The sequence below is a fragment of the Streptomyces sp. S.PNR 29 genome, from assembly GCF_030386795.1.
GTDB lineage: Bacteria > Actinomycetota > Actinomycetes > Streptomycetales > Streptomycetaceae > Streptomyces.
This window is the reverse complement of the sequence record NZ_JANUQM010000013.1, coordinates 172,469-228,069: the sequence shown is the minus strand read 5'-3', so window position 1 is coordinate 228,069 and position 55,601 is coordinate 172,469. Positions and strand designations below refer to the sequence as shown.

The window sequence follows — 55,601 nt, the reverse complement described above, 5'->3', positions numbered from 1 at the left end:
AGGGCCCCACCGTTCGCGGTGGGGCCCTTCGACGTTGTCCGTCTCAGTTTCCGTCTCAGTTCGTCTTCGGGAGCTCCCAAAGAGCGTCGCCGACTTGCTGCGCGACCTTGCGCAGCATGGTCCCCGTCACGTGCATGTACCGGGCGCGCACCGGGGCCGCTCCCCCAGGCTCCCAACCCATGATCGCGTCGACCACGACGTTCGGGACGCCGAGGATCAAGAGGACGGTCGCGGCGGTGTGGCGAGCGTCATGAAGACGGGCGTCCCGTACGCCCGCATCCCGAAGCAGGCGCTTCCAGATGTGGAAGTCGGTGTTCGGGCTGAGGGGGCCGCCGGTCGGCGTGGCGAAGACGTATCCCTTGTCCTCCCAGTCGGCTCCGGCCGCGAGCCGTTCCCGCTCCTGCTCCTCCTGGTGCTGGCGGAGGAGCTTGATCAGCGGATCGGGCAGGCCGACCGTGCGCCGTCCGGCGCGGGACTTGGTGCTCTTGTGCTCGCGGCGGGTCTGCTGTCGCTGCGGGCAGTAGCCCGGCTTCCTGCCGCAGGGGTTGTCTCCGCAGCCGTGCGCGTACTTGGGCCGGAGTCGGTTCTTGCGGATGCGGACGTATCCGGCGTCCAGGTCGACGTCTTCCCAGTGGAGCCCGAGCGCTTCCCCTTGGCGGAGGCCAAGCGCCAGTGCAACAACCCAGCGTGCACTGTTGCGGAGCTTCGACGCCTCGACCAGGAGGCTCTGTACCTCGTCGATCGTGTACGGCTCGATTTCCTCTTCTTCGAGGCGCGGAGCCTTGGCGATCTCGGCCACATTGGTGGCGACGTGCCCGCGTCGGACGGCTTCGCCAAGGGCGACTCGGATCGTCCGGTGGGCGTGGTGGGCGGTGCCGGCGGCGCTCCCGGACTCCTGCATCTTCCGGTAGAAGCGCTCCAGATGCTCGGGCTCCAGGCGGTCGAGCTTGTGAGCGCCCAGGCCCGGTTACGAGGTGAACGCGTACGTCGACCTCATAGCCGTCGTACGTGTTCTCGGAGACGTACGGCTTGGCGATGTTCTCGACCCAGTGCTCAAGCCAGGCTTGGACTGTCCAGCTCTGGCCCGGTTTCCTGAGCTTCTTGTCATCCCGCGCCCGCTCCATCTCGCGGACTGCCTTGGTCACCTCGGCCTTGGTCTTGCGCTCGATGTGGCGGCGGTCGGGCTTGCCGTCATCCCGGACGCCGACTGTCACTCTTCCGTGCCACTTCCCGTCCTTGCCGAAGTAGATCGATGAGGCGCCGTTGGGCTGGCGGGTGCGCTTCTTGTCTGGCATGGCTTCCCCCCTCAGGCGGCTTCGGCGGGTCGGTGGCGGAGCTTGGACACGTAGGCGGGTATGGCATCGGCGGGGATGCGGCGCAGCCGTCCGACTGTCACCGACTCGATCTCTCCAGCGAGCACGAGCCGGAAGCACGTCGTACGGCCGATACGGAGCCGCCGGGCCGCCTCCTCGACGGTCAGGAGCACCAGGGAAGGGTCGTGGGCTCCAGCGCGGTGGCAGCGGTGCGGGGCTCAGCCATGGGTCGGTTCTCCTTCCAATCCAGGGGCGGGTTCGAGGGACGCGGCGAGCCAGGCTTCGGCGTCGGACAGGCCGGTTCCGGCGAAGACCCAGTGCGCGAGGACGTACGTGGTGTCGGGCTCGGGGCCGTTGGTTGCTGCGGCTTGGGCTCGGCGCCATTCGGCGCGGGCGTCGCGGAGGGCGCCGAGGGTGGTGGAGTAGCGGCGGGACTTGGTGGAGAAGTGGCCGCGGAAGCCCAGCATGTGGGCCCAGGCGCGCAGGCGGAGGTGTTCGAGGTCCTTGCGGGCGCCGAGAGCCCAGGCGGTGCGGATCATGCGGCGTGCGTGTTCGCTGATGTCGAGCTGGGCAAGTTCGGCGGCGAACTTCAGGGGCCGGTCGAGAGCTCCCGTCGCGGTCTCGGCGCCCTTGGTGGCGTACTTGGCGATGTACGCGGCGACGGCTCGTTCGGTCAGCTCCTGGCCGTCGTTGAAGTCGGCCGAGCGGATGGTGCGGACGTCGAGCTGTCGTCCGAAGGTGAAGGTGTGGGCGCGGCCGTCGATGACCGGGCCGTCCACGCTGACCTTGGCGGCAGCCGTCTCGATGGCGTCGGTCAGCAGCTCGGCGGTCGCCCAGGCCGGGGGCGGGGTGTCGCCACCGCTGGGGCCGTCGATGCGGATGACGGCGTGGAAGTGGACGGCGCCGCGCTTTTGGTACTCGGCGACTTTGGCGAAGGACACGCGGGCGTGCTCGCGGAAACGGCGCTGGGACAGGCCCGCGCGCTTGGCGACCTCCCGGCGCAGGTAGGTCGAGAAGCGCCGCCACAGCGGACCGGCGTGCGCGTTCCAGAGAACGGCCGCTTCATAGTCGTAGGTGTCCGGGTCGAGCGGGGTGCCGAGTTCAGCGTCGTCCTGGTCGTGGCGGATACCGCACCGGCAGGGGCGCCCGCTGGAAGGGCGGTTGTGGACGGGGCCGAAGCGCGGGGCGGTGAAGGTGGCGAACACGCGCGGGTGGGCGGCGACGTGTTCGGGGATGCCCTTGCCGCCGCGCAGGCCAGAGGTGATCAGGTGGAAGGTGTCGCGGCGGTAGACCTCGGCGCAGGCCGGGCAGCGGGTGGTGCGGCGGTTGTTGCAGCGGACGAGGAGTTGTCCGGCCGGGAGGCTGGTCGAGTCGAGGTGGTGGAGGACGCGGCCGATCTCGCCGGTTGTGGTGTCGACGTCGTACTCGGTGCGGTGGCCGTCGAGGCGGATGCGCTCCTGTCTCCGCCCCGCTCCAGCCCGGCCGGCGCCCGTGCCGCGCGCTAGAGCATCACCCTCTTGCCGTGAGAGACGGGGTACGTCGTGGCTGGGACGGTCGGCTCCACGGCTTTACGGAGCCACTTTGGCGCGAGCCTCGAAGATCATGGCCCCAACGTCGTGCTTTACCGGGCAGGTCCACAGACTGCCCGACGCGCCGGAAGCTTACGGGGCCATGATCACTCGCGCCAAAGCAGCGCCACCCCAAAGCCGCTACACCGACCTCGTGGCCATTCCAGGAAGAGCATCCTCGCCGTTACTGCGAAAAGTGCATGGTCATGTGACTAAGGAAGTCGTCGGCCGACAATTCCTGAGTGGAACTTCCGATTCTCACGAAAAATCGGCCATCGTAGGTGATCGGCTTACCAATCGATCTAGGCCGCATCTCCCATAGCAGCAGCCCATCGCAGTACACAGGCTTGAAGGTGTGGGCCAAGCTGTTCGCGAATTCCGTGGCCAGATTGGAAGATTGAATCTTACTTTGCCACTTCCGCCACCACTTGTCTTCGTCATACCCGAGAAGGCCGATTTGCTCAGCCGTCCCGACAACAAGTTGGTTTTGCACAGAAACAGGCTTCACTCCGAAGAGTTGCTCCAGTCGGCCCGCCGCAGATGGCTTGTCGGCGACTCCAATCAGGATTAGCCCTTGAGCAGACTTTCCGTGGTTGGCCATACCCACGGCAGTCTGCATTACCTGCTCGAAGAGATCCAGGTCCTCCTTCGGTGGATCCGAGAGCGTGCAAAAACCTTGCTTTAGTTCAACTAGAGGATCCTCAGCGATTGGCCCCTGAAGCAACGACTCGATATACATACGTGAGTTCAATTGCACCGTGCCGCGTTGAGGATCCGGCTTATAGAAAGCCCTTCTCAACTTCTTCTTGACGCTCGGATAGAGGGTCCTCTTTTTTTCCTTTCCCCATGCGCTGCCTCCGGTAGGAATAGAGAGGCCGCGACCCCAGAAATTGTCCAAGACGGCACGCACGGCATCGTGAGATTTCGGCACCATGCCATCTTCGAACGTCAGCGAATACAGCGCGGCAAAAACTGCCTGGAACTGTCGCTGCGTACCCTTCTCATAGGTCTCCAGCTTCACCATGTGCCGACCCAGTGAGCCGTGTCCTGCCATCACGTCATCGACTAGGCCCACTACGGAGATGATTCTCTGGTGAAGCTCCTCGACCCCCACAGCGTCGATCGCAGAATTCACTTCGTCAGGAGAAGCCGTTCGGATCTTTCGCTGAATCCCGTAAGCCACATCTCGGTTCTGCCAGCCACTCGTAGGCCATGGACGAATAACTGCGTCGAGGACGAGATCCAGGACCATTTCTTCGTCGCCGGAAGATCGAATATCCTCTTGCGCGACGATGTCATGTCGAACCCAGAACATGTCCTCCATCGCTAGACCATATTCGAGCCCGCGGCGAGAGATGCTCAACTTATCCATTTCATTCAAAGAAACGGATTCAGAAAACGTCCCGTCGCCGCGAATCGAAGCACTAGCGCGCCTCACAACATCCGCCAACGAGCCCAGAACCCCCGCCTGTCGGATTTCTTGGAGACTTAGACGCCTGCCGCCGCTATTGATTCGACGAAATACCTCATCGATCGAAGAGGTAGAAGCGTCCCGATAGATCGAAACCGGAATTTGATAATTGGCAATGGCGAGAGATTCCGACCGGGATAGCTTTTCGCGTCCCTGAGAGATCTCCCCCGCATCGAGGCGAGCCTTCGTGTCCCCGATCGTATCGAGATCAAAATACTTGCCGTTGTACGCGAACTTGTTCTCCATGAAGGAGAAGAACGCATCGAGGCGCTGCAGTCCATCGATGATCTCGTAGGTCTCAACGCCAGCCTTCTTACGTTGAGCCAACAGGATCAAAGGAATGGGGAGCTCGTTGACGACAGAGTCAATGAGCTTAACTTTCTCCTCCACGCTCCATACCAGCTTTCGCTGATAACGGCGATTGACAGCCAACCTCTTATTGAAGTAAAGGTTGTAAAGGGTCTGGAGGCTCTGCCCCTGCACGGAAAGCTCAGAACTCTGCACGGGTGAACCTTATGTTCATCACAAACCCTACGCAACGTACTTGACGTAATTGCTCTGAGATCGGCGGACAGGGGTTGAGCGGCCACCGTCTGCCCTGCAAGAGCACACGTGATGCTCTCGGCGGACGAAGGGTCCAGGGGGCAGGTTGTCCAACTCGCGACGGGCACACCTCAGGACTACCAGGAGCCTTCCAGGGGGAGCGAGCCCCGTACCCCTGCCGCACCACAAGCGCACCAGATCGAGCGGGGAGCAGCGGGGAACCACGGTGAAAACGGCCGAGTCTCACGAGCTGTACCTCGGCCATTCATGCAGGTCAGGACCAGAGCTGACCTCAAATGATCGTAGCTTCCCAAGCTGAGCGCCCGCCGCCTGGCCACGGACCCCCGAGGAGTCAGAGAAGGTCCCGCCAGAAGGGGACCGTTGCTCGCGCGTTCCAGTTCTCGTCGACGTCACCTCGCGCTTCGTCGAACTCCTGGTGCATGTAGTCGACCAGGTCCAGGCCGTAATAGATGATGTCGGTCTGCCACATCGAGAGCACCGGATGCCCGAAGCTTCCCCGGCCAGCGGGCAGGTATCGGTGGGCATACACAGGCACCAGCACCGGCGCCTCCGCCAGATGGCACCGCGCTGTATCCAGTGTCGCCGTCCCGTCGGCTGGACGCTCACCCCAGCCCTCGTACCAGAACCCGTTGTGCTCAACGTCGAGCAGAACACCTTCGACTGGCCAGGCGAGCTGTCTACGCAAGCTGTCCAGATCACCACAGCGCCACTCCGGCCACGGCCTGGACCAGGTCTGCCCGTCCTCGGGAGGGACGTTGACCGGAAGGCCGGCCGCGAGGAACGCTCGGTGGTCGTCAGCGAACTCGAAGCCGTACTCGCGCTCGATGCGGGCGAACTCGGCGTCGGTCAGCCCCGGCTCGAACTCATACAGTCCTGTCTGCGCCAGGCGACGTGCGGCCTCCGCACCGAGGCGTACTCCCTCTCTGCTGATCACCGCCGCACGCTAGCGCCGACCGCAGCCCGCCGTCACCCGAGTTATGAGCGGGCTCCGTCTCAGTTTCCGTCTCATTCAACGCCGTTCACGGCCGTTCAGCTGAGATCTGGAGCCGTCCCCACGGCGATAGCCAACCACCCATGTACGCAGGTGAACGCCCCTGCACACAGCCCACCACCCCACCACCACAGTTGGAAAGCGTGTTGGGGGCAACCCCTCACGAGTTCGAATCTCGTATCCTCCGCCAGCCCAGAGGGCCGGAGCGGATGTCTGGGAGTTCCTCCGTGACTCGCTGGACAACCCGATCTCGGCGCTGCTGGTCTCCGCCGAGCGCTCTCTGGCCGCGGAGTTCCCACCGCAGGCGATGAGCAGGGAGGTCCTGCGTGCCATCGGGTCCGAGGAGCGCACCTTCACCAACGTCGCGCGCGCCGCCGGCGGCATCGCCCACACCACGCTCACCAGAGCCACGGATGTCCTGACCGAGAAACGAGTCGTTTGCCGCCGAGCTGTCCCTCTCACTGCGGCCGTCGAAGGAACGCCGCTACCGGGTGGCCGACCCCTACCTGCGGTTCTGGCTCGCGTTTCTGGATCCGCACATGGCGGAGATCGAGCGGATGCGGGGAGATCTCACGCTGAGCCGGATCAAGGAGCGGTGGACGAGCTGGCGTGGCCGCGCGATCGAGCCCTTGGTCCGGGAATCCCTCGCCCGCCTCCTGCCGGACGGGCTCCTGCCCGCCGCCCCGGCGATCGGCGGGTACTGGACCCGCGGCAACGACGTCGAAATCGACTTGGTGGGCGCCGACCGGCAGCCGGTGGCCAAGCAGTTGCTCTTTCTCGGCTCGGTCACGTGGCTGGAGAACTCCGCGTTCGACAGCCACGACCTGGCCGCGCTGCAGAAGCACCGGGCAGCGATCACCGACGAGCCGGTACCGCTCGTGGCGGTCTCCCGCAGCGGCGTCGGGTGTTCCGGCCTTCAGGCGGTGTACGGCCCCGAGGAACTGATCAGCGGTTGGCGCGGAGTGTGAGCAGGGGCCGGAGCATGGGGACGGTGGCAGGAACACAGGCTGAGCCGGCCAGGTGCAGGCGGAGGGTGGCTTTCTGATCAGGCAGCCGCTTCCCTCCCTCTTGAGTCCTTGGCCTGCGCCTGCTCATAGGTCTGCGGCAGGTCGCGCTCGCGGCGCATGGGGCTCAGGGCGAGGATGAGCCAGCAGGGCGCGACCGCAGCCGTCGTGATCCACATGGCCGGTCGGTATCCGACGGCGTCGCCGAGCACGCCGCCGAGCAGGGAGCCGAGCGGGATGGTGCTGTGGTTGATCATCATTGCCGTCGCCACGACCCGGCCGAGCATGTGCGGCGGGCAGTAACTCTGCCGAAAGCTGCCGACGACGATATTGGCCACGGAGATTCCGGTCCCGACGGCGAAGGCGCCCGTCGCGAACAGCAGCAGCCCCGGCCCGGCGGTGGTCATCGGCAGGAGCAGTGCGAAGGGCGCGGTGACGGCCTGCAGGAGGAGCAGCCCGCGCGCGGTGCCGAAGCGCCGGGTGATCCTGGTGGCGACCAGGGCGCCCGCGATGCCGCCGGTGCTGACGCCGGCCAGCAGCAGTCCGACCGTGGCCGGGTTGAGTCCGACGGTGCGGACGAGGAACACGACCTGGACCGCCTGATAGCCCATCAGCGCCATATTGATCATGGCGCCCCAGGTGACCATCGGCCGCAGGTAGCGGTCCCGGCTCACGAAGCGGAGCCCTTCGGTGATCTGCCGTCGGAGGGAGTCGCGTTCGTCGTCGGGAGCGCGGTCGGGCTCGGCCGCCCTGATCCGCTTCAGGCAGACGGCGGAGACAAGGAAGGTCACCGCGTCGGCGACGAGTGCGGTGACCGCGCCGAACGCCTGGGCGAGCAGACCCGCCGCCCCCGGCCCGGCGACCTGGGTGACGGCCTCACTGCCCTGCAGCTTGGCATTGCCCTCCAAGAGGTTGCGGCCATCGAGCACGATCCGGATGTACGAGTGATAGGCGGTGTTGAAGCACACCGCCGCGGTGCCGCAGATCAACGCGACGACGACCATGTGCCGAAAGGTGAGCGCGTCGAGCCATGCCGCCAGCGGAACGCTCACCAGCGCGGCCGCGGACACGAGGTCGCACGCGATCATCAGTGGCCGTTTGCGCACCCGGTCCACCCAGGCGCCCACCGGCAGACCGACCAGCAGCCAGGGAAGCCACACCGCCGCCGTGATCAGGCCGACGGCAGTGGAGTCGGCGTCCAGCACCACGACCGCGATCAGCGGCAAGGCCACCGCGGTGACGCTGTTCCCCAAACCACTGACGGTCTCGCCCACCCAGAGCAGGCGGAAATCCCTTTGGGCGAAGACTCCCCAGCGTGTCCGGGGCCGCTCCGGTGTGCCATTCATCGGGTCCACCGAAGCCATCATGCCGTGAGCCCTGACAACTTGCCGTACAGCGTGCGCAGTTGAGCCGACGGACACCGGAAGCCGGTGACGAAGACGCCGGGCGTCCTTCGCGCGCAGGCGTCAGCGCACGCCGGCCGCGTCGAGCAGGGTGGTCACCGTGGGCGCGATGAGCCCTGTGAGGGTGTCGGCTCCGATCCCCGCCCGGGCGCTGCCGCCGTCGAAGACCAGGCTGAGCTGCCGGGCCAGCAGGTCGGGATCGCTCGCCCCGCCCTGTTCGGCCTCGGCACGGAAGAAGGCCGTCAGGTTTCCCTTGACCCGGTGGGCCACCCGGCTCGCGGGGTGGCTCTGGTCCTTGAGTTCGATCTGCGCAGCCAGGTAGGGACAGCCCTGGAACTCGGGGCCACCCGCCTGCACCTCCACCTGCTCGAACACGTGCAGGATCCGCTCGCGGGGGGACCGGCCATCGTCCGCCGCGGGCAGGAGCTTCGCCACGAAGGCGGAAGCCTGTTGCTCCAGGCTCGCCGCCAGCAGTTCGTCCTTGCTCTCGAACAGCTGGTACATGGAGCGCTTCGACACCCCCGCCGCCTTGCACAGCGCCTCGACGCCGATGCCGACGCCTTCTCGGTAGGCAAGCGTGGCAGCCGCCTCCAGCAGTCGCTCTCTGGAGCTCGGTTTCGCCTCGATGGTCATACGGCGAGGCTAACCCGGCTCCGGCGAAAAGAATACCGATCGGTTTACCAGGCGGCCGGCGGTCGCTGAGCAACCGCGTCAGGTTCGGGGCCGGCTCTGTCTCGTCGGTCTGGGGGGACACTGCCGGCCGGGGTCGGACCACGGCAGCGGTCCGACCCTGCGGCGTTCGTCCGTATTCGCTCGCAACTGGCTCACACCAGTCCGGGCTGTGGTTCCGGTTGCGGCGTGAGTGCGGGCTTCGGGTCCCACAGTCTGGTGGTCCGTACGTAGACGTGGACCACTGAGGTCATCGCCAGGATGAGAAGCGGGCCGAACACCCAGGGGTGAGCGGCCATCTCCGTCGGCAGATAGCGGTACGACACCAGGAGCGCGACGAAGACCGTGGCGCCGTGAGCGACCAGCTGCGTTCCGGACCGGTCCCAGCCACGTTCGAGGGAGCGCAGAGCCGCCTCGATGGTGAGCGTGAACACCACGCCGGCGACGAGATCCACGCCGTAGTGGTAGCCGAAGCCCAGCGTTGCGCCGAGCGTGGCGATCAGCCAGAACGTGCCCGCGACGCGCAGGATCCGTGGGCCCCTGCGGGAGTGGAGGAATATCGCGGTGGCCCACGCGGTGTGCAGGCTGGGCATGCAGTTGCGCGGGGTGATTTCGTCGAAGGGCATCAGATGCGGGGTACCGACCGGCGGCGGCGTGTTCGGCCACAGGTCGGCCATGGCCCAGTGCCCGCCGTCGGCGCCGTAGGCGAAGATCGGTCCGACCACCGGGAAGATCATGTAGATGGCCGGGCCGAGGAGGCCGATCACCAGGAACGTGCGCACCAGGTGATGCCTCGGGAAGGCGCGCTCGACCGCCACGTTGCGCAGCTGGTACAGCGCGACGACGACCGCGGCCACCGCGAGCTGACCGTAGACGTAGTCGAGAAGATGGGCGCCGACCGGGCCGGTGGCGCCGACGATCCGGCCCACCAGCCACGACGGGTTGCCCAGCGCGTGATCGGCGGTGGCCACGTACTGGTCGAGCACCATCGGGCGGGTCTTCGACGTGATGAGCAGCCAGGTATCGCCGGTCTTGCGGCCGGCCACCAGCAGGAGGGCCAGCCCTACACCCTTCAGCAGCAGGACGCGTTCCCGGCCGGTCCGGCGGGTGACGGCGATGACCGCACAGCCCAGGATCACCCACAGCGCGCCGTTGCCGAAGGGGTGGCCGTCGGTCATCCACCTGACGCCGGCGACCCAGCGCACCAGCAAGAAGGCGATGTCGATGCCGATCGCGGTACCCACCGCGATGAACCGTTGCCGCCGGGTGAGCACCACCATCATCAGCATCAGACTGGCGTACAACAGAAAACCCGATTTGGGAGGAAATATCACCTCCCGCACCTGATTGGTGAGGGGCCCCGGCAGGCCATAACGACGCGCGGCGATCTCCAGCATGATGAGGAATGCGAGGGTCGTCACGCCCGCCGCGGCCCACAGTATCGCCCGTGGTTGACGCCACGTGGAGAACGTAATTCTTCGTCTTATTCGTGAAAACGTCCGCGATGCTATAGATATCAACCGTTTAGCCGATTTGTTAGATGTTGGTTAAAGTTCGATAATGCTATCGAAAGGCGCCTCGATTGGGAGGCGTGTGGCAGCTATCGGCCTCGGTGGCCCCGCCCCCGGCCTGTTCGGCAAGCGCTGGGGCGGAGTCACGGTTCACGGGGGCGGGCGGGGCTACGGGGCGGGTTCGTAGGTCACGGTGGTGCCGGGGCAGGCTTCCGCGAGCTGGGTGAGTGTTTCGAGTTCGACGGCGTCGCCAGTGAGCCTCCAGCGGAGCTTGGTCGCGATCCACTCCGAGGTGTACCGGCACATGACGTCGACGGCCGGCGGCAGCCACTCGGCGGGGTCCTGGTCGGCCTTGCTCCGGTTCGAGGCCGCGGAGACGGCGACGAGGGACGTCTGCGCGTCGAGGTCGTTGGCGTACGCCTCACGCCGCTGTGCCGTCCACTGCGAGGCCCCCGAGTCCCACGCCTCGGCGAGCGGCACCATGTGGTCGACGTCCAGGGCGGAGGCCGAGGTGATCCATCGGGAGTCGTAGTACGACCACCAGCGCCCTCCCGAGAGCTTGCAGCCGGGCAGGACCGTGGGCGGGTCGATCGCCTCGGAGATGAGCAGCTCTGCCCGGGTGTTGCAGCCGTCGGTGGGCTTCTTGCCGGCGTTCCAGTGCTTGAAGCTGGTGCGTTGGTAACCGTCGCGGGCCTCCGCGGCCGGCGGGAGAAGACGGACCGCGTCCGCCATCGGGAGGGTGTACGCCTTGGCGGAACGATCCTGCGCGTGGGCCGGGGCGGGTGCCGCGAGGGGCACGACGAGGAGTGCGGCCGTGAGGGCGGCGCGTCTGAGGTGCTTGATCACGCATCGCAGAATCGACTGCGCATAACTCGTTCGAGGGGCTCAACTCGAACGAATGAGCCATCTGGAGGCTTGAGTTCGCCGGACAGGTGTACCGCGAGGCTCCCTACGGAGGAACGTCGCCGATGCTGATCCAGGTCTTTCCGGCCCGGTCGCCGGCCTCCGTGAAGGCCTGTTGGGCCCGGTGCAGAGGGAGGGCGGTCTCGATGACCGCACTCGGGCGGGCCTCGGGGAGTTCGGCGATCGCGGTGGTGAAGTCCGTGGGGTGGTCGTAGATCATCGAGCCGCGGAGCACCAGCTGACGCCTCACCACGTCGTCGGTGGTGAGGGGAAGCCGGTCGGGGTTGAGGCCGATCAGCACGAGGGTGGCGCCGGGGGCGGCGCGGTCGGCGGCCGGGCGCAGGGCGGCGGCGTGGCCGGAGGTTTCGAAGACGTACGTGAATCCCGTGCGGCGGTCGTCACGCACCGCGCCCAGGCGTTCGGCGCGGGCGAGGCGGAGCGGGTGGGGTTCGGTGACGACGGGTTCGATGCCGAGGCGGGACAGGATGAGGCAGAGCAGGAGGCCCTGGGCGCCGGCCCCGACGACCAGGCAGCGGTCGGCCGGTGTGACGCCGCTGCGCCGTACGGCGGCCCGGGCCACGGTGTAGGGCTCGGTGGCGGCGAGGTCGGCGGCGGTCAGGCCGTCGGGGACCGGGTGGGCGAAGGGGGCGGGGAGGGCCACGCGTTCGGCCAGGACGCCCGGGGAGTTCAGGCCGACGATGGCTCGGTACGGGCAGGCGGAGGTCAGGCCGGTGCGGCAGTCCGCGCACTTCAGGCAGGCGTAGTTGGGTTCGATGACCACGGTCTGGCCCACCTGGCGGTCCCGTACGTCGCTGCCGACGGCGGCGATCCGCCCGAAGCCCTCGTGGCCCATGACCCAAGGGGTCGCGGGCGGCCGGCGGTTGCCGTGGAAGACGGCGAGGTCGCTGCCGCACAGGCCCACGCCGCCCACCTCCACGATGACGTCGTGGGGGCCGCAGACGGGTTCCGGCCAGTCGTCGACGAGCTCGATCCGGCCCGGCGACATGAGGACAGCTGCTTTCACCAGAACCCCCTGCGGTCCACTGGATGGATTGACGATCCTGCTGTGCGGTCAGGCCGTTGCGCCTTCGGCCGCCGGGCGGCGGGCGGTCTCCCGGGCCCCGGCCTCGTCGTCGCCCCGCAGGCGCAGCGCGACGAGGAAGGAGATCGCGCAGCCGACGGCGAGGTAGGCCGCGACCAGGCTCCAGCCGCCGCCCGCCCAGAGCACGAGGGAACCGGCGATGAACGGGGTGAAGCCGCCGCCGACGGCGCTCGCGAGCTGGTAGCCGACGCCGGCGCCGCTGTAGCGGTACTCGGGGCCGAACATGTCGGTGAACAGCGACTGCTGGACGGAGACCGCCATGTCGTGCGCGATGTTCACCAGCAGGACGGCGCAGCCGACGATGGCGAGCAGCGAGCCGGACTCCATCGCCCAGAAGTACGGCACCGCGCTCACGACACCGACCAGGGAGCCCCAGCAGTAGACCCGGCGGCGGCCGAAGCGGTCGGCGAGGTAGGCGAAGGCCGGGATGGTGAGGATGGCGAGCCCGCCGACGGCCAGGTTGACGTTGAGCAGGCTGTCCCTGTTCAGGCCGAGTTCGTCGGTGCCGTAGGCGAGGCCGAAGGTCGTGACGCCGTAGAAGGTGAACAGCTCCACCAGGCGCAGTCCGATGATGGCGAAGAAACCCTTGGGGTTGGAGCGGACCGCGGCGATCAGCGGCAGGCGCGGGCGGTCGTTCTCGCTCATCGCGGCGACCTTCTCGGTGAAGACCTCGGACTCCTCGACCCTCGCCCGGATGATCAGGCCGACGATCACCAGGGCCGCGCTGACCAGGAACGGAACCCGCCAGCCCCAGGACCGGAAGGCCGCGTCGGAGGTCGTCCCCGACATCACCTTGGTGATCAGGGTGGCGAGCAGCAGGCCGACCGAGGCGCCGATCTGTACGCCGCTGCTGTAGAGGGAGCGCCACTTGGCGGGGGCGTTCTCCACCGCCATCAGCGCGGCGCCGCCCCACTCGCCGCCGACCGCGAAGCCCTGCGCGGCGCGCAGGACCACCAGCAGCACGGGTGCCCAGAGGCCGGCCTGCGCGTAGGTGGGCAGGACGCCTATCAGGGTGCTCGCCGCGCCCATGATCAGCATGGTGAGGACGAGCATCCGCTTGCGGCCCAGCCGGTCGCCGAAGTGGCCGAAGACGATGCCGCCGAGCGGGCGGAAGAGGAAGCCGACCCCGAAGGTGGCCCAGGCGGCCAGGGTGCCCACGGCCGGCGAGGCGTCCGGGAAGAAGAGGTCGCCGAAGAGAAGCCCGGCGACGATGCCGTAGAGGAAGAAGTCGTACCAGTCGACCACGGCTCCCATGAAGCTCGCGATCGCCGCTCTTCTCGCCACGCCGGGTGTTCCGGCACCACCGGCCGGGGCCGGGCGCTGCGTACTGCTCATCTCACACACTCCATCGGGTGCTGCGGCTGAAGTGGCCCGGCCGTGCCGCGCGGGCGGTGCGCGGGAGGCAGGGTCGGGACACGGACGGCTGTGGTGGGGACAGATGCTCGGGCGAGGACGGGTGCTCCCGGTGGGGAGCGGGCCGTCGTCACCGGCCAACCGGGCCGTCGCCACAGCGGTGCGGGCGGCGCCCCTCACATGTGGTCCACTCAATGGACCGTTCGAACCAAGTAGCGGAAACATAGGGCCTGGCTTTTCCGCCATCAAGGGTTGCGGCGAGATTTCTTCGGAGTTTCGGTTCCCCTGGTCCGCAGAGCGGACTACGGTCACGGGTGATGGGTACGTACGGCGGTCATCAGCACGGGGAGGGGTTCGCGTGGACGGCAGGGGCAGCGAGGCCGAGGCGGGCCGGGAACAGCAGGGCACGGGCGTGCGCAGCGTGCGGCGTGCGCTGGACATCCTCGGCCTGCTGAGCGAGGACCGTCCCGTCATCACCCTGCGCGAGATCACCGAGGCCACCGGACTGGCGAAGACGACGGCACTGCGCCTGGTCCAGACCCTGGAGGAGAGCGGCCTGCTGTGGTCGCACCCGGCCGGCTACACCGCCGGTCCCGGTCTGTGGCGGTGGGCCTATCTGGCACGCAGTCAGTGGGAGGTGCCGCGCGAGACCCGCAAGGTCATGCGCGACCTCGCCGACCGGCTGGGCGAGACCGTCAACCTCTTCATCGCCCGTGACGTCCACCGGGTCTGCGTCGCGCACGAGGAGAGCCCGCACCCGCTGCGCCATGTCGTCGACGTCGGCGACGAACAGCCCCTGTGGGCCGGCGCATCCTCCAAGGTCCTGCTGCGCGACGCCTCGGACGCCCGGCTGCGCCGCGTCGCTCTCTCCTCCCCGCACGGCGAGGCGTACGCGGACCGGTTGCGTGCCTGGGCCGAGGAGGCGGCGCAGCGTGGCTACGCGGTCAGCAGCAGCGAGTGGGACGACGGGCTGACCGCGGTGGCCGTGCCGGTCACCGGCCTCTCGGGCGCGGTCGTCGCCTCGCTGTCCCTGAGCGGGCCCAGCCAGCGCTTCCCGTACGAGGCCGTGGAGCGGTTCGCCACCGACCTCGCGGAGGCGGCCGCGCTCATCTCCGACCAGGGGTTCAGCCATCCGCTCAGCGACGGTGGCTGACAGGGGGCCCGGCGGGAGACGGCCGGGCCCCACGCTCGTTCACGGGCTCACGGGCTCACGGGCTCACGGGCTCATGGGCTCATGGGATTTGCGGCCCGCAGTCCCTCAGGTCTCTAGATCCTGACCCAGGCCGCGCAGTGCGACGTGTCCTTGGTGCCCTTCAACCGATGTGGGCACCTGGCGCTGACCGACCGTCAGTCTGCCTGCCCGCCACCGGGGTAACCGCACGCCATGGGTGACATCCTGGTCGGCACGTGTTCCTGGACCGACCGCGCGCTGGTCGGCAGCGGCTGGTATCCGGTGGGGCGGCGGGACGCGGAGGGGCGGTTACGGCACTACGCCGAGCGGTTCGGGGTCGTCGAGGTCGACGCCTCCTACTACGCGCTGCCCGGCGAACGGAACAGCCGGCTGTGGGCGGAGCGGACGCCGGACGGGTTCGTGTTCGACGTGAAGGCCTTCTCGCTGCTCACCGGGCACCCGACGCGGGAGGCGGTGATGCCGCGCGGGCTGCCCGCCGACCACCGGGATCCGCGGGTGCTCGACGAGGTGTGGGCGCGGTTCGCGGCGGGGATCGAGCCGCTGCGGCAGGCCGGGCGGCTCGGGAGCGTGCTGTTCCAGTTCCCCCCGTGGTTCCGGCCCGGCGCGCGGGCGGAGGCGTTCCTGGAGGAGTGCGCCGCACGCACCGCCGGGTGGCCCCTCGCCGTGGAGTTCCGGCATCCCGGCTGGTGGCACGAGGAGCGCGCGGAGGCGACGCGCGCGCTGCTCGCCCGCCACGGCATGGCCGCCGTCGCCGTCGACATGACGCAGACGCTCCCCTCGTCCATCCCTCCGGTCACCCCTGTCAGCTCGCCCCGGCTGTCCGTCGTACGGTTCCACGGCCGCAGTGCCGCCTGGGGGACCGGGAGCAAGGAGGACCGGTTCCGGTACGAGTACGGCGAGGCCGAACTCGCCGAGTGGCTGCCCCGGTTGCGGGCCCTGTCCGACCAGGTCGAGCAGCTCCACGTCCTGTTCAACAACTGCTGCGCCGACGCCGCCGTACGCGCCGCCGGGACCATGGCACGCCTGCTCGGCCGGGCCCGGCAGACGGCCGGTTAGCCGAGGATCCGCACCGGCCTCGTCTCCGTCACCTGGTCCAGCTCCGAGACCCTGATCGTCGCCTTCATCGTCCACGTACCGGCGATGGGCAGGGTGACGGTGTTGCTGGCCCAGTAGCCGCCCCGGTCGGTGAGCTCCGCGTCGATCGGGCCGATGTCCTTGGACGGGAGGGTGAAGGAGAGACGGAGTTCGGGGATGGCGGTCACCCCGCCGGCGGCGTCGTAGACCAGGACCTGCACGCCGTTGTCACCGGTGCGTCCGGGGTCGAGGGTGATCTGCAGCTTTCCCCTGCCGCCGGGCGTGCCGGTGTCGAAGGGGATCTCGGTGAGGGACGTGGGCGGCAGCCCGGCCGCCGGTGCCTCCCGCGCCGCCTCGGCCTCGGCGCGCGCCGGCAGGGTGCTGGTGAGCACGGTCGTCAGCAGCAGCACGACCGCGGAGACGACGACTTCGACCAGGACGGAGCGGCGCAGGCCACGCCGGTGACTGTCCGAGAGACCGCCGGGCTCGCCGCGCCCGCCGGCCGGTGACGGCTCCGGCGGGGAGGGCGGTCCGCCCACCGGCTCCAGGTCCCCTTCCCGTTCCCGTACGGCCGACCGCCCCTCCACGGACTCCGGAACCCGTTCCCGTACGACGGTCTTCGCGTCCGCCCCGGCCGCCACCGGCTCGGGGACCCGTGCTGGTACGGCCTTCTTCACGTCCGCCTCCGGTATCTGCCCGGATCCGGCCGTCCCCGCACCCGCCCGCGCCGCCGCCGGATCCGGGACCCGCTGCCGTCCGTCCGCCTCCTCGTCCCCCCGCGCCGCCGGCCGCGCCGTCCACCGTCGCGAGTACCCGGCGGCCAGCAACAGCACGGTCACCGCGGCCAGTTTGGCGGCCAGCAGCCTGCCGTACGTGCTGTCGGCGAACGCGGACCAGGAGCCGAGGCCGCGCCAGGACTGGTAGAGGCCGGTGACGGCCAGGACGGTCACCGAGACGAAGGCGATCCGGGAGAAGCGGGACACCACCGCCGTCAGACCGTCGTCGGCCGAGCGGTACAGGGTCGTGAGGAGGGCCGCGAGGCCGCCGAGCCAGACCGCCGTCGCCAGCAGGTGCAGGACGGACGACGTCATCGCCACCGGCACCTGGATCCCGGCGGAGGCGTGCTCGGCCGCCGCCCAGGTCAGTGCCAGGCCGACGGCCAGGGCGCCGCCCACGCCGTTGGCGAGGGCCGTACGGTCACGGCGGCGCGACTGCCGTACGAGGAAACCGGCCGCCAGCAGGAGCAGCGCCAGCCTGGCCAGCAGGGCCAGGCCCGGGCGGCTGGTCAGCGTGCGGCCGAGGGCGGAGGCGTCGAAGGCGGTCGCCGGGCCCGTGCCCGCCTCGTACGGGGCGCGCAGCACCAGCAGGGCGAGGGTGGCACCCAGCAGCGTGCACCAGCCCGTCACCAGCAACGTCCGCAGCGGGGACGGGTCCGGCGGGCGGCACAGCGCCACGAACGCGGCGGTGCCGATGAGCAGGGCGGCGGCGAGGTAGGCGAGCCAGCGGGCGATCGTGTGGAGGCTGCCGGTCAGCGGGTCCTCGTCGGGCCCGGTGTCCACCGCCGCCGTCGTCGCCGAGGCCTTGCCGACGGAGAAGGTGAACGCGCCGGTGACCGGGTGGCTGTCGGCCGACACCACCCGCCAGGCCACGGTGTACGTGCCCTCGTCCAGCTTCCCCGGCAGGCTGATCCCGGCCGTGTCCGAGCGGCCCCCGACGTGCCGCGCCTCGCCCGTGCGCAGCCGGTGGCCGCCGGGGTCGAGGACGCGGAAGGAGTCGTCGAGCAGGCCGACGGACTCGGTGAAGCTCAGGGTGATACGGCCGGGGGCCCGCTTGAGGACGCTTCCGTCCTCGGGGTCGGTGGAGCGGAGGGCGGCGTGGGCCGAGGCCGGTCCCGCCCCGCCGAGGAGGAGCAGGACCAGCACGGCGCCCAGCAGCACCAGCCCCTGAACTCCCCGACGTCCTCGGACTCCGCTGCGCGCACCGTCACACCTCACGTCACTGTCTCCGTCGTCGGTATCGCCGCCTCGCAGAGCAGTACGGACGCGGGGCGCCGCGCGCTCACCGACACGTGTCACGGACGGCACAGGGACGCGATCCGCGCCGCCTCGTGCGGGTAACGCGCCGTCAGCTCACCGGGGTCCCCGTGCTCGTAGCCCTCGAACGTGAAACCGGGCGCCATCGTGCAGCCGAAGAACGTCCAGGCGCCGCCCTCGACCACACGCCCGCCCATCCAGGTGCCGGCCGGGACGGTGAACTGCGGGTGCCGGCCGCCCAGGACGTCCGTTCCCAGCACGGCCGTACGGGACGTCCCGTCGGGGGCGAGGAGCAGCAGCTCCAGCGGGTCACCGAGGTAGAAGTGCCACACCTCGTCGGTGGGCAGGCGGTGCAGGGCCGAGAAGTCGCCGGCCGTGAGCAGGGCGACGATGGCGGTGCCCTCCGGCCGTCCGTCGGGGCGCTGGGGCCCGGCCCAGGTCTGCCGGAACAGGCCGCCCTCGCGGGGGATCGGCTCCATCCCGTAGTGGGCGATGAGATCCTCAGGGGTCACCCCGGGAAGGCTACCTCCCGGGTGAGGAAGGCGAGCTGCGCGTTCTTCTCCGGCAGGTACACGTCCGGCAGATCGATCTCCGGCAGGACGACGGCCGGTCCCGCCGTGAAGCCCTGCCGGAGGAAACGGGCGATCGCCTTCTCGTTGCGCACATCCGGGTCGACGACCACCCGCTGCCGGTCCAGGCCCAGCAGGACGTACGACGAGACGGTGCCCAGCAGCCGGGACGTCCAGCCGGTCCGCGCGCCGTCCGGTCCGGCGGGCGCGAGCAGCAGGTGGACGCCGATGTCGCCGGGCTCGACGGCGTAGCACTCGCCGACCCGGTCGGCCTCCGGCTCGTACGTCTGCAGCAGCGCGGCCGGTTCGCCGTCCTTGACGATCAGGTAGGCGTGGTGCGTGTCGAGCGTGTCCATATGGGCGTAGATCTCGGCGACCTGGTCCCGCGTCAGGCCGTTCATGCCCCAGAAGGCGGCCCGTTCCTCGCTCACCCAGCGGTGGATCACCCCGGCGTCGGCCTCGGCGTCGAGGGGCAGCACGCGGACGGTGCCGAAGCCGGCGACCACCTGCTCGTGGACGGACGCGCGGGAGGCGTACGGGTCAGACATCGGTCTCCTTCTCCAGCTGGTTCCAGTCGGTGACGACCGGGACGAGGTCTCCCCCGAGCCACAGGGGGAGCTGATCACGGTGGTGGGGCGAGCCGGGGACGCCGGACGCGCCCAGGGGGACCACCCAGAGGCTGTCCTCCCGGCGGGCCAGGTCCCACACGTACCGGGCGGCCGGGCCACGCGCGGCCCGGTCGGTGAGGCCGGGCACGGCCGAGGTGCACAGCACGCAGTCGTGGTCGCCGGACAGGCGGGGTTCGTCGTACGAGGCGTTCGTGAGGGCTCGCCAGGGAGTGAGCCGGTGTGTGTCGCCCCAGGTCGCGGGCAGGTCGGCGGCGGCCACCTCCTCGACGGCCGCGCGCACGGCCTCGGCACGGTCGATGCCGTACAGCTCCTCGGCGCGCAGCAGGTGTTCCAGGGCGAAGCCGATGCGCGGGAGCAGGGCGAGCCAGGGCTGGAAGACCTCCGGGTACGCGGGCGGCACGGCCGGCGCGGCGAACGCCGGGTGCGCCGCCAGGTGCCGTACGACCGCGCTTCGCACCGCCGCGTAGGCCGCCGCGTCGGCGCTGTCGGCGTCCATGCGGCGGTCCCAGCGCAGGAGGCGGTCGCGGAGGGCGGCGGCCTCGGCGGACAGCCCCTCCAGGGAGGCCAGGTGGTCCAGCAGGGGGCCGGCGGAGGCCAGGTGGGTGTCCCTGTGGATGGCCGGCATGTCGGCGGCCGACCAGCGGTCCCGCTCGGCCAGCAGGGCGGCGATGCGGCCGGCGCGGTGGGGCGGGGCGAACTCGACGCCGAGGGGGGAGGCGGGGCCGCGCTGGTTGGCCATCACCGCGATGCCGTCGGTGAGGCCCGCGCGGGGCATGGCGTGCCAGCCGTCCCACTCGTGGCCGGGCTCCCAGGCGGGCACGACCCGGGTGCGGGCCGCGTCGGAGCGCACCGGCACCCGGCCCGCGACCCGGTGCAGCAGCCCGCCCTCGGTGTCGGCGGCCTGGACGACGTTGACCGGCTCGGCCCACCGGTCGAAGGCGGCGTCCACGTCGGCGACCCGGCGGGCCCGCAGCAGGGGCAGCAGAGCACTGAAACCGAGGTCGCCGGTGACGCGGGGCGGGTAGCGCAGGCTCAGCGCGGCCGGGGTGCCGTCGTAGAGCCCTTCGGGGCCGCCGATGACCACCGGCCCCCGGTCGGTCTCGATCACCTCGACCTCGTCCGGCTCCTCGCCCGCCACCTCCACGAGCTCCGTGTGCCGGGCGGCCCGGTGCCAGGCGCCGTCCGGTCCGAGTGCCTCGACGCCTGCGCCGGTGCGCCGCAGCTGCTCCCGGTAGAGGTCCTGGTAGTCGGCCATGGCGTTGGTGATGGCCCAGGCGACCGTGCCGGTGTGGGCGAAGTGGGCGATGCCGGGGACGCCCGGTACGGCGAGGCCGACGACGTCGAACTCGGGGCAGGACAGGTGGATCTGCTGGTAGACGCCCGGGTCCTCGATCCAGCGGTGGGGGTCGCCCGCGATGACCGCCTGCCCGGTCACCGTCCGTTCCCCGCTCACCAGCCAGCCGTTGCTGCCGGAGGTGCCGGGCCCGTCGGTGGCGAACAGGGCGACGGCCTCCGCACCGAGGTGCCGGACGATCTGCTCGCGCCAGAGCTTGGCCGGGAAGCCCGCGAAGAGGATGTGGGTGGCGAGCCAGACGCCGAGCGGGGTCCACGGCTCCCAGCGGCCGGGCGTGAGGCCCGTCGCCGCGAACTCGGGAGCGGTGCTGCCGGTCAGCCCCTCGTTGACCCCGTCGACGTACGCCCGCACCCAGGTGGCCGTCTCCGGATCCCCTCTCTCCAGCTCCGCGAAGCAGCGGCGGGCGGTGTCGGCGAGGCGGGCGCGTCTCGCGAAGCGGTCCCAGGGCAGGGCGTCCGGGCCGAGGAAGGACGCCGAGGTGCCCTGCGCGCGGTGCCGCTCGACCTCCAGCTGCCAGGCCCGGTCGCGGGCGGTGACCAGGCCCTGGGCACGGGCGAGTCCGGTCGCGTCGCCCGCGCGCAGATGCGGGATGCCCCAGGCATCGCGGTAGATCTCTGTGACCACCCTGCGCCCCCACTTTCCTTTAGGTTAGCCTTGCCTAAGCATTCTGGCCGGGTCGTGGCGGAATCGTACGCGAAGGGTGAAGAAGCGATGGGGCAGGGGCGGGGTTGGGAGGGCGCGGTCCTCAAGCTGCTGCGCGCGAAGGACTTCCGGTTCACCGTCACGGGCACCGAGGACGTCACCCCGCACTACCGGCGCCTGCACCTCACCGACGGCGGCCTGCTCGCGGCGACCGGCGTCCATCCCACCATGTGGGTGCGGCTGTGGTTCGCCGACGGGGGACGGCCGCACCAGCGGGCGTACACGCTGGTCGACCCCGATCCGGCGGCCGGCACCTTCAGCCTGGAGTTCGCCCTGCACGACGGGTGCGCCAGCGACTGGGCCCGGGCGGCGAAGCCGGGGGACACCGTCGAGGCGACCGTCCAGGGCACCGGCTTCCAGCACCCGCGGCCCGCGCCCTCCCACGTCTTCGCGGTGGCCGACCCGGCGTCCCTGCCCGCGCTCAACTCCCTCCTCGACGCCTTCCCCGCGGTCCCGGCGACCGTGTGGTTCGAGGGCGGCGACGACGGCCTGCCGTTCCGCACGGACCCGGCCCGCCACGAGGTGCGCAGGGTGCTGCGGCTCGGCTCCGGCGCGCACCTGGTCGAGCAGGTGCGGGCGGACCTGCCCGCCCTGCTGGAGGACACCCCCGACCCGTACGTCTGGATCGCCTGCGACACCGTGACGACCCGGGCCCTGGGCTCATACGTCCGCAAGGAGCTGGGCGTGCCGAAGCAGCGGGTGAACGCGCTGGGGTACTGGCGGGCGTGAGCCCTGCGGGCCACGCTCCGGACGCGGCCGGGCGCACGCAGGAGGATGATCGAGGTCATGGACGTCACTCTTCACCTCGCCCAGGACCCCGAGGCCGACGCACTCCTCGGCCGCAGTCCGCTCGCCGCGCTGGTCGGGATGCTGCTCGACCAGCAGATCCCGATGGAGTGGGCGTTCAAGGGCCCGTCGTCGATCGCCCAGCGGCTCGGCGCGGACGACCTGGACGCCCACGAGATCGCCGCCTACGACCCCGAGGCGTTCGGCAGACTCCTGTCGGAGAAGCCGGCCGTGCACCGCTACCCCGGGTCCATGGCCAAGCGCATCCAGCAGCTGTGCCAGTACCTCGTCGAGCACTACGACGGTGACGCCGAGGCCGTCTGGCGGGGCGTCGGCACCGGCAAGGAGCTGCTGAAGCGCCTGGAGGAGCTGCCCGGCTTCGGCAAGCAGAAGGCGCAGATCTTCCTCGCCCTGCTCGGCAAGCAGCTCGGCGTGACCCCCACGGGCTGGCGCGAGGCCGCCGGTTCCTACGGCGAGCCGAAGTCCTTCCGCTCCGTCGCCGACATCACCGGGCCCGAGTCGCTGGCCAAGGTACGGGCCCACAAGCAGGAGATGAAGGCGGCGGCGAAGGCGGCCAAGGCGGCACGGAAGTAGGCCCTCGCAGTCGGCGGCAGGGCCGGCCCGCACGACAGGAAGACCGGCCCCCGCCGAACGGGCGACGGCAAGGACGGCACAACGAGCCCACGGCCCACCGACCGGCCCACTCCACCTCCCCCCAGACCGACATCGGCCGACCGGCCCACCCCGCATCCCCCAGACCGACGTCCGCGAAGCGACCCGCCCCCGGCCAACGCAACGACAACCGGCGACCGTCCAGTCGGGCACCGAGGCCGAGGGGCCCACCCCACACCAACGCAGCGACAACAACCGCCCACCACACACACCCACCACAGCCGCCCCCACCCACCGCACACCACAGACGGACCGACGTCAGCCGACCGGCCCACCCCGGATGGCGGAACAGCCGCGGGCGCTCCAAGCATGGACCATGACCGAGCCACGGAGCGGTTCCCCCTGGGGGCCGGAGTTCGATGACCGGCACGTGCACACCAGGCACGCGCCGACGGCGCCTCCCCCGGGCGGTCATGAGCCCGAGCCGCCCTTCGAGGGCCCCCTGCACCTGCTGTCCCGCGCCGCCTGGCAGGCCGTTCTGCTCGCCGGAGCCGCCTCCCTGATCCTCGGCGTGCTGGTGCTGGCCTGGCCGGACGCGACCCTGCGCGCGGCCGGCGTGCTCTTCGGGCTCTATCTCCTCCTCAGCGGCGCCCTGCAGCTCGCCTCCGCCTTCGGCACCCACAGGACGACCTCGCTGCGCGTCCTGGCGTTCGTCAGCGGCGCCCTGTCGATCCTGCTGGGCCTGTTCTGCTTCCGCGGTCCCATGCAGTCGACCCTGCTGCTCGCCCTGTGGATCGGCATCGGCTGGCTGATCCGGGGCATCACCCAGACCCTGGCCGCCGTCCACGACCCGGCGGTGCCCGCGCGCGGCTGGCAGGTGCTCCTCGGTGTCCTCACCGTCCTCGCCGGAGCGGTCCTCATCGTCTCGCCGTTCGAGTCGGTCTCCGTCCTCACCGTGGTCGCCGGCTGCTGGCTCCTCGCCGTCGGCATCCTCGAGATCCTCACGGCGCTGTGCATCCGCGCCCGCGCCCGGCAGATCCCCCACACGCTGTGAACGGCTCCCGCCCACCGTCGCACGCCGGCCGAGCGGACCGCCCACCCGGCGCGGCGGACGGCATCCGCCCTGCCGCCGTCCGTCAAGGGCGCCGCCGCGCCCGGCTGCGGGTGCTCGTGCTGCTGCTCGCCCTGCTCGTGCCGTCCGCACACGCCGACGCGCGCGCGGAGCCGGTCGCGGCGGTCTCCGGCGAGAGCGGCGGTACGGCCATCGAGTACGACCTCCTCGACAACGCCCTGCGGCCCCCCGCCCGGGCCGCTCACCGCCCCGTCGTACCCCTGCGCCCCGCACCCCTCCCGGACGCCGAGCCCCCGGCCGCCTCCGGGCACCCCCCACCCACGCCGCCAAGGCCGCCACACCCCCTGCGCTGCCTGCGGTCCGTGGTCCTGCGCTGCTGACCGGACCGGCCACCCCAGCCGTCCATCAGCTCGACGTAAGGAACAGCCATGCCCGAAGACCCGTACGCGGTCATGCGCGCGCTGCTGCGCGCCGAGGCCGTACGCAGCACGCACAAGCCCCGGACCGAGCCGCAGCCGCGGGAGCGGCAGCAGCCCGCGCCGGAACGGAAACGCGACTGACAGGCAGGCGAGAGCAGCGGAGGCGGACCAACCGCCTCCGCATCCGACCCGTTCGAGCGAATCGGGCGCACGGACAGCCCCGCGTTTCCGGTTCGCTCCGGTTTGCCGCACCTTTTCCGGTGCCGTACTGGCCCGCCATGGCTGCGCCCGGAAGGTCTTGACCGGTAGGCTTTCCGTGTGATCTTCAAGCGCATCGGAAACGGCCGGCCGTACCCCGACCACGGCCGGGAAAGCACCCGGCAGTGGGCGGACGTCGCGCCGCGCCCGGTCCGCCTCGATCAGCTCGTGACCACCAAGCAGCAGCTCGACCTGGAGACACTCCTCGCCGAGGACTCGACGTTCTACGGCGACCTCTTCGCGCACGTCGTGAAGTGGCAGGGCGACCTGTATCTGGAGGACGGCCTCCACCGCGCGGTCCGCGCGGCGCTGCAGCAGCGTCAGGTGCTGCACGCTCGGGTTCTCGAACTCGACTGACGAGGCCCCCGGGTGACGGGTTGGCCCTTTTGGGTTGGACTGACCGGCGACCAATGATCATCTAGTAGGCATCGTCGCCCGGGAGCACTACGCTGCGCCCATGAGCATGCTGACTCCCCCAGGCATGGGCGGCCGGTACCGGATCACGGGGGACAAGTACCCGCGGATGCGCCCTTCCCGGCGCCGGGGCAGGCTCGCCGTCCTGGCCGTCGCGTGCGTCGCCGTCCTCGGCGTCATCGGATGGGGCACGCTGCAGCTCATCGGTGTCTTCACCGGCGGCGGCAACAAGGCCAAGGCGGCCGGCACCAAGGCGGGCTGCCCGGCCGGGGCGAGCCCTTCGCCCAGCGCCCGCGCCCTGCCCGAGCCCGGCGGGATCACCGTCAACGTGCTCAACGCCACGACCCGCAGCGGGCTCGCCAAGCAGACCGCCGAGGAACTGAAGAAGCGCGGCTTCCGCATCGGCGACGTGGGCAACGCGCCCAAGAAGTACGACAAGAAGGTCAAGGGCACCGGGGTCCTGCTCGGTCCCACCGCGTCCCTGAACACCTCGCTGCCCGTGCTCTCCGCCCAGCTCCCCGCCGCCGACCGCCGCACCGACGCGACCCGCAAGGGCGGCACCGTCGACCTGATCATCGGCGACGGCTTCAAGGCCCTCGCGAAGAAGGCGGACGCCGACAAGGCCCTGGCCAGACTGACCGAGCCGCAGCCGACGCCCACCGGCGGCGAGAAGAGCTGCTGAAGCGGCCGAAGGCCCCGGGGGCCTACTCGGCCGCCCCGTACATCCGGTCGCCCGCGTCGCCCAGGCCCGGCACGATGTAGCCGTGCTCGTTGAGGCGCTCGTCGACCGAGGCCGTCACGACCGTCACCGGGGTGCCGGCCAGGTCGCGCTCCATGACCTCCACGCCCTCCGGGGCGGCCAGCAGCACCACGGCGGTCACGTCGTCGGCGCCGCGCTTGATCAGCTCCTGGATCGCCGCGACCAGCGTGCCGCCGGTGGCGAGCATCGGGTCCAGGACGTACACCTGCCGCCCGGAGAGGTCCTCGGGCATGCGCGTGGCGTACGTGGAGGCCTGCAGCGTCTCCTCGTTGCGGATCATGCCGAGGAATCCCACCTCGGCGGTCGGCAGCAGCCGGACCATGCCGTCCAGCATGCCGAGGCCGGCGCGCAGGATCGGCACCACCAGCGGGCGCGGGTGGGAGAGCTTGACGCCGGTGGTCCCGGCGACCGGCGTCGTGATGTCGACCTGCTCGGTGCGCACGTCACGCGTGGCCTCGTAGGCGAGCAGGGTGACCAGCTCGTCGGCCAGACGGCGGAAGGTCGCGGAGTCGGTGCGCTGATCGCGCAGCGTGGTGAGCTTGTGGGCGACCAGGGGGTGGTCGACGACGTGGAGACGCATGTCCACAACAGTAACCGGGCCTGGTGGGCCCGGTGTCCCCCCCGTGCGGGGCAGGCCCCCGGCCATGACGCCCCTCACTCGCCGGCGTCAAACCGCCCGTCAGGGGAACGCGAAGGGGACGGACTGGGGTGATGTGACTGTGCCTGACCGCGAAACCCGAGACGCGCCGTCGCGGCGCGAACAGCCGACACCCGACCGGTCGTCGCCGCGCGACCGGCCGATGGGCCCGTGGTCGCCGCCCGACCGGCCCATCGGCCGGTGGTCGCCGCACGACCCGCCGGAGACCGAGGCCGAGCGCCGCCGGCGCCGGGCCCGGTTCCTCCGGGAGCTGGCCGAGGCCCGGGAACTGCGCGCCCGCGTCCAGCCCCGCCGCGCGAAGGCCGCCCGGCTACGACACGCCATGCGCATGCGCACCTTCCGCTGGTAGACACTCCCGAACGGACACTCGCGAACGGCCGACGGCGAGAATCACCGTCCGCGCAGGCCGCCGCGCGCACAGCCGCCACACGCCCTCCCGAGGCGGCGGACGGGGGAAGGTCGCGGTCCGTGCGGGCGTTGCGCGGGTGGCCGTGCGTGGGGCGCCGGGAAAACCCGCGTACGATCCGCAGGTGGCGGCAACGAGTGCGCTGGTGATTCCCGTACGGACGTCCTCACGCACGTGCGATCAAAACTGCCGGACACAGGGAGCCGAAGACGTCCCCTGAACGCCTTGTTTCTGCCACGATTCCGAGTGGGTGGGGCTCGGAGCACCGCTTCCCCGCCCGCAACCTCCGCCGGGGGGACCCCCAACCGGCACGCCTATGACCAGTGGGAGAGTCACGGTGTACTTCGCCGCACTGCTCGCGCGCACCGAAGACGGGTGGGAAGCGAGCGACACAGAGCTCGACGATGTGGAGACCCTGTCGGATCTGGCCGACCTGGCCCGGGAAGCCTCTCCCGACGAGGACACGGTGCTCGTGCTGATCGAGCAGGAGGACGCCTGGTTCGGCGTCGTCCGCGTCGACGGCGAGGACGACCCTCGTATCTACGTCTCGGACGCCGCCGCCGCTGCCCGCAGCAGCTACGGCGAGATCCTGCTCACCGACGAACTGCTCGGCCGGGAGCCCGGCGCCGACGGCGCCGACCTGGACGCCCTCGACCTCGACGGCACGGAGGACGGTGAGCCCGAGGACGACGGCGACGCGGACTCCGGCTCCGCCGACGCCTCGGTGCCGCACGGCCCCGTCGGGGACACCGCGATCCTCGACGACCTCGGCGTCACCGAGAAGGAGCTGCTGTCGCTGTCCGAGGACGCGCTCACCGAGATCGCCGAGGCCCTGGGCGCCTCGGAGACCCTGGAGACCGTCCGCTGACCGGACCGACCGACGACGGGACCGGAGTCAGGGCACCGGACCCGGTACGCGACCGCTGGCGGGCCGCGATGCGACTCGCCCTGGACGAGGCCTACAGGGCCGTCCGGGGCGGGGACGTCCCCGTCGGGGCCGTCGTGCTGTCCGCGGACGGTACGGCCGTGCTCGGCGCAGGACACAACGAACGCGAGGCCACCGGCGACCCGACGGCGCATGCCGAGGTCCTCGCGATCCGCCGGGCCGCCGCCGAACTCGGCCAGTGGCGACTCGCCGGCTGCACCCTCGTCGTCACCCTGGAACCCTGCACGATGTGCGCGGGCGCGATCGTGCAGTCCCGCGTCGACCGGGTCGTCTACGGCGCCCGCGACGAGAAGGCGGGCGCGGCCGGCTCCCTCTGGGACGTCGTACGCGACCGGCGGCTCAATCACCGCCCCGAGGTGATCGAGGGCGTGCTCGCCGGGGAGTGCGCCCGGCTGCTCACCGACTTCTTCCGCTCCCGCTGAAACGGATTTCGAACCACGCCGCACCTTGCTGTAAGGTCTCCCTCGGTAGCGTGTCCGAGCGGCCGAAGGAGCTCGCCTCGAAAGCGAGTGTGGCGCAAGTCACCGAGGGTTCAAATCCCTCCGCTACCGCTTCAGAAGGGCCCCGTCGTCAGACGGGGCCCTTCGTGCGATCATGTGCGCGCCATGAGACAGCAGTGACAGGGGAGGCCGCGATGGCGGTGAACGCCAAGAAGATCGCCGTCTATGTACTCGTGGTCTTCGCGCTGTACGTAGTCATCACGGACCCGGCCAAGGCGGCCGACTACGTCCAGATAGGGTTCGAGGGCATATCGGACGCCGCCAAGGCCCTCGGCGACTTCGCGACGTGGGTCGCCAACGGAGGAAAGTGATGATCCGGCACCTGGTCCTCTTCAAGCTCGACGAGGGCGTCGAGCGCGACGACCCGCGCGTGGTGAAGGGTGTCGAGGCCTTCCGCGCGCTCGACGGCAAGATCCCCGAGATCCGCTTCTGGGAACTCGGCTGGAACATCAGCGACCGGCCCATCGCCTACGACTTCGCCATCAACTCCGGATTCGACGACCCCGCGGCCCTGCGCCGGTACGTGGAACACCCGGACCACCAAGCGGGCGTCGCGCTGTGGCGGGAGTTCGCCACGTGGGTGATCGCCGACTACGAGTACTGACGACGCGTACTGACGACGGGCACCGACCACGAGTACGCAACTACTCAGCACCTGGAGCCCCCCGCCGGAGCGGCGGGGGGCTCTTCGTCATCCTATGCCCCACAATTTCCCTAACACGGCGTTATGCGGTGCTTGCACACAGTCGACATATTTTGTGATGCTATGAACGCCTTTGACGGACGGACTGACGAATGAGTTGACGGATGAAGAGGTGGCGTTGACCGTGTCGGCCAGTACTGCGCCACCCCAGGACGAGGTCCCCGTCCCGGACACCCAGAAGCGCCGTAGCGCCGACACCCGCGCCCTCACGCAGGTGCTCTTCGCCGAACTCAAGGAACTCCAGCCCGGCACGCCGGAGCACGACCGGGTGCGCGGGGCGCTGATCGAGGCCAACCTCCCGCTCGTGCGCTACGCGGCCGCCCGCTTCCGCTCCCGCAACGAGCCGATGGAGGACGTCGTCCAGGTCGGCACCATCGGGCTCATCAACGCCATCGACCGCTTCGACCCGGACCGGGGCGTGCAGTTCCCGACCTTCGCGATGCCGACCGTCGTGGGCGAGATCAAGCGGTATTTCCGGGACAACGTCCGCACCGTCCACGTACCGCGCCGGCTGCACGAGCTGTGGGTGCAGGTCAACAGCGCCACCGAGGACCTGACCACCGCCTACGGGCGCTCACCGACGACCGCCGAGATCGCCGAGCGGCTGCGCATCTCCGAGGAGGAGGTGCTGTCCTGCATCGAGGCCGGGCGGTCCTACCACGCCACCTCGCTGGAGGCCGCCCAGGAGGGCGACGGGCTGCCCGGACTGCTGGACCGGCTCGGCTACGAGGATCCGGCCCTGGACCGGGTCGAGCACCGGGACCTCGTCCGCCACCTGCTCGTCCAACTGCCCGAACGCGAGCAGAGAATCCTGCTGTTGCGCTACTACAGCAATCTCACCCAGTCGCAAATCAGTGCGGAACTCGGCGTCTCACAGATGCACGTTTCGAGGCTACTCGCCCGTAGCTTCCAGCGGCTGCGATCCGCGAACCGGATCGACGCGTAACCGCAAACAGGAGCGAGGCGTAACCGGCACGAGCGAATCGCTCACCAGGGATGTTCCCGACAGTTTCGCGCCGAAATACCGTCAGACCCGCTGTTTCCAGGGCTGATTAGCGTCTCGCATGTCGACATGTCACTACAGCGTGTTGCCGACATGTGACATTCTGCCGGAAGCGCGTTTGCCGAGGCTTCGGCTCCGGTATTCAGGTGAGGGCTGCGTTCCTCGGTGGAAGCGTCAGCCGCGACCGTCCCGCGACCCAAAGGGGGTGGCATGTCCGCAGAACAGGGCAGCTCGAAGGTGCTCACGCTCCCCGAGAGCGACACCGCGCCCAATGCGCTCGACGCGCTCGACGACGTCACGGGTGACGTCACGGGCATCGAGGCCGCGCCCGCCCCGGTCCTCCCGGCCCCGGGCGCCATCGACACCCGCACCCTGTCCCGCTCCCTGTTCCTGCGGCTCGCCGCGCTCGACGAGGACAGCCCCGAGCGTGCCTACGTCCGGGACACCCTGATCGAGCTCAACCTCCCGCTGGTGCGCTACGCCGCCGCCCGCTTCCGCTCCCGCAACGAGCCGATGGAGGACATCGTCCAGGTCGGCACCATCGGCCTGATCAAGGCGATCGACCGCTTCGACTGCGAACGGGGCGTGGAGTTCCCGACGTTCGCGATGCCGACCGTGGTCGGCGAGATCAAGCGGTTCTTCCGCGACACCTCGTGGTCGGTGCGCGTGCCGCGCCGGCTGCAGGAGCTGCGCCTGGCGCTGACCAAGGCCAGCGACGAGCTCTCCCAGAAGCTGGACCGCTCCCCGACGGTCACCGAACTCGCCTCCGTGCTGGGCGTCTCCGAGGAGGACGTCGTCGACGGCCTCGCGGTCGGCAACGCCTACACCGCCTCCTCGCTGGACTCCCCGGCCCCGGAGGACGACGGCGGCGAGGGCTCGCTGGCGGACCGGCTGGGCTACGAGGACACGGCGCTGGAGGGCGTGGAGTACCGCGAGTCCCTCAAGCCGCTGCTGGCCAAACTGCCGCCCCGCGAGCGGCGCATCATCATGCTGCGCTTCTTCGCCAACATGACCCAGTCGCAGATCGGCGAGGAGGTCGGCATCTCGCAGATGCACGTCTCCCGGCTGCTGACCCGCACGCTGGCGCAGCTGCGTGAGGGACTCATCTCGGACTGACGACCGAGGTACGTCCGCGGGCCCGCGTGGGCCGACGGTCAACTCATGGCCGCCGAGGCGCCGTCACGGTCGCGTCGGCGGCCGTTGTCGTGCGGTGGCCGCTGACGTGCGGCGGCCCTGTCGTGCGGCGGCCGCTGTCGGGGCCGGCCGGCTCAGCCGAACGCCAGCCAGGCCACGGCCGCGACGACCGCCACGGCGGCGACGATGCCCACGATCAGGCCGATGCGGGGTCCCGCCGGGGCGGGGGCCTGCCGCCGGGACTGCGGGGCGCCCTCGTCGACGAACGCGCGGAACATCTGGGTGCTGCCAGCGGGGTCGTAGTTGCCCTGGGGGCCCTGGGTGTTAGCCATGCCCCGAGACACTAGCGAATCCGGGGGTGCGGCCCAAGTGGGGGGCCGCACGGCCACTCAGCCGGGCCCACCAGCACGTTTACTGTCGCAATACTTGCCTTTGCCAAGTTTTTATGCCGCACCCACCCCTTTTATTTGCCTGCAGCAACCAACCGCTTCTATGGTTGCCCTAAGCAACAAACAGGGAGGTGTGATGGCGAAGAAGGCGCAGTACGAGGAGCTGGCCCGTCAGTTCAGCGCCTTCGGTGCCGTGAAGCGGGAGATGGGCCGGGTCATGCCGTCCGACTGCCCGAGCGGCTCCGCCGCCGTACTGACGCTTCTCGGCCGCTACGGCGACATGCGCATGAGCAAGCTCGCGGAGTTGCTCGCCGTGGACATGTCGGTCACCAGCCGCCATGTCGCCCACGTCGCCGAGCGGGGCTGGATCGAACGGTCCCCCGACCCGGCGGACAAGCGCTCACGCATCCTGCGCCTGACGCCCGCCGGCCGGGCACAGCTGGACGAGCTGTCCCTGCGGATCACGCAGCTGCTCGCCGACCGCCTGGGCGAATGGAGCGACGAGGACCTCGCCCGGCTCACCACGCTCATGGCCCGGCTGCGCGACAGCTTCGGCGACTGCCGTACCGCCCCGCCCCGGCTGCCACCTCCCGCGCTCGAAGCGACCACCCGTACACCCGCAAGCACGTAAGAAAAGGAAGCCCATGGCAACGACCACACCAGCCGGTGTGCGGGCTCATGCCAAGCACGGGGGAGGATCCTCCGACGGCGCTCCGATGACGCACCGGCAGATCATGGAGGCACTCTCCGGGCTGCTGCTCGGCATGTTCGTGGCGATCCTGTCGTCCACGATCGTCTCCAACGCACTGCCGGAGATCATCGGTGACCTGGGCGGCGGCCAGTCCGCCTACACCTGGGTGGTCACGGCGGCCCTGCTGTCGATGACCGCGGCCACTCCCCTGTGGGGCAAGCTCGCCGACCTCTACAGCAAGAAGGCGCTCGTCCAGACGGCGCTCGTCATCTACGTCGTCGCCTCGGCGGCGGCCGGCCTGTCGCAGAACCCCGGCATGCTGATCGCCTGCCGCGTGGTGCAGGGCATAGGCGTGGGCGGTCTGTCCGCGCTGGCGCAGATCGTCATGGCCGCGATGATCTCCCCGCGGGAACGCGGGCGTTACTCCGGCTACCTGGGCGCCACGTTCGCCGTCGCCACCGTCGGCGGTCCGCTGCTCGGCGGTGTCATCACCGACACCTCGTGGCTGGGCTGGCGCTGGTGCTTCTACGTCGGTGTGCCCTTCGCGGTCATCGCGCTGATCGTGCTGCAGAAGACCCTGCACCTGCCGGTCGTGAAGCGGGACGTGAAGGTCGACTGGGGCGGTGCCTTCTTCATCTCCGCCGCGGTCTCGCTGCTGCTGATCTGGGTCACCTTCGCCGGTGACAAGTACGACTGGCTGTCCTGGCAGACGTACGCCATGGTGGGCGGCTCGATCGTGCTCGGTGCGCTGTTCGTCCTCGTCGAGGCGAAGGCGAGCGAGCCGATCATCCCGCTGCGGCTGTTCCGCAACCGCACCATCACGCTGGCGTCGCTCGCCTCGATGTTCGTGGGCGTCGCGATGTTCACCGGCACGGTGTTCTTCAGCCAGTACTTCCAGCTGGCGCGCGACAAGTCCCCGACGATGTCCGGCGTCATGACGATCCCGATGATCGGCGGCCTGTTCGTCTCCTCCACCGTCTCCGGGCAGTTCATCACCCGCACCGGCCGCTGGAAGGCGTGGCTGGTCAGCGGCGGTGTGCTGGTGACGGCCGGGCTGGGCCTGCTGGGCACCATCCGGTACGACACCGACTACTGGAGGATGGCGGTCTTCATGGCCCTGCTGGGCCTGGGCATCGGCATGATGATGCAGAACCTGGTGCTGTGCACGCAGAACCAGGTGGCGCCCACCGACCTCGGTTCGGCCAGCTCCACGGTCACCTTCTTCCGGTCCCTCGGCGGTGCGGTCGGCGTCTCCGCGCTCGGCGCGGTCATGGCCCACCGGATCACCGACTACGCCAAGGACGGCCTGGCCGGCCTGGGCCCGAAGTACGCCTCCGCCGCCTCCGGTGCCGCCTCCTCCGGCGACAGCATCCCGGACATGGACAAGCTGCCGGCCCCGCTGCGCACGGTCATGGAGAGCGCCTACGGCCACGGCATCGCCGACGTCTTCCTGATCGCCGGCGTCCTGGCGGCGGTCGCCTTCCTGATCACGCTGTTCATCAAGGAGGTCCCGCTGAGGACCAAGGGCGCGCTGGCGCAGGCCGCGGAGTCCACGGCCGATGCCGGGGCCCCGGCGACCGCCGAGGCTCCCGCCCCCGCCTCGGAGCAGGTCCCGGGCCGGTCGGTGGCCTCCGAGACGGAGGCCGCCCCCGAAACCGCTCAGCAGCTCGCCGCCGTCGCCACCCTCGCCCGGCCCGAGGAGCGGGCCTCCGGCGGCGGGGTCCCGGTGCGCGGATTCGTGCGCGGCGCCGAGAGCGCGCCCGTGCCGCGGGCCGCCGTCACGCTGATCTCGCTGGCGGGACGTCAGCTGGGCCGGTCGGTCGCGCAGGCCGACGGTGCCTACGCGGTGGACGCGCCGGGCACGGGATCGTACGTGCTGATCGCCTCCGCCGACGGCTTCCAGCCGCAGGCGTCCACGATCGTCGTGAACGGCGAGCCGGTGACGTACGACATCCTGCTCAGCGGCACCAGCGGACTGAGCGGTGTCGTGCGGGCCGCGCAGAGCGCGCTGCCCGTGAAGGACGCCATGGTCATCGTGACCGATGTGCGCGGAGACCTGCTGGCCAGCGGGACCACCGGTGAGCAGGGCGAGTTCTCCTTCGCCGAGCTGGTGCCGGGCACGATGACCGTCGCGGTGAACGCCGCCGGGTACCGGCCGCGCGCCCTGCCCGTCGAGGTGGGCGGCGCCGGCGTCACCCGGATCGAGGTCGGCCTCGACGCGGGCGCCCACGTCCAGGGCGTCGTCAAGGCACCGCACGGGCCCCTCGCCGACGCCCGCGTGACGCTGGTCGACGCGGCCGGCAACGTGGTCGGCACGGCGACGACCGGCGAGGACGGGGCGTACGCCTTCACCGACCTGGACGGCGGCGAGTACACCGTCATCGCCACGGGCTACCCGCCCCGGGCGACCCCGGTGACCGTCTCCGGCAGCGGTGTCGACGACCACGACATCGAACTCGCCCACCCCGGCGAGTAGTTCCGACCCGGCCCGTGGCGGTGTACCCCGCTGCCACGGGCCGGTCCGTTGTTGAGGAGTTACGTGAGATGGGACTGACCGCGAGGATCCGCACCCGGGACGGATGGGCCGTGTCGCACGCCGTCGTCACGGTGACCGACATGACCGGCGCCCAGGTGCTGCGGGCCGAGGCGGACGCCGAGGGCGCCGTACGGGACCCGAACCCGCTGGCGCCGGGGGCGTACACCGTCATCGTCACGGCCGTCGGGTACGCGCCCGCCGCCTCCAGCGCGATCGTCACCGCGAGCGGGCGGGCCGAGGTCGGGACGGTGACGCTGGCCCGGCAGGGCGGCACCGAACTGCCGCCGCCCGGGCCGTGGACCATCGACCCGGCCCACTCCAGCGTCGCCGCCGTGGCCCAGCATCTGGGGATCTCCAGCGTGCACGGGCGGTTCACGGACTTCGCCGGCACGATCGAGATCGCGCCGGACGACGTCACCAAGTCCCGGGTGGAGGCGGTGATCCGGGCCGCGTCGATCGACACCGGCAACGGCATGCGGGACACGCACCTGAGGTCCGAGGACTTCCTGGACGTCGAGCGGCACCCCCGGATCACCTACCGGTCCACGGGCGTGACGGCCACCGGCTCCGACCGCTGGACCGTGCACGGTGAGCTGACCCTGCACGGCGTCGTCCGCCCCGTCGACCTGGACCTGGCCTACCTCGGCACCGGCCCGGACCCCTGGGGCGGCACCCGGGCCGCGTTCCGCGCGACGACCGAACTCAGGCGCGAGGACTTCGCGATGAACTACAACCAGGTGCTCCAGGCCGGTATCGCGGCCATCGGCACCACGCTCAAGGTGGAGCTGGACGTCCAGGCCGTGCGGGGCGAGTCACTGCCGGCGGTGTGAGGCACCGCCGCTCACTCTCGCCACCAGGTCGCTGCACAGGTCCCGCAGCTTGACGTTGGTGTGCTGCGAGGCGCGGCGCAGCCGCTCCAGCGCGTGCTGGGCGTCGATGCGCTCGCGGGCCATGAGGATGCCGATGGCCTGGTCGATGACGCTGCGGGAGAGCAGGGCGGTGCGCACGTCGGCCGTCGACTGCCGTTGCTCCTCGAAGCGCAGGGCCGTGTTGACCGCGTCCGCGGCCCGGTCCGCGAACACCCGGGCCACCTCCCGCTGTTCGCCCAGCGCCTGGGGTTCGAGGCCGTAGAAGTTGATGGCGGCACCCGTCCCGCCCTCGACGGCGAGCGGCAGCGCCAGCACACAGCGCACACCGCAGGAGAGCGCGTACGCCGTGTAGGTGGGCCAGCGGGTCTCCGCGACCAGGTCGGGGACGTACTGCTCGTCGCCCGTCTCGGCGGCCGCCACGCAGGGCCCCGAGCCGTTCTCGTACTGACGCTGGTCCAGGCCGCTCGGCAGTCCCCTGCTGCCCGCCAGGGTCAGCAGCCGTTCGGCGCGGCGCACGGTGATGCTGCACGCGGCCGTACTGGCCACCTGTTGCACCGCGCGGTCGGTCAGATCGCTCAGCAGCGTGTCCAGGCCGCTGCTGCGCGCGATGGCGGTCTCCAGCGTGTCGGGGGTCTCGGGACTCATGACCGTACGGGTATCCCGGCAACGCTCGTTAACGCCCCGCCCCACCTGTGGTGTCGTTCGCATCGACGATGCGGCGGGCGAGGTCGCGCAGCTTGACGTTCTCCCGCTGCGAGGCCCGTACCAGGCTTTCGAAGGCGCCCGCGGCGTCGATGTTCAGTCGCTCCATCAGGATGCCGGTGGCCTGGCCGATGAGGTCCCGGGTGCGCATCGCCTCGGTGAGCTGCTCGCGCGTGGTCGCCGAGTCCAGGGCGATGCTGACGTGCGCGGTGAACAGCCGGCCGATCCGGGTCGCGGCGTCGTCGAAGGCGCGCGGCTTGCTGGCGTAGGCGGTGAGCACGGTGATACGGCGGCGGTCGGCGCGCAGCCGCAGCGACAGCGCCGAGCGCAGCCCGAGCGCGGACAGGGCGTCGGCACCCCCGTCGGCCTCGCTGTCCTCGATCCGCACCACCGGCGAGCTCCACAGCCGGTCCCAGTGCGGATGCGGCTCGCGGCCCTGCTGGTGGGCCTCGGCGGAGCGCACGACCTCGTCGGTCCAGGCCAGCGTACGGGGGCGGTTGCTGCGCTCGATCACCGAGACACCGGCGTGTTCGGCCCCCGGCATGAGGTGCACCGCCAGCTGGACCGCGGTGCGCAGGGTGCCGTGCGGGGTGGGCGTCTCGTGCAGTTGCTGAGCCGCCTCCGTCAGAGCTTCGGCCAGGTCGAAGCCGCCCGCGAAACGGGGCAAATCAGAAAACTCGGACGCAGCCACCACGAACCTCTTCGGCATGCACGGCTGATGAGGCCGTGCGCAGGAGAGCTCCGCAGCACATTCCTGACTGCGAGCACAGGACGGACAGCACTCTAACTGCTCGGTTGCGTCGAAGTGACGTCCGGCCGACGCTCCACCAGGGCGCCTTTCGCAGCCGGGCGTCGGCGTGGTGGAATGGCCAGCGGGTCAGGAAGCGGCCTTGCCGGAATCCGGACGAACGTCTGTCAGGTGAATGCCAGTGACCTTCCTCCCGAATCCGTGCGAGCCGCGCGACCTGCCCGGCTGCACCCTCGTCGCGCTTCCGCCGGAAATCGACTTCTGCAACGCCACCGAACTGCTGACCCTCATCATGTCCGCGGCCGACGCCCGCGCCGAGCGGCTGCGGGTGCTGGTCCTGGACCTCACCGGCACCCGCTTCATGGACTCCCAGGGCGTCCGCCTCATCAACGACGTACGCCACCGGCTGCCTCCCAGCGCCCGGGTCCGGGTGGTGGCGGAACCGGACGGTGTGGCGAGCCGCGTCCTGGAACTGACCGGCCTGCGCCGTGACGTGCCCGTGTTCGACAACCTGACGGAGGCCCTTCAGCCGTAGCGGCCGAAACCCGTCCTAGGCTGGCCTCCATGGCACCCAACATCGCGACCAACACGCGCGTCTCGCTCGACGAACTGCTGGACTTCGTACGCCCCCGCCACCACGCCATCCTGCTCACCCGGCGGGCCGACGGCAGCCCCCAGGGGTCGCCGCTGACCTGCGGCGTCGACGACTCGGGCCGGATCGTGGTCTCCACGTACCCGGAACGGGCCAAGACCCGCAACGCCAGGCGGGACCCGCGGGTCAGCATCATCGTGCTGAGCGACGACTGGAACGGCCCCTGGGTCCAGGTCGACGGCACGGCCGAGGTCGTCGACTCGCCCGACTCCGTGGAGCCGCTGGTGGAGTACTACCGCAACATCGCCGGGGAGCATCCCGACTGGGACGAGTACCGCCAGGCCATGGTGAAGCAGGGCAAGTCGATCATCCGGATCACGCCGGAGCGGTGGGGGCCGGTGGCCACCGGTGGCTTCCCGGCGCGGCTGGTGGAGTGAGAACTGCGGACAGGGCTCCGGGTCAGCCGCGGGCCACCATCGCCTCGATGCCCGCCACCAGCAGATCCAGCGCGAACTCGAAGTCCCGGTCCATCATCTCCGCCACCGTCTCGCCACCACGGGCCTCCATGATCTCCACCGACTCCTGGATGACCTCGGTGGCGTCCGGTGCCCGGGTCACCGTGCTCACGGAGTGCCGGAAGTACTCGTCGGGGGTCATGCCGGCCTCCGCGACGCGGGCGGCGAAGTGGCCCTCGATGGTGCCGTAGCCGTACACGAACTGGAAGACGGCGGAGATGGCGCCGGTCAGTCCGTGCACGGGCAGGCCGGTCTTGCGGATGACCTGCTGGACGACGCGGGAGAAGGCCAGGCTCTTCGGGCCGATGTTGAGGAAACGCCCGGCCAGCGGCGACAGCCAGGGATGGCGCACCAGCAGGGCACGGTACTCCCGCGCCAGCATGCGCAGCTGGTCGCGCCAGTCCTCGTCGGCCTCCGGGTCGGGCAGGCGCAGCTCACCGCCGACGGCGTCGAGGGCGAGTTCGAGGAGGTCGTCCTTGGTGTCGACGTACCAGTAGACGGACATCGCCGTGACGTTCAGCTCCGCGGCGAGCCGGCGCATGGAGAACTTGGCCAGCCCCTCGGCGTCCAGCAGCCGGACGGTCACCTCGGTGATCCGCTCCCGGTCCAGCCCGGACGGCTGCCCACCACCACGCCCGCCACGGCGCGCCTTGCCCTCCAGCCAGACACTGGTCCGCGCGGCTGCTTTCGCCATGGGCACCTTCCTCGACGTCCTGTCCACTGGTCACGATGCTAAGCAGCAACGTCCCTCAAGGGGCGCGGGGAACTGCGCGACCAGCCACCATGGACCCTCAGCCGCGGAACAGCCCATGCCACCCGAGCCCCTAGGCGACCGCCACCTCCGACTCTGCCCGCTCCGCCCTGCGCAACAACGCCGCCGCGACCAACCCGCCCAGCAGCACCGCCAGCGCCCCCACCAACTGACTGGTCTCCAGCCCGGAGGCGAACGCGTCGGTGATACGCGCCCGCTCCCGAGCCGACCCCGCCACCGCCAAAGCCTCCGGCAGGGAACCCGCCGCCACCGCAACGAGCGCCGCGAACCGGGAGTTCAGCACGGCCCCGAGCACCGCCACCCCGAGCCCCAGCCCGAACTCGTTCAGGGTGCCGTTGACGCCCGCGCCCACGCCCGCCTTCTCCGGCGGGATCGCACTCATGACGGCGTTGGCCATGGCCGGCATGGCGAAGGCCACGCCGACGCCCATGATGATCAGCCCGGCCAGCATTCCGCCGTACCCGTCGCCGCCGGACACCGCGACCGCCGCGAGCCCCGCCGCCAGGCACGTCATGCCGGACGCGATGGTCAGCGGCGTGCCGAGCCTGGGCAGGAGACGGGCGCCGGTCCCGGTGAGGTTGAGCGCGACGATGGTCAGCGCGAACGGCGCGGTACGCAGCCCCGCCTCCAACGGGCCGTAGCCGAGGACGAACTGCAGGTGCTGCGTGAGCAGGAAGAGCGAACCGGCCATCCCGAACGCGACGAGGATCGCGCCCGCGACGGCGCCCGTGAACCTGCGGTTGCGGAAGAAGTGCATGTCCAGCATGGGGTGAGGGATGCGCAGCTCCCATGTCACGAACACGGCCATGACGACGACGCCGATCGCGGCGGAGACGAGCGTGGGCCCGGAGGTCCAGCCCTCGTCGGGACCGGAGATGATCGCGTAGACGATGCCCGTCATGCCGATGGTGGAGAGCAGCGCGCCGAGCAGGTCGGGCCGGTCGCCCTGCGGGTTCCTGGACTCGGGGACGAGGGCGACCACGGCGATCAGGCCGATGACCGCGACCGGGATGTTGATCAGGAAGATCGCTCCCCACCAGAAGTGGTCGAGCATCACGCCGCCGATCAGCGGCCCGGCGGCGAAGCCCAGCGAGTTGACCGTGGCCCACAGGCCGATCGCCTTCACACGTTCGGTCTCGTCGAAGATCTGCACCACGACGGCGAGCGTGGTGGTCGCCAGCAGCGCGCCGCCGACGCCCATGCCGGCGCGGGCCGCGATCAACTGGCCGGTGGAGTCGGCCAGTCCGGCCACCAGTGAGCCCACGCCGAACAGGACCAGGCCCGCGAGCAGCATCTTCTTGCGGCCGTAGCGGTCGGCGGCGCTGCCCGCGGTGAGCAGCAGACCGGACTGCACGAGCGAATAGGCGTTGATCATCCACTGGATGTCGGAGGTGCGCGCGTCCAGCTCACGGGTGAGCGAGGGGATGGCCACGTTCAGAACGGTGTTGTCGAGCAGCACGGTGAGCTGGGCGAGGCAGATGACACCGAGGATCAGCCAGCGCTGGGGGTGGCCCTGTGGGGACGTCGTCATGCCATACACCGTAGAACAGTTCCCATACACCGTACAATTGCCCGACGAGAGAGGGCGGTGGCATTGCGCCACCGCCCTCTGTCGTCGGAGAACCGTCAGTCGCTCGCCTTCTGCGTGAGGTCGTAGAAGGTGGCCGAACCGACCGTGACCTTCTTGAAGTTGGCCTCGACCCAGGAGGTGATCTGCGACGACGTGCCGTTGCTGCCGCCGCCCATGCCGCCGCCTCCCGCACCACTGGCGATGAAGTAGTGGATCTCGCCCGCCGCCACGTACTGCTTGAACTGGGCCGGCGTCGGGGACGGGTCCGTGCCGTTGAAGCCGCCGACGGCCATCACGGGCTCACCGGTGGACAGTTGGTAGCTCGCGGCGTTCTGGGCGCCGATGGCCGCGGCGGCCCAGGTGTACTGGTCCGCGTCGGCCTCCAGCAGCTTCTTGGCCTCGGCGGAGACGCTGGCGCCGTTGAGCAGACCGCCCATACCGCCACCGCCACCGTCCGTCCGGCCGCCCTGCTGGTTCTGCTGCCCCTGCTGGTTCTGGCCACCGCCCGGGAAGCCGCCGGTCGGAGGCCGGCCCAGCTGACCGTTCTGGCCAGTCTGACCGTTCTGCTGGCCCTGCTGGCCCTGCTGGCCCTGCTGGTTCTGGCCGCCGGGGAAGCCGCCCCCGTCGGGGCCGCCGCGCATGCCGCCGCCCGGGCCGCCGCGACCGCCCGCGACAGCGGGACCGGCCGTGACGATCGAGCCGGTGTGGCCCTCGTTCAGCGTGGTGAGGGTGTACGCCGCAGGACCGGCCAGCGCGGCGACGCAGCTCAGGCCCACGACACCCATGGTCAGCCGGCGCCCGAGCCGGCTCACGAAGACCAGGCCCAGCGCGGCGACGAGACCGCCGACGAGCACGACCCACTTCAGCCAGGGGTAGTAGTCGGAGGAACGGTTGAGCAGGACGTACCCCCACGCCGCGGTCGCCGTCATCGCGCCCGCCAGCGTCAGCGACGCCCAGACCCTGCCCCGCTCCTCCCACAGCACGGCCGCGCCCATGCCGACCAGCGGCGCGATGTAGGGCGCGAGGGCCACGGTGTAGTACTCGTGGAAGATGCCCTGCATGAAGCTGAAGATCACCACGGTGATCAGCAGCGACCCGCCCCACAGGAGGAAGGCGGCGCGGGCGGTGTCGGTGCGCCTGGCCTTCCGCGTCATCCACAGGGCGGCCACGAGCAGGATCAGCGCGGCCGGGATCAGCCAGGAGATCTGGCCGCCGATGCTGGCGCTGAACATCCGGTCCCAGCCGGTCTCGCCCCAGTTGCCACCACTGTTGCCGCCACCGCCGCCGACGCTGCCGGTCTCGTTGCCGTTGATGCGGCCGAGGCCGTTGTAGCCGAAGGTCAGCTCCAGGAAGGAGTTGTTCTGCGAGCCGCCGATGTACGGGCGCGAGGACGCCGGCCACAGCTCGACGATCGCGACCCACCAGCCGCCGGCGACGACCATCGCGAGCCCGGCGAGCAGCACCTGGCCGATGCGCCTGCCCAGACCGGTCGGTGCGAGGACCACGTACACCAGGGCGAGGACCGGCAGGATCAGGAAGGCCTGCAGGGTCTTGACCAGGAACGCGAAGCCGATGGCGACACCGGCCCACACCAGCCACTTCGTCTGCGCCTTCTCCAGGGCGCGCAGCGTGCAGTAGACCGCGGTGGCCATCAGCAGCGCGAGGGCCGCGTCCGGGTTGTTGAAGCGGAACATCAGCGCGGCGACGGGCGTGAGCGCGAGGACCGCCATGGTGATGAAGCCCGCCGCGGCAGTGAACCGGCGCCGGACGGCCGCGTACAGCACGGCGGCCGTGGCCACGGCCATCAGTACCTGCGGGAACAGGATCGCGAAGGAGTTCAGGCCGAGGAGCCGGACCGACAGGGCCATCGGCCACAGCGAGGCCGGGGGCTTGTCGACGGTGATCGCGTCGGCCGCGTCCAGCGAGCCGAAGAAGAACGCCTTCCAGGACTGGCTGCCCGCCTGCACGGCCGCCGAGTAGAAGGAGTTGGCGTACCCGGAGGCGGTGAGGTTCCACGTGTACAGCGCGCCGATCACCAGCAGTGCGGCGAGGAACGCCGGGCGCACCCAGCGGGGGTCCTCGGGCCTGCCGCGCCACAGTCTCCGCAGGAAGGGCTGCTTGGGTTCGCCGGCCTCGGGAGATGTTGCGGGGGGTGGGTCCCAGGTCGCCGAGGTACTCGTGTCGCCCTGGTGGGTCGTCTGGTCGAAGTGAAGTGTCATCGGGAGTTCCTCGGGTCGGTGTCGGTCGGGCGCACCGGCTGCAACTGCACGGTGGCGTCCCCCCCAGGTGGTGCGGTCCGCGGCGGCACCGGCGCGGAACTGGGTCGTCCGGTACGGGCTCTGGGGCCCCGTGGCGTACGGGTGGGCCGTCGGGCGCTGCGGCAGCGGACCGTAGGAGACGGGCTGCGTGGAGCAGGTGGGCGAGGACGGGGGGTACGCGGCCCCGGCCGTCGGCTCCTCGTGGCCGTCGCGCCGGTCGGGGAACACCCACGCCCGGAAGAGCAGGAAGCGCAGCACCGTGGCGGCGAGGTTGGCGGCGATGAGCACCGCCAGCTCGGTGGAGTGCGCGGGGTCGGAGGTCGCCGCGTTCAGGGCGGCGAGCGAACCGCTGGTGAGGGCCAGTCCGATGCCGAAGACGACCAGGCCCTGCGCCTGGTGCCGCACGGCGCCGCTCCGGCCGCGCACCCCGAACGTCAGCCGCCGGTTGGCCGCCGTGTTGGCGATCGCCGAGACCAGCAGGGCGAGCGCGTTGGCGAGCTGCGAGCCGCCGAACTGCCGGAAGAGGCTGTACAGCGCCAGGTAGAAGAGGGTGGACAGACCGCCGACCACGAGGAAGCCGACGAGCTGGCGGGCCAGGCCCCCCGGTACGTCCTTGATCTCGCGGTCCCGCGGGTCGTCGCCGAACGGCCGGGCGAGCCGGTCCAGCGGCAGCGCCCCGGTGGCAAGGGCCCTGCCCACCCGCCACACGCCCTTCAGGTCGTCGGTCGCCGTCTTCACGATGTGCACGGTGGAGTCCGGGTCGTCGACCCAGTCGACGGGGACTTCGTGGATACGGAGTCCCGCGCGTTCGGCGAGCACCAGCATCTCGGTGTCGAAGAACCAGCCGGTGTCCTCGATGAGGGGCAGCAGCACCTGCGCCACGTCCCGGCGGATGGCCTTGAAGCCGCACTGGGCGTCCGAGAAGCGGGCCTGGAGCGAGCCGCGCAGGATGAGGTTGTAGGAGCGGCTGATGAACTCCCGCTTGGCGCCGCGCACCACCCGCGAGCTACGGGCGAGCCGGGAGCCGATCGCGAGGTCCGAGTGGCCGGAGATCAGCGGGGCGACCAGCGGGAGCAGGGCGTTGAGGTCGGTGGACAGGTCCACGTCCATGTAGGCGAGGACCGGGGCGTTGGAGGCGGACCAGACGGTCCGCAGCGCCCGGCCGCGGCCCTTCTGCTCCAGCCGGAAGGACCGGACCTCCGCGATCTCCGCTTCCAGCCGCGCGGCCACCTGCGGGGTGGTGTCCGTGGACGCGTTGTCCGCGATCGTGATGCGGAACGCGTACGGGAACGTGCGGGCGAGGTGCTCGTGCAGTCTGCGGACGCACGGCTGGAGGTCCTTCTCCTCGTTGTAGACGGGGATCACTACGTCCAGGACAGGCGTACCGGCTCCTGCGGCCGGGAGGTGCTCCCGCGCCGGCAGGGTGCCGGGAGAAGAGTCGGTTCGCATGGAACCGACTCTCCTCAGGCGCCCTGTTGCACCCGTGTGGTGGCGCTGTGCTGTGCCTGTGAGTGCGCATGCCAGCTCATGTCGGGGGCCGGCTGCGGCGCGAGCGCGGGCAGGTGCACGGTGAAGACCGTACGACCGGGCACGCTGTCGACGGTCACGGCACCGCCGTGCGCGGCCGCCACGGCCTGCACGATGGCCAGGCCAAGACCGGTCGAGCCGGTCGACCGGGAACGTGCGGAGTCGCCCCGCGCGAACCGCTCGAAGACGTGCGGGAGCAGGTCGGGCGGGATGCCCTGGCCGTTGTCCTCGACGTCCACGCACAGCCACGGTCCGCGCCGCTGGACGCGTGCGGTGACCGTCGTGCCGGGCGGGGTGTGGTTGCGGGCGTTGCCCAGCAGGTTCACCAGGACCTGTTGCAGCCGTGCCGCGTCCGCCGACACCAGCGCCGGTTCGTCGGGCAGGTCGAGCCGCCAGTTGTGGTCCATGCCGGCCGCGCGGGCGTCGCTGACGGTGTCCACGACGAGCGGTACGAGGTCGGTCTGCTCGAACTGCAGCGGCCGCCCGGCGTCGAGACGCGCGAGCAGCAGCAGGTCCTCGACGAGGAGGGTCATCCGGCCGGCCTCGGACTCGATCCGGCCGAGTGCGTGCCGGGTGTCGGGACCGACCTGTTCGCGTCCGCGTCTGGTCAGCTCGGCGTACCCGCGGATGGAGGCGAGGGGGGTCCTGAGCTCATGGCTGGCGTCGGCGACGAACTGCCGTACCCGCATCTCGCTCTGCTGCCGTGCGTGCAGCGCCCCGTGCACATGGTCCAGCATCCGGTTGAGCGCGGCGCCGACCTGGCCGACCTCGGTGTGCGGGTCGGTCTCGGACTCGGGCACGCGCTCGCTGAGGTTCACCTCGCCGGTGTGCAGGGGGAGTTCGGAGACCCGGGTGGCGGTGGCGGCGACGCGGCGCAGGGGACGGGTGGCCACGCCGACCAGCACGTAACCGGCGATGACGGCGGCGCCGAGGCCCGCGGCGGTGACGCTGACCTCGACCAGGATCAGGGTGTTGATGGTGTTGGTGACGTCCGAGGTCGGTACGGCGACGTAGAAGCTGCCGTTGGGGCCCGTCTTGAACTCGACGCGGTACTCGCCGAGGCCGGGGATGTCGACGGTCCGACGGGCCCCGTCGACCTGCGGCACGGTGGAGAGCGCGGCGAGCTGGGCGGAGCCGAGCGCCACAGCGCGCATGTCCAGGTCGTCCTGCTTCACGCCGCGCCGGGACTCGGTGATCTTGCCGTTCTCCACCTTGGCGGCGATCGTCCCCCCGCTCGGCTGCGGCCCCCTGGTGACGAACTCGGCGAGGTCGATGTCCTTCGGCTGGAACTGCACGCCGTTCCCGGCCTTGCCGGGCTTGTCCGGGGGCCCCGAGGCCCGCATCGCCACCTCGTCCAGCTTGCCGTCCAGCTGGTCGTACAGATGCGACCGCAGCGCCAGCGTCGTCACCGTGCCGATCACCGAGCACACCACGGCGATCAGCACCACGGACGCGACGACGAGCCGCGTCCGCAGGGTGCGCGGCTTGCCCGCTCGCGTCTTCTGCGTACGCGGCCGTCGTCGTCCGCTCATGACGCCGCGGGCTTGATCAGGTAACCGGCGCCACGGCGGGTGTGGATCATCGGCTCGCGCCCGGCGTCGATCTTCCGCCGCAGGTAGGAGATGTACAGCTCGACGACGTTGGCCTGTCCGCCGAAGTCGTACGACCACACCCGGTCCAGGATCTGCGCCTTGCTGAGCACGCGCCGGGGATTGCGCATGAGGAAGCGCAGCAGCTCGAACTCGGTGGCCGTCAGGTGGATCGACTCCCCGGCCCGGGTGACCTCGTGGCTGTCCTCGTCGAGGGTGAGATCGCCGACGATCAGCATGGAGTCGGAGCGGCGGTCGGCGGCACCGGAGCGGCGGATCAGTCCGCGCAGCCGCGCGACGACCTCCTCCAGGCTGAACGGCTTGGTGACGTAGTCGTCGCCGCCCGCGGTCAGCCCGGCGATCCGGTCCTCGACCGCGTCCTTGGCGGTCAGGAACAGCACCGGCACGTCGGGCAGCTCGCGGCGCAGCCGTCCGAGGACGGTCAGGCCGTCCATGTCGGGCAGCATCATGTCCAGTACGACGGCGTCGGGCCGGAACTCGCGCGCGCTCTGGATCGCGCCGGTCCCGTCACCCGCGCTGCGGATCTGCCAGCCCTCGTAGCGCAGGGCCATGGACAGCAGTTCGGTGATCGACAGCTCGTCGTCCACCACAAGCACCCGGACGGGGCTCCCGTCCGGCCTCAGCAGTTCGGTGCGCCCCTGGGGCGAGGTCGTGGTCATGATGAACACGATGTCGGGGGGGTCTGAGAGCGCCCTTTCGGGAACCTGTGAATACTCTGAGAAACACACAGGTGTCTCTCAGGGCACACCTGGGACCGACCGGTAAGCGACCGATCAGCCCGGTAAGGGACCGGTCAGGGACCGGTCAGGGACCGGTCGAGGTCGGTACGGGTGTCACCACAGCCCGCCCTGTGTCCCGGCCGGTTCGCCGAACTTCCGTACCGGCACGTCGAGCTCGTCGCGTCCGGCGGGCACCAGCTCCCACCCGGTCATCAACCGCGTGTCGAGAACGACGACCTCCCCGCCCCCGGTGGCCAGATGCAGATCGGGACCGGCGGCCGCGACCAGCTCGCCACTGACCACACGGCCCGCGACGAGCTCACTCACCTCCCCGTCGGCCGGCACGAGGCCCGCGAGCCCGAACACGCCGACGTGGTCGACCGGTTGGAAGGGCTCACGCCGCAGCGACTCCGGCCAGCCGCCCAGCGCCACCGCCCGCGCATGCACCTCCGCGATCTCTGCCGCCCGCTCCGCCTCCGTCCCCGGCAGCGCGGACCGCACCGCCCGCTTCTCGGCGTACGGAATCCGGTCGGGCACCCGGAGCGCGGCACGCAGCAGCTCCTCGGTGCGCCGCGCTGCCATCAGCGGCCCGGCGCCGAGCCAGCTGAAGCAGACGGCCCCCTGCTCAAGCAGCCGCGCCGGACCCCGCTCCAGCGCCGTGATCCCGACCTTGAGCATGCCCGGCCCGAACCACGCCAGATATACGCGGTACGGCCGCGGATCGTCGGCGATCGTGTCGGCGGCCACGGAGTGCGCCCGGTCCAGCCGCGCACACTCCTCGCACCGCGCCCCCGTACTCCGCCCCGGCACGGCAGCCCGCACCGGACACCCGTGCCCACGCGCCCCCGCACACGTCCGCACGCCCCCTTCCGCGATCCCGAAGGCCACCCGCTTTCCCCAGGTCAGCGCGCTGCGCCGCCCGCCGTCCCACGCCAGCGCGGGACCGTCGACCGACCACCGCAGCCCCACGCACTTCCACACCTGTGCCATCGCTGCCGAGCGTAGGGGGCGCCACTGACAAAGGGCGATCGGCACAGCTCAGCCGGGGCCGCCGCGCGGCAGGTCAAGGCCGACGCCGTCAGTCGGCGGCGGCAGCGGCCCGCTCCGGCTCTCCGGCCGGCCCGGTCGCCTGCGCGGGCATCGTCAGGGAGACCCCGGCCGTGCGCCGAGCGCCACGCCCCGCGAGCCGGCACCCGAGGCACTCGGCGTGCCCGGCCCGCGCGCCCAGATCCCGCGCCCGCATCCCCCACTCCTCCCGGGGCCGCAGCCCCGGCCCCTTGCCCCACCCGGCGAGGTGCAGCGCCCAGGTGACGAGGAGGCCCACGCCGCAGATCCCGAGCCCACCCGCGACCAGCACGCCCGACGGCGCGACGACCCCCAGCCCGACCACGACGGACCCGACGCTCGCGATCGCGGTACCGACCCATCCCGCGACCGTGTGCCCGTGGTCGTACTGATGTGCGCTCATGTGGGTGCCTCCTCGTGACTCCCTCGAACAACTCGCTTATGAGGTAAGAAATTAGCCGAGGAAACCTCTCACGATCTAAGGAACCGGCGAATGCGAGCCAAGCCGCGTCCGGCCGCCACGCCGGAGCAGGCGTTGTCGGCGATGGACCGCCTCATCGCCACCCACCTGGTCGGCCAGCAGGAGATCGCCCAGCAGGTGGGCCTGAACGTCACCGACCTCACCTGCTTCGCCTTCGTCATGGAGGCGGGCGAGAACCTGCTCACCGCCGGCGACCTGGCAGCCCGCGCCCATGTCACGACGGGCGCGGTGACCGGCATCCTCAACCGCCTCGAAGCCGCCGGCTACATCGCCCGCCGACCCGACCCGACGGACCGCCGCCGGGTCCGGGTGGCGGCCGAACCGGCGGCGGTGGCCCGCGTCCAGGCCGTCTACGCGCCGTACTACGCCCGCCTGGCCGAGCTGTTCGCCGACTACTCCCCCGAGGAGGTCGCGGTCCTGAACGACTGGTTCACCCGCGCGGGCAGGCTGGCGGCGGGGTACCTGGAGGAGCACTGCCGGGCGGACTGACGCTCAGGTGCTGGTCTTCTGCTGGGGAAGACGGACCGCCGCGGGCGGCGCGGACGCACGGCGCCGGCGGACGCTTCTGCGCGGAGGACGGGTGAGAGTGATCTGACGGACGAGTTGCTGGAAGCAGGCGAGGGCCGCTAGCGCGGGAAGCGCCGCGGTGGCCACCCCGGTGATGGACTTCGGCGCCTGCGCGATGCACAGCAGCATGGCGACGCCGGAGAAGAACAGCACGACGAACCAGGAGTGTGCCGCACGGCGCCGGTGCAGAGCGGCACGCAGAATGGACAGCGACGCCACCATCCAGGGGCCGTAGACCAGCATCGGCCACAGACAGTCCACACCGTAGGCGGCGCGGGCGCCGGGGGGACTCCGGAGCGGGTCGTAAGTGATCACCCCTCCCAGCACGCTGACCATCGAGACGATGACGGCGGCGACCGCGACGATGAAGTAACTGACCCTCTGCAGCGCACTCAGCGCGGGCTTCCGCACGGGCACCCGGCGGTGTCCGGGCACGGTACGCACGCGTGGCAGCTCTTCGGTGATGTCCGCCAGCCCGGAGAGACGCTCGGCGGCGGACAGCTCCTCGGCGGGCTCGCTCTGCCCCGAGTCCGCCGCGAGATATGCGGGCCCCTCCCCGGCCGCCTGGCTTCTCAGCAGATAGGCCAGTTCTTCCGCCGGATCCCATGATGCCGAGGAGTACGGGTGCTCGGAGTCGGCGTAGGGCCATGTCGCGGTGCCCGGCTCGAAGTAGGTGTTCCCCATCCCATAGCCGCGATATGTGTCAGACATGGGGCCACAGGCGGTCGAACTCGTCCTGGATCTCACTCATCTGCACCAGGAAGCCCTCGAAGACCGAGGATGTGTACAGCAATTCAATGCGATTACCGCGATAACACAGGAACGCGCTCGCCTCTGGACCGGAGCGGGACCGCGGAGTGAAGGTCCACCCTCCCTTCGAGAGCACACGGGCGTCAGGGAAGGAATCCACGCCGGCTGAAGAGCGCCATGGCGCAGTGGAGGACGTCACTGAACTCATACCTCAACCAACAAGGGAGGCAGTGATGCAGATGCGTGGCATTCGAGTGACGGATTGCGGCAAACGGGGGAATTCTTCGGCGGCCCCGCGCTTCCGAAGACCGCTCTGCCGCCGGAGGAGGACCCCGGATCGCTCCGGGGTCCTCGCTGGACGCTCCGCGCGTCGGCTACTTCTTCAGCCAGTCCGAGGGGGTCACCCCCTGGGCCGTGAGGACCCGGAGGTTCTGTCCGTCGGCGGCGTCGACGACGTAGGTGCTGTGGGTGTAGTCGAAGTCGTCCGTGGCGGAAAAGGCGATGCGAGCGCCATCGGGCGAGAAGACCGGGCCCTGGATATTGCTGAGCGGGGTCGTCCAGCTGCTCTGCAGCTGAGTGACGGCGCCGGTCGCCACATCGACGACGCTCAGGCCGTTCTCGGTGACGAAGACGATGCGCCGCCCGTCGGGGGACCAGTCGACGGGGGAGGACAGCGCGTTGCGAGCGGTGCTGACCTGGCGCACCTGCCGGGTGGCGGTGTCCATGACCCAGACGTCCCTGCCGTACTCCCAGCCGTCGGCCGTCTCGTACGTGGTGGTCCTCACGAAGGCGATGCTTCGGCCGTCGGGCGAGAAGGTGCCCGCGCCACCGGTCGTCGTGAGGACCTCCTGTCCGGTGCCGTCGGTGTTGATCCACTCCATACCGCGCGGGCTGTCGTAGACGATCCGCTTGCCGTCCGGGGACCAGTCGGGGTGCCCGACGTACGGGGCCCCGTTGGTCTCGGAGCCGATCCCGCGCACCAGAACATGCGGGTTGCTTCCGTCGGCGCCGGCGACCACGAGGTGCCGGGCGTACATGCAGCCTTCGGTCTGGGGAATGCAGGTGTCGTCACGCTGGATGTACGCCACGGAGGAGCCCTTCGGGGAGAGGACGCCGTCCTCGGCGTTCTGCGCGAAGGTCTCGATGACGTTGCCGCTCACGGGGTCGAGCGAGACCAGAGCGGGAGTACCGGAGGCATGGTCAGTGGCAGTGATCCGGCCGGCCGTTGTTCCCTGCTCCGCCGCTGCGGTCCCGGCCATCGGCAGACCAGCGGCGACAACGATCCCCACGGCCAGCACGGCACGTCTGAAAAGCACTTGAGCCCCTCCCAGGAAACCGGGAACCGGCGTTCCCGGCCCCCCACTGCAAGAGCGCAAGCGGATCAAGAACCGTCACCCGGTAGCTCCGGGTCCGAGCCACCCGCCCTCCCCCGTAGGGCTACGCTCACCCCGTGTCCCATCCCGTGCCACCGAACTCCGCAGTAGAGCCCATCTCGCAGGAAGCTGTCGAGAACGGCGAGGTCTACACCCGCCGGTGGGTTGTCGACATGATCCTCGATCTGGTGGAGTACACTGCGGACCGCGATCTCACGCAATGGACGATCACGGATCCTGCCTGCGGCACCGGAGCCTTTCTGCTGAGCATCGCTGAGCGCCTCAGTGCGGCTTGCCGCAAGCACGGCAAGGATCTTCCGGAACAGGCCATCCGGGCATTCGATCTCCTTGAGCGGAACGTGCGGGAAAGCCGCACATCCGTAGTCGACCTGCTCACCGCGGACGGATGGGACAGGGCTCAGGTCGAGAAGCTGGTCCGTAAGTGGATCAAGTGCGGTGACTACCTCCTGGAACCCGACCACCAGAGCGACTTCGTGGTGGGAAACCCTCCGTATATTCGTCTGGAAGACGTACCGGACCAGCGCATGCGCGTGTATCGGAAGAACCAGCGAACGATGGTGGGGCGCTCCGACATCTACATCGGGTTCTTCGAGAAGGCATTGAAGTCACTGCCGCACGGCGGAGTACTCGGGTTCATCTGCGCCGACCGGTGGATGCGTAACCAGTACGGCCGGGAGCTCCGGAAAATGGTTGCCGACCGCTACAGCATGAGAGCGGTGGTGATCATGCACGACGTGGACGCCTTCGAATCTCAGGTGTCGGCTTACCCGGCCATCACTGTCCTCTGCAACGAACCACAGGGATCCGTGGTCGCCGCCGACACGACCGCTCGATTCGGCGCACAACAAGCACAGGAACTTCTCTCCTGGGTCCACACGGAGGGTTCACCGGAGGAGAGCAACGATGCTTTTCAGGTGGCTCGACTGCCGCACTGGTTCTCGGCTGACGAGTCATGGCCTGTCGGCAGCCCCTCGCGACTTGCCATGCTGGAATACCTCAACGACCGGTTTCCCACTCTTGAGGAAACGGCCACACGCGTCGGCATCGGTGTAGCCACGGGTGCGGACGCTGTTTTCGTCACGACGGATCCTTCGGTTGTGGAGCACGACCGACTGCTCCCCATGGCCATGGTCAAAGACGCGAAGAGTGGCCGTTTTCAGTGGCATGGCACATACCTAGTGAATCCCTGGGGAAGTTCGGGCGATCTCGTCGACCTCGACGGCTACCCGAAGTTGAAGCGGTACTTCGAGGCGCATCAAGCGGCATTGAAGGGCCGATACGTCGCCAAGCAGAAGCCGAACCACTGGTACAAAACTATCGACAAGGTCGACCCCAAGCTCACCAATCGCCCAAAACTTCTGCTACCGGACATGAAGACGACCATTCATCCAGTACTGGATGAAGGCGGCTATTACCCTCACCATAATCTGTACTACGTGGTTTCGGATTCATGGGACATAAAGGTCCTCGGTGGTCTTCTGCTCTCGCGGGTTGCTCAGGCCTTCGTGGAGGCATACGCGGTGCGCATGCGTGGGGGAACGTTGCGGTTCCAGGCGCAGTATCTAAGGCGTATCCGGGTTCCTGCCCCGGACTCGCTCTCCCGGGCAGATGCTCTAGCGTTGGCGGAGGCGTTCGATCAACGGGACGTGCAGGCCGCCACCGCGGCGGCTCTCCGCGCCTACGGGATCGACCGCATCCCGGACTGACGCGACAACTTGGGGGGCGGAAATGAGCGCGGCAGCGCGCTGGACCGAGGAACTGCTGACACGAGCCGTCCAGGAGATGTGGACGGCTCGCGCGGTCAGTACTCGTAGCGGCAAACACATGCAGGCAATCGAAAGCCTGATCATCAATCATGTCCGTGAAACGACCGGCTCTCTTCCGCTGTCGATCCTGCAGGGCGACAAGGCAACGATTCCCGGCTTCTTTCGGCCGCGCAAGAACTGGGACATCATCGGAGTTCACGGCGAGCGTCTCGTCTTCGCCATCGAGGTCAAATCCCAGGACGCAAAGAAGCTCGGCAACAACGCGAACAACAGAAACGAAGAGGCCGTGGGTAGCGCCACGGACCTGCGCCAGGTCTACGCGAACGGAATCCTCGGCCAGGGGGACGACTGGTTTCCCTGGTTGGGATACATCTTCATCCTTGAGGACGATGAGCGCAGAGCGGCGACACGGGATGCGGCGCACAAAGTAGAGGCTGCATTTCCGCTCGACCCGATCTATGGGGAGCGGCCTTCGTATGCCCGGCGCTATCACGTGCTGTGCGAGCGCCTGCTGGAAACCGGCCTTTATGATGGCGTGAGCTTCATGATCTGCCCACCGAGCACGGACGGCAGGATCACCCATCCTGATGAAGGAACCGGCATACGTTTCTCGGATTTCATGCAATCGCTGGACGACCGGCTGCGCGCGTACCAGAAGCTTGTGAGCTGAGTCCACGCACGGGAACGAGGTTGCGGGGCAGCCACCGGCGTGGGCTGACCCGCACCCGGGATCCCCGCCCGGAGGCGGTTGCCGTCACGCACTGCCGCCAAAGCACAAGCCAGAGGCCCTGTGGATCACTCCACAGGGCCTCTGGCTTGCTGCGCACTCGGCAGGATTCGAACCTGCAACCTTCTGATCCGTAGTCAGATGCTCTATCCGTTAAGCTACGAGTGCTTGTTCTGTTTTCTCGCCGCTCCCGGCCCTTCCGGCCCGCTCGCGGCGACAGGAAGAACATTACATGACTGCCGCCGCCATGTGAAATCCGTTAGCCGCGCCCCTTGTGACCTGCGGAAACGATGATCTGGCCGCCATCCGCGCCGGGTACAGCGAAGCCCCGGCCGGGTGGGCCGGGGCTTCGGTGATCTTGTGCGGAGGCGGAGGGATTTGAACCCTCGATGGGCTTTAAGGCCCAAACCGCATTAGCAGTGCGGCGCCATAGACCGGACTAGGCGACGCCTCCAGACACAGCCTCTCGCGGGCGAGCGCGAGCGGTGTGTGCCGATGATGACACAGTCGAGCGTGGTGTCACCAATCGACCCCCACGGTACTAGGCGGGCAGGCCGCAGGGCAAAGGCCTTCCCGCCGGTGGTGTCCCTGGTCGTGTCGCCGCTGCGGCGGGCGCGCAACGTCCCGCGGGGTGCCGCGTTAGTCAGGTCATGTCGCAGGTCACCGGTCTCACCCGGCTCAGCCGTCTCAGCCGTCTCAGCCGTCTCAGCCGTCTCCTCGTTACCGCCGCCTCCTCCCTCGCCGCCGTCGGCACGCTGTCCGCGGCTCCGCCGGCCGCGTACGCCGAGACCGTCACCGGCACCCTCGTGCCGCCGCCGGTCCGGGACGAGGACCGGAGCCGTGATCACCTGACCGTCACCGTCCGGAACGCGGGCAGGGCCGCGGACGGGACCTTCGAGCTGTACTGCCACCCCCACGGCGGCAGCCACCCCGAACCGCGCCGTGCCTGTGCCGCGGTCGAGCGGAACACGCGGTGGGGGAAGGAGGCCTTCGCCCCGGTCCCGGAGGGCGGCCTCTGCACCATGCAGTACGGCGGGCCGGCCACCGCGCGCGTCACCGGCACCTGGGCCGGGCGCCGGGTCGACGCGACGTACGACCGCCGCGACGGCTGCCAGATCGCCCGCTGGGACCGGCTCGTACCGCTCCTGCCGGACCTGCGGCCCCGGGGGCGGTCGTGACGGGTCGGGCCCGATGACAGAAACAGCAAGGTCGTAAAGGTCCCGCGAAGGTCCCCCGGACGTCAGGACACTCGGTCACATGTTCTGCGTCACTTCGTCGTGCGACCTCCCTCGCATCCGGCGTCGCGACCGCAATCCGAGCCCTTAGACTCCCTCGCGTGACACGCTGCGGGCAGGTTGGCAAGATGGCCCACGCGGTCGGCAAGGTGCGGTAACAGGGAGGAAGCGACTCGTGAGCAGCAGGCCATCCCGAGGCGCTGCTCGCCTCGCAGCCATACTGGACGCGCTGCCCGACGCATTGGTGCTGGTCAACGCCAACGGCACGGTCGTCAACGCGAACACCATCGCCCTGGAGGCCTTCGAGACGCCGGGGACCGCCCTCGTCGGGCGGGGACTGCTGGATCTGCTGCCGCAGTTCGACAGCAAGCTCATTCCGGGGTCCATGCGGCGTCCGGACCACCTCGACCCCCGGGCCCGGACCAAGCCGACGCGGATGATCGCGCGGCGGACGGACGGGACCGAGTTCCCCGTCGAGGTCACCAGCGCGAACCTCGAGAACGGCCAGCAGGCCTACGACGGCTACGGCTACACCGGTGACGAGCTGCTGATGCTCGTCGTGCGGGACCTGTCGGGGACCGTGGACACCGAGGCGGAGCTGGCGCGTTCGCAGCGGCAGACCGAGATGATCCTGCGGGCCGCCGCCGAGGGCGTCGTCGGCACGGACACGGAAGGGCGGATCGTCCTCGTCAATCCGGCCGCCGCTCAGATACTGGGCTACCGGGCCAGCGACCTCGGCGGACGCGAGCTGCACACCCTCGTCCTGCACTCGCGCGGTGACGGGTCGCCCTTCCCGTACGAGGAGTCGGCGCTCGCCGACACCCTGCGCTCCGGACGCAAGCACCGGGTGCGCGGGCAGGTGCTGTACGCGAAGAACGGCGACAAGGTGCCGGTCGACCTGACGACCGCACCCGTCCGCGACGGCGACCAGCTCGTCGGCGCCGTCATGACCTTCACCGACCGGCGGCCGTACGACGCGGTCGTCAAGGAGATGGAGGCGGCGGAGAAGAGCCACGCCGAGGAGCTGGAGCGGCTCGCCGAG

General features: G+C 70.2%; 53 protein-coding genes, 3 tRNA genes and 3 pseudogenes (1 of these 59 cut by a window edge). 28 read left to right on the top strand and 31 right to left on the bottom strand.

The genetic code is table 11. The features are described from left to right. Positions 1-55: 55 nt before the first annotated feature. From NW895_RS31330 to NW895_RS31310, 5 genes and pseudogenes are all read right to left on the bottom strand, one after another. Positions 56-1,295: pseudogene (locus NW895_RS31330) on the bottom strand (tyrosine-type recombinase/integrase). Positions 1,296-1,306: 11 nt separating this feature from the next. Further along, positions 1,307-1,489 (bottom strand): excisionase family DNA-binding protein, encoded by a 183-nt coding sequence (locus NW895_RS31325; protein ID WP_289939927.1) that lies wholly within the window; start codon positions 1,487-1,489, stop codon positions 1,307-1,309. A 42-nt stretch (positions 1,490-1,531) separates the two neighbouring features. Continuing rightward, the gene (locus NW895_RS31320; RefSeq protein WP_289939926.1) at positions 1,532-2,764 is read right to left on the bottom strand and encodes a replication initiator; all 1,233 of its coding nucleotides are present in this window, start codon (positions 2,762-2,764) and stop codon (positions 1,532-1,534) included. 301 nt (positions 2,765-3,065) lie between these two features. Beyond that, positions 3,066-4,856: a DUF262 domain-containing protein gene (locus NW895_RS31315; protein ID WP_289939845.1), complete on the bottom strand. Its 1,791-nt coding sequence runs from the start codon at positions 4,854-4,856 to the stop codon at positions 3,066-3,068. 391 nt (positions 4,857-5,247) lie between these two features. Continuing rightward, on the bottom strand, positions 5,248-5,850 hold the full coding sequence (locus NW895_RS31310) for a hypothetical protein (RefSeq protein ID WP_289939844.1): 603 nt from the start codon (positions 5,848-5,850) through the stop codon (positions 5,248-5,250). A gap of 259 nt (positions 5,851-6,109) precedes the next feature. On the opposite strand from NW895_RS31310, the pseudogene NW895_RS31305 reads away from it, so the two are divergent. Next, positions 6,110-6,875, top strand: a pseudogene (locus NW895_RS31305) (DUF234 domain-containing protein); the annotation flags it as partial. A gap of 77 nt (positions 6,876-6,952) precedes the next feature. Here the strand turns inward: NW895_RS31305 and NW895_RS31300 are convergent. The 6 genes from NW895_RS31300 to shiA form a co-directional block, all read right to left on the bottom strand. Beyond that, complete coding sequence (locus NW895_RS31300) at positions 6,953-8,257, bottom strand: MFS transporter (protein ID WP_354670133.1); 1,305 nt, start codon at positions 8,255-8,257, stop codon at positions 6,953-6,955. A gap of 120 nt (positions 8,258-8,377) precedes the next feature. Next, positions 8,378-8,947 carry a TetR/AcrR family transcriptional regulator gene (locus tag NW895_RS31295; RefSeq protein ID WP_289939842.1) on the bottom strand — a complete coding sequence of 190 codons (570 nt, stop codon included), beginning with the start codon at positions 8,945-8,947 and terminating at the stop codon, positions 8,378-8,380. A 191-nt stretch (positions 8,948-9,138) separates the two neighbouring features. Then, on the bottom strand, positions 9,139-10,425 hold the full coding sequence (locus tag NW895_RS31290; RefSeq protein WP_289939925.1) for a phosphatase PAP2 family protein: 1,287 nt from the start codon (positions 10,423-10,425) through the stop codon (positions 9,139-9,141). A 237-nt stretch (positions 10,426-10,662) separates the two neighbouring features. After that, positions 10,663-11,340 (bottom strand): HNH endonuclease family protein, encoded by a 678-nt coding sequence (locus NW895_RS31285; protein ID WP_289939840.1) that lies wholly within the window; start codon positions 11,338-11,340, stop codon positions 10,663-10,665. 103 nt (positions 11,341-11,443) lie between these two features. Beyond that, complete coding sequence (locus NW895_RS31280; protein ID WP_289939838.1) at positions 11,444-12,421, bottom strand: alcohol dehydrogenase catalytic domain-containing protein; 978 nt, start codon at positions 12,419-12,421, stop codon at positions 11,444-11,446. 48 nt (positions 12,422-12,469) lie between these two features. Continuing rightward, a complete protein-coding gene (gene shiA / locus NW895_RS31275; protein ID WP_289939837.1) occupies positions 12,470-13,834 on the bottom strand; it encodes a shikimate transporter in 1,365 nt (454 codons plus the stop codon). A 376-nt stretch (positions 13,835-14,210) separates the two neighbouring features. On the opposite strand from shiA, the gene NW895_RS31270 reads away from it, so the two are divergent. Together NW895_RS31270 and NW895_RS31265 are read left to right on the top strand one after the other, a co-directional pair. After that, on the top strand, positions 14,211-15,005 hold the full coding sequence (locus tag NW895_RS31270) for an IclR family transcriptional regulator (RefSeq protein ID WP_289939835.1): 795 nt from the start codon (positions 14,211-14,213) through the stop codon (positions 15,003-15,005). A 231-nt stretch (positions 15,006-15,236) separates the two neighbouring features. Beyond that, positions 15,237-16,100 (top strand): DUF72 domain-containing protein, encoded by an 864-nt coding sequence (locus NW895_RS31265; RefSeq protein WP_289939834.1) that lies wholly within the window; start codon positions 15,237-15,239, stop codon positions 16,098-16,100. Here NW895_RS31265 and NW895_RS31260 read toward each other — a convergent pair. From NW895_RS31260 to NW895_RS31245, 4 genes are all read right to left on the bottom strand, one after another. Continuing rightward, positions 16,097-18,055, bottom strand: coding sequence for a copper resistance protein CopC (locus NW895_RS31260; RefSeq protein ID WP_289939832.1), 1,959 nt, complete (start codon positions 18,053-18,055; stop codon positions 16,097-16,099). The two genes, NW895_RS31265 and NW895_RS31260, sit on opposite strands and share 4 nt — an antisense overlap. A 134-nt stretch (positions 18,056-18,189) precedes the next feature. Then, positions 18,190-18,663, bottom strand: a complete 474-nt coding sequence (locus tag NW895_RS31255; RefSeq protein ID WP_289939830.1) for a cupin domain-containing protein — start codon at positions 18,661-18,663, stop codon at positions 18,190-18,192. Further along, on the bottom strand, positions 18,660-19,268 hold the full coding sequence (locus NW895_RS31250; RefSeq protein ID WP_289939829.1) for a GNAT family N-acetyltransferase: 609 nt from the start codon (positions 19,266-19,268) through the stop codon (positions 18,660-18,662). The genes NW895_RS31255 and NW895_RS31250 overlap by 4 nt, the downstream gene beginning before the upstream one ends. Further along, entirely contained in the window at positions 19,261-21,327 is a 2,067-nt protein-coding gene (locus NW895_RS31245; protein WP_289939827.1) for a penicillin acylase family protein, read from the bottom strand. The genes NW895_RS31250 and NW895_RS31245 overlap by 8 nt, the downstream gene beginning before the upstream one ends. A gap of 87 nt (positions 21,328-21,414) precedes the next feature. Between NW895_RS31245 and NW895_RS31240 the strand changes: the two genes are divergently transcribed. The 7 genes from NW895_RS31240 (at position 21,415) to NW895_RS31210 (ending at position 25,648) form a co-directional block, all read left to right on the top strand. Continuing rightward, positions 21,415-22,134: a siderophore-interacting protein gene (locus tag NW895_RS31240; protein ID WP_289939824.1), complete on the top strand. Its 720-nt coding sequence runs from the start codon at positions 21,415-21,417 to the stop codon at positions 22,132-22,134. Between the two features lie 57 nt (positions 22,135-22,191). After that, positions 22,192-22,785, top strand: coding sequence for an HhH-GPD-type base excision DNA repair protein (locus NW895_RS31235; RefSeq protein ID WP_289939822.1), 594 nt, complete (start codon positions 22,192-22,194; stop codon positions 22,783-22,785). 394 nt (positions 22,786-23,179) lie between these two features. Beyond that, positions 23,180-23,857 carry an HdeD family acid-resistance protein gene (locus tag NW895_RS31230; RefSeq protein ID WP_289939821.1) on the top strand — a complete coding sequence of 226 codons (678 nt, stop codon included), beginning with the start codon at positions 23,180-23,182 and terminating at the stop codon, positions 23,855-23,857. Continuing rightward, complete coding sequence (locus NW895_RS31225) at positions 23,854-24,255, top strand: hypothetical protein (RefSeq protein ID WP_289939819.1); 402 nt, start codon at positions 23,854-23,856, stop codon at positions 24,253-24,255. Before NW895_RS31230 ends, NW895_RS31225 begins: the two co-directional genes overlap by 4 nt. Before the next feature lie 48 nt (positions 24,256-24,303). Further along, positions 24,304-24,435: a hypothetical protein gene (locus NW895_RS31220; RefSeq protein WP_289939817.1), complete on the top strand. Its 132-nt coding sequence runs from the start codon at positions 24,304-24,306 to the stop codon at positions 24,433-24,435. A gap of 177 nt (positions 24,436-24,612) precedes the next feature. After that, complete coding sequence (locus tag NW895_RS31215) at positions 24,613-24,909, top strand: type II toxin-antitoxin system VapB family antitoxin (RefSeq protein ID WP_004943146.1); 297 nt, start codon at positions 24,613-24,615, stop codon at positions 24,907-24,909. Positions 24,910-25,033: 124 nt separating this feature from the next. Further along, positions 25,034-25,648 carry a LytR C-terminal domain-containing protein gene (locus tag NW895_RS31210; RefSeq protein ID WP_289939924.1) on the top strand — a complete coding sequence of 205 codons (615 nt, stop codon included), beginning with the start codon at positions 25,034-25,036 and terminating at the stop codon, positions 25,646-25,648. A gap of 22 nt (positions 25,649-25,670) precedes the next feature. On the opposite strand, the gene upp is transcribed toward NW895_RS31210, so the two are convergent. Next, a complete protein-coding gene (gene upp / locus NW895_RS31205) occupies positions 25,671-26,306 on the bottom strand; it encodes a uracil phosphoribosyltransferase (RefSeq protein WP_289939807.1) in 636 nt (211 codons plus the stop codon). A gap of 220 nt (positions 26,307-26,526) precedes the next feature. On the opposite strand from upp, the gene NW895_RS31200 reads away from it, so the two are divergent. The 8 genes from NW895_RS31200 (at position 26,527) to NW895_RS31165 (ending at position 31,058) form a co-directional block, all read left to right on the top strand. Then, a complete protein-coding gene (locus tag NW895_RS31200; protein WP_289939923.1) occupies positions 26,527-26,733 on the top strand; it encodes a hypothetical protein in 207 nt (68 codons plus the stop codon). Between the two features lie 394 nt (positions 26,734-27,127). Next, positions 27,128-27,658 carry a hypothetical protein gene (locus NW895_RS31195; RefSeq protein ID WP_289939922.1) on the top strand — a complete coding sequence of 177 codons (531 nt, stop codon included), beginning with the start codon at positions 27,128-27,130 and terminating at the stop codon, positions 27,656-27,658. 68 nt (positions 27,659-27,726) lie between these two features. Further along, positions 27,727-28,158 carry a tRNA adenosine(34) deaminase TadA gene (gene tadA / locus NW895_RS31190; protein ID WP_289939806.1) on the top strand — a complete coding sequence of 144 codons (432 nt, stop codon included), beginning with the start codon at positions 27,727-27,729 and terminating at the stop codon, positions 28,156-28,158. A gap of 44 nt (positions 28,159-28,202) precedes the next feature. Further along, positions 28,203-28,287 (top strand) — tRNA-Ser (locus tag NW895_RS31185). Positions 28,288-28,352: 65 nt separating this feature from the next. Then, a complete protein-coding gene (locus tag NW895_RS31180) occupies positions 28,353-28,547 on the top strand; it encodes a hypothetical protein (RefSeq protein WP_289939930.1) in 195 nt (64 codons plus the stop codon). Beyond that, positions 28,547-28,840, top strand: coding sequence for a Dabb family protein (locus NW895_RS31175; protein WP_289939805.1), 294 nt, complete (start codon positions 28,547-28,549; stop codon positions 28,838-28,840). Before NW895_RS31180 ends, NW895_RS31175 begins: the two co-directional genes overlap by 1 nt. Before the next feature lie 184 nt (positions 28,841-29,024). Next, positions 29,025-29,885: an RNA polymerase sigma factor SigF gene (locus tag NW895_RS31170; RefSeq protein WP_289939921.1), complete on the top strand. Its 861-nt coding sequence runs from the start codon at positions 29,025-29,027 to the stop codon at positions 29,883-29,885. Between the two features lie 267 nt (positions 29,886-30,152). Further along, positions 30,153-31,058: an RNA polymerase sigma factor SigF gene (locus tag NW895_RS31165; RefSeq protein WP_289939803.1), complete on the top strand. Its 906-nt coding sequence runs from the start codon at positions 30,153-30,155 to the stop codon at positions 31,056-31,058. A 152-nt stretch (positions 31,059-31,210) separates the two neighbouring features. Here NW895_RS31165 and NW895_RS31160 read toward each other — a convergent pair whose 3' ends face one another. Further along, complete coding sequence (locus tag NW895_RS31160; RefSeq protein ID WP_289939802.1) at positions 31,211-31,408, bottom strand: hypothetical protein; 198 nt, start codon at positions 31,406-31,408, stop codon at positions 31,211-31,213. Between the two features lie 193 nt (positions 31,409-31,601). Here NW895_RS31160 and NW895_RS31155 point away from each other — a divergent pair, with 193 nt between their 5' ends. The 3 genes from NW895_RS31155 to NW895_RS31145 all read left to right on the top strand — a co-directional run bounded on the left by NW895_RS31155 (position 31,602) and on the right by NW895_RS31145 (position 35,522). Continuing rightward, a complete protein-coding gene (locus NW895_RS31155; protein ID WP_289939801.1) occupies positions 31,602-32,096 on the top strand; it encodes a MarR family transcriptional regulator in 495 nt (164 codons plus the stop codon). Between the two features lie 13 nt (positions 32,097-32,109). Beyond that, a complete protein-coding gene (locus tag NW895_RS31150) occupies positions 32,110-34,632 on the top strand; it encodes an MFS transporter (RefSeq protein ID WP_289939800.1) in 2,523 nt (840 codons plus the stop codon). A gap of 68 nt (positions 34,633-34,700) precedes the next feature. Next, complete coding sequence (locus tag NW895_RS31145; RefSeq protein ID WP_289939799.1) at positions 34,701-35,522, top strand: YceI family protein; 822 nt, start codon at positions 34,701-34,703, stop codon at positions 35,520-35,522. Here NW895_RS31145 and NW895_RS31140 read toward each other — a convergent pair. After that, positions 35,505-36,206 (bottom strand): GAF and ANTAR domain-containing protein, encoded by a 702-nt coding sequence (locus tag NW895_RS31140; RefSeq protein ID WP_289939798.1) that lies wholly within the window; start codon positions 36,204-36,206, stop codon positions 35,505-35,507. The two genes, NW895_RS31145 and NW895_RS31140, sit on opposite strands and share 18 nt — an antisense overlap. A gap of 28 nt (positions 36,207-36,234) precedes the next feature. After that, the gene (locus NW895_RS31135; RefSeq protein ID WP_289939797.1) at positions 36,235-36,972 is read right to left on the bottom strand and encodes a GAF and ANTAR domain-containing protein; all 738 of its coding nucleotides are present in this window, start codon (positions 36,970-36,972) and stop codon (positions 36,235-36,237) included. Between the two features lie 220 nt (positions 36,973-37,192). Between NW895_RS31135 and NW895_RS31130 the strand changes: the two genes are divergently transcribed. Then, on the top strand, positions 37,193-37,546 hold the full coding sequence (locus NW895_RS31130; protein ID WP_289939796.1) for an STAS domain-containing protein: 354 nt from the start codon (positions 37,193-37,195) through the stop codon (positions 37,544-37,546). A 29-nt stretch (positions 37,547-37,575) separates the two neighbouring features. Next, a complete protein-coding gene (locus tag NW895_RS31125; protein ID WP_289939795.1) occupies positions 37,576-38,040 on the top strand; it encodes a PPOX class F420-dependent oxidoreductase in 465 nt (154 codons plus the stop codon). A 22-nt stretch (positions 38,041-38,062) separates the two neighbouring features. Here the strand turns inward: NW895_RS31125 and NW895_RS31120 are convergent, their stop codons facing one another. From NW895_RS31120 to NW895_RS31085, 8 genes and pseudogenes are all read right to left on the bottom strand, one after another. Further along, positions 38,063-38,812 (bottom strand): TetR/AcrR family transcriptional regulator, encoded by a 750-nt coding sequence (locus NW895_RS31120; protein WP_289939794.1) that lies wholly within the window; start codon positions 38,810-38,812, stop codon positions 38,063-38,065. Between the two features lie 130 nt (positions 38,813-38,942). Then, positions 38,943-40,421, bottom strand: a complete 1,479-nt coding sequence (locus NW895_RS31115; RefSeq protein ID WP_289939793.1) for an MFS transporter — start codon at positions 40,419-40,421, stop codon at positions 38,943-38,945. A gap of 95 nt (positions 40,422-40,516) precedes the next feature. Beyond that, the gene (locus NW895_RS31110; RefSeq protein WP_289939920.1) at positions 40,517-42,679 is read right to left on the bottom strand and encodes a glycosyltransferase family 39 protein; all 2,163 of its coding nucleotides are present in this window, start codon (positions 42,677-42,679) and stop codon (positions 40,517-40,519) included. Positions 42,680-43,000: 321 nt separating this feature from the next. Beyond that, positions 43,001-44,167: pseudogene (locus tag NW895_RS31105) on the bottom strand (bifunctional glycosyltransferase family 2/GtrA family protein); the annotation flags it as partial. 14 nt (positions 44,168-44,181) lie between these two features. Continuing rightward, positions 44,182-45,777, bottom strand: a complete 1,596-nt coding sequence (locus tag NW895_RS31100; protein WP_289939792.1) for a HAMP domain-containing sensor histidine kinase — start codon at positions 45,775-45,777, stop codon at positions 44,182-44,184. Continuing rightward, positions 45,774-46,514 carry a response regulator transcription factor gene (locus NW895_RS31095; protein WP_289939790.1) on the bottom strand — a complete coding sequence of 247 codons (741 nt, stop codon included), beginning with the start codon at positions 46,512-46,514 and terminating at the stop codon, positions 45,774-45,776. The genes NW895_RS31100 and NW895_RS31095 overlap by 4 nt, the downstream gene beginning before the upstream one ends. 174 nt (positions 46,515-46,688) lie before the next feature. Next, positions 46,689-47,564: a DUF2797 domain-containing protein gene (locus tag NW895_RS31090; RefSeq protein ID WP_289939789.1), complete on the bottom strand. Its 876-nt coding sequence runs from the start codon at positions 47,562-47,564 to the stop codon at positions 46,689-46,691. A gap of 88 nt (positions 47,565-47,652) precedes the next feature. After that, positions 47,653-48,042, bottom strand: a complete 390-nt coding sequence (locus tag NW895_RS31085) for an HGxxPAAW family protein (RefSeq protein ID WP_289939787.1) — start codon at positions 48,040-48,042, stop codon at positions 47,653-47,655. Positions 48,043-48,132: 90 nt separating this feature from the next. Between NW895_RS31085 and NW895_RS31080 the strand changes: the two genes are divergently transcribed. Beyond that, a complete protein-coding gene (locus NW895_RS31080; protein WP_289939786.1) occupies positions 48,133-48,609 on the top strand; it encodes a MarR family transcriptional regulator in 477 nt (158 codons plus the stop codon). 3 nt (positions 48,610-48,612) lie between these two features. Here the strand turns inward: NW895_RS31080 and NW895_RS31075 are convergent, their stop codons facing one another. After that, positions 48,613-49,398 carry a hypothetical protein gene (locus tag NW895_RS31075; RefSeq protein ID WP_289939784.1) on the bottom strand — a complete coding sequence of 262 codons (786 nt, stop codon included), beginning with the start codon at positions 49,396-49,398 and terminating at the stop codon, positions 48,613-48,615. Positions 49,399-49,811: 413 nt separating this feature from the next. Beyond that, entirely contained in the window at positions 49,812-50,753 is a 942-nt protein-coding gene (locus NW895_RS31070) for a DPP IV N-terminal domain-containing protein (RefSeq protein WP_289939782.1), read from the bottom strand. Positions 50,754-50,887: 134 nt separating this feature from the next. On the opposite strand from NW895_RS31070, the gene NW895_RS31065 reads away from it, so the two are divergent. Further along, positions 50,888-52,537: an N-6 DNA methylase gene (locus tag NW895_RS31065; RefSeq protein WP_289939779.1), complete on the top strand. Its 1,650-nt coding sequence runs from the start codon at positions 50,888-50,890 to the stop codon at positions 52,535-52,537. Positions 52,538-52,559: 22 nt separating this feature from the next. Next, on the top strand, positions 52,560-53,267 hold the full coding sequence (locus NW895_RS31060) for a PaeR7I family type II restriction endonuclease (protein WP_289939778.1): 708 nt from the start codon (positions 52,560-52,562) through the stop codon (positions 53,265-53,267). Between the two features lie 152 nt (positions 53,268-53,419). Here the strand turns inward: NW895_RS31060 and NW895_RS31055 are convergent. Next, a tRNA-Arg gene (locus NW895_RS31055) sits at positions 53,420-53,492 on the bottom strand. A 195-nt stretch (positions 53,493-53,687) separates the two neighbouring features. Further along, a tRNA-Ser gene (locus NW895_RS31050) sits at positions 53,688-53,778 on the bottom strand. A gap of 196 nt (positions 53,779-53,974) precedes the next feature. Between NW895_RS31050 and NW895_RS31045 the strand changes: the two genes are divergently transcribed. Next, entirely contained in the window at positions 53,975-54,502 is a 528-nt protein-coding gene (locus NW895_RS31045) for an SSI family serine proteinase inhibitor (protein WP_289939777.1), read from the top strand. A 232-nt stretch (positions 54,503-54,734) separates the two neighbouring features. Next, on the top strand, positions 54,735-55,601 hold the start of the coding sequence (locus NW895_RS31040) for a PAS domain-containing protein (protein WP_289939776.1). It continues 3,741 nt past the right edge of the window; only the first 867 of its 4,608 coding nucleotides appear in the window; its start codon is at positions 54,735-54,737; the stop codon falls past the right edge of the window.

What these genes read in the sequence shown, in the direction of transcription:
- NW895_RS31120 (WP_289939794.1), bottom strand. Translation starts at nt 38,812, where the DNA reads ATGGCGAAAGCAGCCGCGCGGACCAGTGTCTGGCTGGAGGGCAAGGCG.
- NW895_RS31210 (WP_289939924.1), top strand. Translation starts at nt 25,034, where the DNA reads ATGGGCGGCCGGTACCGGATCACGGGGGACAAGTACCCGCGGATGCGC.
- NW895_RS31250 (WP_289939829.1), bottom strand. Translation starts at nt 19,268, where the DNA reads ATGTCTGACCCGTACGCCTCCCGCGCGTCCGTCCACGAGCAGGTGGTC.
- NW895_RS31075 (WP_289939784.1), bottom strand. Translation starts at nt 49,398, where the DNA reads ATGTCTGACACATATCGCGGCTATGGGATGGGGAACACCTACTTCGAG.
- NW895_RS31240 (WP_289939824.1), top strand. Translation starts at nt 21,415, where the DNA reads ATGGGGCAGGGGCGGGGTTGGGAGGGCGCGGTCCTCAAGCTGCTGCGC.
- NW895_RS31060 (WP_289939778.1), top strand. Translation starts at nt 52,560, where the DNA reads ATGAGCGCGGCAGCGCGCTGGACCGAGGAACTGCTGACACGAGCCGTC.
- NW895_RS31160 (WP_289939802.1), bottom strand. Translation starts at nt 31,408, where the DNA reads ATGGCTAACACCCAGGGCCCCCAGGGCAACTACGACCCCGCTGGCAGC.
- NW895_RS31095 (WP_289939790.1), bottom strand. Translation starts at nt 46,514, where the DNA reads ATGACCACGACCTCGCCCCAGGGGCGCACCGAACTGCTGAGGCCGGAC.
- NW895_RS31115 (WP_289939793.1), bottom strand. Translation starts at nt 40,421, where the DNA reads ATGACGACGTCCCCACAGGGCCACCCCCAGCGCTGGCTGATCCTCGGT.
- NW895_RS31100 (WP_289939792.1), bottom strand. Translation starts at nt 45,777, where the DNA reads ATGAGCGGACGACGACGGCCGCGTACGCAGAAGACGCGAGCGGGCAAG.
- shiA (WP_289939837.1), bottom strand. Translation starts at nt 13,834, where the DNA reads ATGAGCAGTACGCAGCGCCCGGCCCCGGCCGGTGGTGCCGGAACACCC.
- NW895_RS31145 (WP_289939799.1), top strand. Translation starts at nt 34,701, where the DNA reads ATGGGACTGACCGCGAGGATCCGCACCCGGGACGGATGGGCCGTGTCG.
- NW895_RS31165 (WP_289939803.1), top strand. Translation starts at nt 30,153, where the DNA reads ATGTCCGCAGAACAGGGCAGCTCGAAGGTGCTCACGCTCCCCGAGAGC.
- NW895_RS31200 (WP_289939923.1), top strand. Translation starts at nt 26,527, where the DNA reads ATGGGCCCGTGGTCGCCGCCCGACCGGCCCATCGGCCGGTGGTCGCCG.
- NW895_RS31135 (WP_289939797.1), bottom strand. Translation starts at nt 36,972, where the DNA reads ATGCCGAAGAGGTTCGTGGTGGCTGCGTCCGAGTTTTCTGATTTGCCC.
- NW895_RS31150 (WP_289939800.1), top strand. Translation starts at nt 32,110, where the DNA reads ATGGCAACGACCACACCAGCCGGTGTGCGGGCTCATGCCAAGCACGGG.
- NW895_RS31080 (WP_289939786.1), top strand. Translation starts at nt 48,133, where the DNA reads ATGCGAGCCAAGCCGCGTCCGGCCGCCACGCCGGAGCAGGCGTTGTCG.
- NW895_RS31140 (WP_289939798.1), bottom strand. Translation starts at nt 36,206, where the DNA reads ATGAGTCCCGAGACCCCCGACACGCTGGAGACCGCCATCGCGCGCAGC.
- NW895_RS31265 (WP_289939834.1), top strand. Translation starts at nt 15,237, where the DNA reads ATGGGTGACATCCTGGTCGGCACGTGTTCCTGGACCGACCGCGCGCTG.
- NW895_RS31110 (WP_289939920.1), bottom strand. Translation starts at nt 42,679, where the DNA reads ATGACACTTCACTTCGACCAGACGACCCACCAGGGCGACACGAGTACC.
- tadA (WP_289939806.1), top strand. Translation starts at nt 27,727, where the DNA reads ATGCGACTCGCCCTGGACGAGGCCTACAGGGCCGTCCGGGGCGGGGAC.
- NW895_RS31125 (WP_289939795.1), top strand. Translation starts at nt 37,576, where the DNA reads ATGGCACCCAACATCGCGACCAACACGCGCGTCTCGCTCGACGAACTG.
- NW895_RS31300 (WP_354670133.1), bottom strand. Translation starts at nt 8,257, where the DNA reads ATGAATGGCACACCGGAGCGGCCCCGGACACGCTGGGGAGTCTTCGCC.
- NW895_RS31230 (WP_289939821.1), top strand. Translation starts at nt 23,180, where the DNA reads ATGACCGAGCCACGGAGCGGTTCCCCCTGGGGGCCGGAGTTCGATGAC.
- NW895_RS31045 (WP_289939777.1), top strand. Translation starts at nt 53,975, where the DNA reads ATGTCGCAGGTCACCGGTCTCACCCGGCTCAGCCGTCTCAGCCGTCTC.
- upp (WP_289939807.1), bottom strand. Translation starts at nt 26,306, where the DNA reads ATGCGTCTCCACGTCGTCGACCACCCCCTGGTCGCCCACAAGCTCACC.
- NW895_RS31175 (WP_289939805.1), top strand. Translation starts at nt 28,547, where the DNA reads ATGATCCGGCACCTGGTCCTCTTCAAGCTCGACGAGGGCGTCGAGCGC.
- NW895_RS31085 (WP_289939787.1), bottom strand. Translation starts at nt 48,042, where the DNA reads ATGAGCGCACATCAGTACGACCACGGGCACACGGTCGCGGGATGGGTC.
- NW895_RS31155 (WP_289939801.1), top strand. Translation starts at nt 31,602, where the DNA reads ATGGCGAAGAAGGCGCAGTACGAGGAGCTGGCCCGTCAGTTCAGCGCC.
- NW895_RS31090 (WP_289939789.1), bottom strand. Translation starts at nt 47,564, where the DNA reads ATGGCACAGGTGTGGAAGTGCGTGGGGCTGCGGTGGTCGGTCGACGGT.
- NW895_RS31220 (WP_289939817.1), top strand. Translation starts at nt 24,304, where the DNA reads ATGCCCGAAGACCCGTACGCGGTCATGCGCGCGCTGCTGCGCGCCGAG.
- NW895_RS31235 (WP_289939822.1), top strand. Translation starts at nt 22,192, where the DNA reads ATGGACGTCACTCTTCACCTCGCCCAGGACCCCGAGGCCGACGCACTC.
- NW895_RS31295 (WP_289939842.1), bottom strand. Translation starts at nt 8,947, where the DNA reads ATGACCATCGAGGCGAAACCGAGCTCCAGAGAGCGACTGCTGGAGGCG.